Genomic DNA, 42,508 nt, shown 5'->3' on the forward strand with positions numbered 1-42,508 from the left:
GCTCGTATGTTTTTTTGTTCATGGGTGCTTCAATTCTGCAAGGTGTTGCACTTCAGATTTGAGGTCGCCCCGCAGCATTGCGGCACCAGGGTATTGGATCGGCACGATGCTGAACATGCCACAATTTGCCCCCATGTCTGTGCCGATCTCCCAGAACAATTCCTCTGCCGCCACCACCGGGCTTTTGCCCCAGTTGTATCTGCATGCCGTCGGCCCGGTCGGCACAGCGTATTACGAGCGTGTCTTTACCCGGTTTGAAACCCTGGGCCGCACCCCGCCAACCTGGAACCATGCCGCCGCCTTTTGCACCCTGGGCTGGTGCTTGCTGCGCGGGCTGTGGCGGCCTGCCGCTTTGTGGAGCAGCATGGCCCTGCTTTTAGCCGTACTGGTGTGGGCGGGGGCATTCAGCGCCCTGCCCCGGCAAGCACAAGTCAGCGTGGCCTTGCTCGGTGCCATCGTGCTGTGCGGCGTGCCCGGTTTTTTTGGCAATGGCTGGTACTACCGCCTGGTACACCAGCAGACCATGCACGCCTTGGAGGAATCTCCCTCCCTGGCCCAGGCACAAGCGCGGCTCGCACAGCAAGCCAGCAGCCAAAAGCAATGGCGGCTGGCAGCGGTGGGGCAGGTGGCCTTGTGGGCGCTGCTGGGGGTTTTTGCCTGGCATAGCGCAGACTCGGCCCCAGAGCCAGAGCCAGAGCCAGCGCCAGCGCCAGAACGCACGGTCGGGCCGCCGCAGTTGAACTTCCCCGAACCCACCACCACCGCCCCGGCAGAGGAGGTTGCGCCACCCGGCGCGGCCGCCCCCCTGGCCCCGCCAGAGTCCACACTGGCCATGGCACCCAGCAGTGCCATGACAGAGACCACAGCCACCGCTGCGCCCCCAGGCATCCTGCCCATCACCATGGCAGAAGCTATGCCAGCACCGGCAGCACCGGCACCAACGCCTGCGCCTGCGCCCAAGGTGGCTGCACCCAAAGCGGCCCCAGCGCCCAAAGCGGCCGCACCGGTAGCTAAAACCACCCGCTCCAAGCCCACCCCGCCCCCAGCGGCGGCCCCCCAAGAAAAGCCCGCCCGCACCAACAGCCAGTTTTATGTCACGTTGGGCACCTATGCCGAGGTGACCAACGCCGCTGCGGTAGAACGCAAAGTGCGCCAAGCCGGTTATGCGGCCCAAAGCTTTAGCACCACCAGCAACAAAGGCGTTTTAACGCGGCTGCGGGCCGGGCCGTTTGCCACCCGCGCCGAAGCCGAAAAAGCCCAGCGTGCATTGCGGGCCCAGCGCATTCCGGCCAGCGTTCAAGAGCAGCGGCGCTAAGCTGGACACAAACATCGTCACCACGGGCCGCTCTTTGACGCTCTTTGAAACTGTCTGAAAGGAACCCCATGCGCCTGCTTTTGCTTCTTGGCACCGCCAGCCTGCTCACCGCCTGCACCCTGCCCTTGCGCGGCACGGCCCCCCAGTCCGCCCCCCGCCCCGAACAGCGGTGCAACGCCCAAGCCGCCCAGTGGGCGATCGGCAAAACCGCCACCGAAAACAACGTCCATCAAGCCCGTGGGCAAGCCGGTGCCTACATGGTGCGGGTGATCCACCAAGGTGACCCAGCCCTGCCATTTAATCCCGAGCGGTTGAATTTAGAAGTCGATGCCACAGGGCGCATCGTGGCAGCCACTTGCGGTTAGGCGATGTGTTTAATCGCCCTGGGGCAAGAACAAGGCCTGCAAATCATTGAGAAAGTCAAAGCCCCGCTCGGTTGGCTGCACATGGTTGCCGCTGCGCTGCAGCAAGCCTAGGCGTTGTGCCTGCTCCAGCGCAGGGCCAATGCGATTGATGGACAAGCCCGTGCTGGCCGTGAAATCGAGCAGGCTAAACCCCCTGCGCAAGCGCAAGGCGTTGAGCATGTATTCAAACGGCAGGTCTTTGCGGCGCACATCCTCATCGCTGGCCAGGGGGCGACCGGCCAAGGCCGCCTCCATGTAGCGCTGCGGGTCGCGCAGGCGCACTTGGCGGGTAATGCGCTGGGCAAAACTGATTTTGCTGTGCGCCCCCGCACCGATGCCCAGGTAATCGCCAAACTGCCAGTAATTGCTGTTGTGCAGGCACTCATGGCGCGGCTGGGCATAGGCGGACACCTCGTAGCGCTGCAAACCGTGGGCCGCTGTGGCGGCGGTGATGGCATCGAGCATGTCGTACGCCTGGTCATCCTCGGGCAGCTGCCGTGGCGGGTGCTTGGCAAAGTAGGTGTTGGGTTCGATGCTCAGGTGGTACACCGACAAATGCGGCGGTGCAAACGACAAGGCCGTCTGCACATCGCGCTGCACATCGGCCAGCGTTTGCCCCGGCAGGGCATACATCACATCCAGATTGAACGTCTCAAAGGCCTGGGCCGCCTCGGCCACGGCAGCGCGGGCTTGTGCGGCGCTGTGTACCCGGCCCAGCGCCTGCAAAAAGCGGTCGTCAAAGCTTTGCACGCCAATCGACAGGCGCGTCACCCCAGCCTGGGCAAAGGCGGCAAAACGCTCGGTTTCAAAGGTGCCGGGGTTGGCCTCCAAGGTGATCTCGCACCCCGCCTCCAGCGGCAAGCGGGCGCGCAGACCGCTGATCAACTGGCCAATCGCCTGCGGGCTGAACAGGCTGGGCGTGCCACCACCAATGAAGATGCTGTACACCGGACGGCCCCAGACCATGCCCAGGCTGGCTTCCAAATCGGCCATCAGGGCATCGATATAGCGCTGCTCAGGCAACGGCTGGCCCTGGGCCAGGCCATGGGAGTTGAAATCGCAGTACGGGCATTTTTTCAGGCACCAGGGCAGGTGCACGTACAGCGCCAAAGGCGGCAGCGCCTGCAGTTGCAGCGTGCCAGCGCGCATGTAGTGCTGGATGTCTTGGGGGGCTTGGCCCAGGGGGCTGCTGTCGGTGGCGATGTCAATGGTGCGGGGCATGGCAATGGACTTGTGCATTACGCCAGCCAGCTGGAGCGCAGCAGCTCCATCATCAAGCGGCTGCTGCGGCCACGGTGGCTGAGTTGGTTTTTTTGTTCCGGGGGCATTTGCGCAAACGTCACGCCCAGTGGGGGATAGAGCAATACGGGGTCAAAGCCAAAGCCGCCCTCGCCCTGACGCTGGGGCGCGATCTCAATCGCCACCCGGCCTACGGCGATCAGCGGCTCAGGGTCTTGCGCATGGCGCACGCCCACCAAGGTGCTGACCATGGCCCCTTGGCGATTGGCGGGGCTGGGCTGCTGGGCCAATTGCTCCAGCACGGCTTGCACATTGTTGGCATCGCTTTTTTCGTAGCCAAATTGGGTGCAGTAATAGGCCGTCTGCACCCCCGGCAAGCCACCAAAGGCATCCAGGCACAAACCCGCATCGTCGGCAATGGCGGGCAGCCCCGTTTTTTCGGCAGCAAAACGGGCTTTGGCCAGGGCATTTTCGACAAAAGTGCAGTGCGGCTCTGGCGCTTCGCCAGCAAACAAATCGCCTTGGGTAATCAACTGCACCCCCAAGGGGGCCAGGATAGACTGCAATTCTGCGAGCTTGCCACGGTTATTGGACGCTAAAACAATCTTCATAATAACTAAAAAGTGTTGAAATATAAGCGCTAACAGCTATTGATTTTAATTAAACACACACAAGCAGCGTGTGCCAAAGCGCATCGCCTGGATGCTTTAAGAACGCGAACACGTTCTAAACCTTTTTATGCAGCGCTGAGCGGCGGATGGCTTCATTGATCTCGGCAATGCTGCGCTCGATCTCGGCCTCATCCAAATTCACGTCAAAGCCTTCCAAATCCTGCAAGGATTGAATGGTCGAAGAGAAGGTGTCTTCGCCACCGTGTTGGGTATCAGCCGCTTCCGGCTCCTGCTGCGCCTGCTCCCACTGCACGGCAATGGCAGTGACGTTATCGCTTTTGCTGCCGGCCACCTGCAAGGCCGCATCCACCAGGGCCGGCACGGCATCTTGCACGGGGGAGTTGCTCAGGCGCTGCAGCAAAATATGCTCTTGCAGCACATCCCACAGGCCATCCGAACACAGCAGCAAGCGATCGTTTTGCTGCAGCTTATGGGGCCCGGCAAAATCCAGCACCGGCCGGGCCTCGGCCCCCAAGCAGGTGTAGAGCACATTGCGATTCAAAATCTTGTGCGCCAGCTTCAAGGCCCCGGCCCGGTCCATCTCAGCGTAGGAGTGATCGCGCGTGCGCGCCTGCAGCACACCATCGCGCGCCCAGTACAAGCGCGAATCGCCACAGTTCACCCAGCTGACATACCCATCTTGAATCACCGCTGCCACCACCGTGGTGCGGGGCCCATCGCTCATGCGTTTGTGGCGGCCGTAAGCCAAGATGCGCTCGTGCGCCAGCATCACCCCTTGCTGCAAAAACGCTTGCACATCCGGCAAGCGTGGGGTGGCCTGGCGCTGAAACTCGGCCGCCAAGGTTTGCAGCGCCAATTGCGAGGCCACCTCGCCTTCGGCGTGCCCGCCCATGCCATCGGCCAGCACAAACAGCCCCGCCTCTCGGGTGTAGCAGTAGCCCATGCGGTCTTCATTGGTCGGCCGACCGCCCCGACGGCTTAATTGAAAAACGGAAAATTTCATGGCGCGTTTTGCTGCGACAGGGCCAACCCACCCGGCCCCTGCCCGATAAAGGCCCCCAATTGCAGACGAACCCGCTCGGCCGTGCTCAACTGGGTGTAACGGCGGTGGGTATCGTTGGTCAAAGCCTTGTGCAGTGCAAAGACCGATTGCGGTCGATTGCCCGCCTCCAGCTCCATCGACCACTGCACCAATTCCAAAATATTGTCGGAATAACTGCCACGCAAGCGGGCCAGGGCTGTGGGCAAGGCATCTTGCTCTTGGCGCTTGGGCACATCGGGCGGGGCCTGCCCCACCATGCACACATAAATACAAGCACCAATGGCATAAATATCGGTCCACGGGCCCATGGTGCTGTTGCTCTTGCGGTACATCTCGGGGGCGGCAAAACCCGGGGTGTACATCGGGCGGACAAAATTGCCCTGCTGGTTGAGCACCTCGCGGGCCGCACCAAAGTCGATCATTACGGCGCGGTCATCGTCGGTAATGAAAATATTGGCCGGTTTAATGTCCAGGTGCAGCATCTTGTACTGATGAACAATGCGCAAACCGCGCAATACCTCGTCAAACAAAGAGCGAATCGTTGATTCGCGCAATATCTTGGGCTCTTTGCGATTGCGCGCCAACAGGATGTATTCCTGCAAAGAGGCCCCTTGCAAATAGTTCATGACCATGTAAACCGTGTCATTTTCCCGAAAGAAATTGAGCACGCTGACCACGGAAGAATGGGCAATTTGCGTCAGCGCCCGCCCTTCTTCAAAAAAGCTTTTCAAGCCCAGCCGGTAGAGCGAAAGTTTTTCTTGCGCCACCTGGGGCACCAACTGCCCAGGCTCGCGCGAAACCAAGGCGGCAGGCAAATACTCTTTGATGGCCACTTCTTGGCCATTGGCATCTTGGGCCAAATACACCACGCCAAAGCCACCGGCGGCCAAGCGGCGCACGATGCGGTAACCACCAATCACGGTGTCAGGCGGCAGGGGAGCGGGTTTAGGTTTAGTTGTCATCTTTGCGCCGGGGCAGCACAGAAACCGGATAATCTTTCGGATTTGAAGCAACCCGAGAGAAGAGATAAGGCAATGCCAGTTTATAGCATGACGGGATACGCCAGCGCCCAGCTGACACCCGAGACCGCCACCGCCCCCACGGACACCCCTTGCGTGCGCCTGGGGCTGGAAATTCGTGCCGTCAATAGCCGTTTTTTAGACCTCACTTTTCGCCTCCCCGAAGAATTACGCGCCCAAGAGCCCGCCTTGCGCGCCCTGCTCAGCCGCCATCTCAAACGTGGCAAAGTGGAAGTGCGTGCCGCCATTGAGCAAGATGCCAGCGCCAGCCTCAGCACCCCCAGCATCGCCTTGCTCCAGCGCCTGAATATGGTGCAAGAGCATATTCAGGCCTGGCTGCCCAGCGCCAAAGCATTGAGTGTGGCCGATGCCCTGCGCTTGGCCGGCAACAGCGCCCCCACCACGACCAATTGGGCCAGCATTTTGTCGCCCCTGGCCGAGGAAGCCGTCACCGCTTTGCTCGACGCACGGGCCCGCGAGGGCAAGCGTTTGGCCAAAACCTTGCTCGATCGCATCGCCCAGCTGCGCGAATTGGCCGCCCAGGCCACGCCCCTGGTGCCGCAATTGGTCGAACAACAACGCCAACGCTTTTTAGAGCGCTGGCAAGAAGCCATGGGCCTGGCCCAGGGGCAGGTGCCAGCAGAAGCGGCGCAAGACCGCGCTTTGAGCGAAGCCACCGCGTTTGCCATTCGCATTGATGTGGCCGAAGAAATCACCCGCTTGGATGCCCACTTGGACGAGCTGGAGCGCCTGCTGAAAAAAGGCGGCGAAATCGGTAAGCGCCTGGACTTTCTCATTCAAGAATTGCATCGCGAGGCCAATACCCTGGGCTCTAAATCGGCCACGCTGGAGCTCACCCGCATCAGCGTCGATATGAAAGTGCTGATCGAGCAAATGCGCGAGCAAGTCCAAAACATCGAATAACGCACGGCAAAACGCACCTGCGTGCCATAACAAAACCCACAGGGCTCCCTATGGAGCCCTTTTTCACAGACAATCGCCGCTTTGCACATTTTGTGTATGCAACAACTGCCCGGAAACCTCTTTGTCGTTGCCGCCCCCAGTGGGGCGGGTAAATCCAGCTTGGTCAAAGCTTTGCGCTCGTTTGATGCGCGGGTTTACCCCTCGGTTTCGCACACCACCCGCGCCCCACGCGGACAAGAAAAACACGGCCGTGAATATTTTTTCGCCTCCGAAGCGGAATTTGATGCCATGGTCGCCAACAATGCGTTTATCGAATGGGCCAACGTGCACAACAAACGCTACGGCACCTCGAAAAAGGGCATTCAAGAGCGCTTGGCCAATGGCGATGATGTGCTGCTAGAAATCGACTACCAAGGCGCTTTGCAAGTGCGCGATGCTTTCCCGCAAGCGGTGCTGATTTTTATCTTGCCCCCCAGCTGGGAAGAATTGCGCTCACGCCTGGAAAACCGGGGCGAAGATGCGCCCGAGGTGATTGAACTGCGCATGAAGAATGCCGCCACCGAAATGGCCCAGGTCAAAGAATTTGACTTCGTTATAATTAACGAGTTATTCGAGAGTGCGCTGTTTGACCTCAAAACCATTATTCACGCGCACCGCCTCAAATACACCAGCCAGCGCCGCCTGCGCTCTGATGTATTCACTTCCCTTCACCTGCCTGTTTAATTTTTTGCTGGAGTACCCTGCCAATGGCACGCATTACCGTTGAAGACTGCCTAGAGCAGATCCCTAACCGCTTTCAATTGGTGCTGGCCGCGACCTACCGCGCCCGCATGTTGAGCCAAGGCCACGCCCCCAAGGTGGAGTGCCAAAACAAGCCAGCCGTCACGGCACTGCGCGAAATTGCTGAGGGCAAAATCGGCATTGAAATGCTGAAAAAAGTCCCGGGCTAAAACGTGTTTGGGGGCATGGTGCAACCTATCCCCCCAGCAATAAGGGCACCGCTTTTTGCGGTGCTTTTTTTTTGCACCTGCACAAGCTTGTTTTATCACGCTACAGTTGGTCTATGAACGCGGCTGCCACCACATCGTCCTTTCCTTCCCTTCCCATTGACAAAAACCTGCCCGAAGCAGAGCGCTTGCGCTTGGCAGCCGATGTCTCGGCCCAGCATTTCGAGCATTTGCTGGGTTTTTTAAGCTATTTGGACAGCAACAGCACCGCCATGGTGCGCCGCGCTTGGCAGTTTGCCGACCAGGCCCACCGCAACCAATGGCGCAGCAGCGGCGATCCTTACATTACCCACCCGATTGCCGTGGCAGGCATCTGTGCCAACTGGAAACTCGATGCGCAAGCGCTGTCCGCTGCCTTGCTGCACGATGCCATGGAAGACTGCGGCATCACCAAAGACGATTTGCGCCAACAGTTTGACGAGACGGTGGCCGAGCTGGTCGATGGCCTGACCAAGCTGGACAAGCTGCACTTCAACTCCCGCGAAGAGACCCAGGCCGAATCCTTTCGCAAAATGCTGCTGGCCATGGCCAAGGATGTGCGCGTCATCCTCATCAAGCTGGCCGACCGCACGCACAACATGCGCACCATGGGGGACATGCCGCGCAGCAAGTGGGGGCGTATTTCGTCTGAAACTCTGGAGATTTTTGCTCCTATTGCCCACCGTTTGGGCCTGAACCAGTCCTACCGCGAGCTGCAAGACCTGGCTTTTCGCCACCTGCACCCGTGGCGGTATGAAACGCTGGAAAAAGCGATTGCCAAATCCCGCACCCGCCGCAACGACTTGGTGCAGCGGGTACACAACGAGGTCGAGGCCACGTTTAAACGCGTTGGCCTCCCGGCCCGCTTGGCCGGTCGAGAAAACACACTGTTTGTGCTCTACCAAAAAATGCAGCGCAACCACTTGAGCTTTGCCCAGGTGACCGACATTTACGGCTTTCGCATCATCTTGCCCACCACCACCGATTGCTACACCGCCCTGGGGGTGCTGCACCAGCTGTACAAGCCCGTGCCGGGCCGCTTCAAAGACCATATTGCCATTGCCAAAACCAATGGCTACCAATCGCTGCACACCACGCTGGTTGGCCCATCGGGGGTGAACATCGAATTTCAGCTGCGCACCGAATCCATGCACATCGTCGCTGAGGCGGGGGTGGCTGCCCACTGGCTGTACCAATCCGAGGGCCGCCAGCAAGAGGCGCTGAACACCAAGTGGCTGCAATCGCTGCTGGACATTCAAACCGAAACGCGCGATGCCAGCGAGTTCTGGGACAACGTGAAGGTCGATCTGTTTCCGGACTCGATCTACGTTTTCACCCCCAAGAGCAAAGTGTTCTCCATGCCGCAAGGGGCCACGGCCATTGACTTTGCCTACGCCATTCACAGCAACGTGGGCCACCATGCCTGCGGGGCCGTCATCAACGGCGAGGTAGCCAGCCTGCGCACGGTGCTCAAAAGCGGTGACGTGGTGGCCATTACCCTGGACGAGAACGCCGCGCCCAACGCCATGTGGCTGAATTTTGCCAAGACCGGCCGGGCCCGCTCCAAAATTCGCAACCACCTCAAAACCGTGGCGCAAACCGAATCGGCCGCCCTGGGCGAGCAGCTGCTGACCCAGGCCCTGCGCGAAGAGGGGATTGCTGACCTGCCCTCCGACGAGGAGGCCCAAGATGCCCTGTGGCAGGCCATCCTCAAGCCTGGACAGACCCAAACCGAGCTGCTCTCGGACATCGGCCTGGGCCGCCAGGTGGCGACCTTGGTGGCGCAGCAAATCACCGCCTACCTGCAGCACCAGGGCCAGCGCCCCGATGCACTGCTGCTAACCCAGCAGCGCTTTACGCAAGGCAACCGGCCCCAGCGCAGCGTCATCCTGGACAGCCAGAACCGCACCGCCACCCACTACGCCCCGTGCTGCACCCCGGTGCCGGGCGATGAGGTCATTGGCTACCTGGGCCATGGCGATGGCCTGCACATTCACCGCAGCGACTGCCCCGAAGCGCAGCGGCTTTTGGAGCGCCAGCCCGAGCGGCACATTGCCGTGGAATGGGGCGAAGACATCCACAACGACCATCTGTACAACGCCAACATTACCTTGGCCGTGCAAAACGGCCGGGGTGTACTGGCGCGCATTGCCCAGGTGCTGGCCGATAGCGATGTGGATATCCGCCGCGTGGACATTGAGGACGAATCGGCCATGCAGACCACCGTGCTGCGCTTTACCATCGCGGTGCACGACCAGCTGCAACTGGAGAGCGCATTGCGGGCGCTGCGCCGCAATGCGGCGGTGCGCAGCTGCAGCCGGGTGCTGGCACCGTAGGCCGCGCACAGCACACCAGCATTAAAAACAAGAGCTGTTTGCGCTTAAAAATAAAGGAATTCAAGGCAAAAAGCCTTTGAAACCTTTTATTTAAAAGCGGAAACAGCTCTTTTTTTATTTTAATTGGGCCGGGCTTGGCGGGTATTGCACTGCCAACACCTCCAGCATCCGCACCCCGGCGGGTGTGGGCAGGGGCACTTCATCGCCCACCCGCGCTTTGAGCAAGGCCCGGGCCACGGGGGCCACCCAACTGACCTGGCCCTGGCTGGTTTGCGCCTCGTCAATGCCCAGGATGGTGATGGTGCGCTCGACCTCTTCATCATCCACATAGATGACGGTGGCCCCAAAAAAAACCTGGTCGCTGCCGCTGTGCACGCTGGGCTCGACCACCTCGGCCATCTCTAGGCGCTTGGTTAAAAAGCGAATGCGCCGGTCAATTTCGCGCAAACGCTTTTTGCCGTAGAGGTAGTCGCCGTTTTCTGAGCGGTCGCCATTGCTGGCGGCCCAGTGCACGGTTTCCACCACCTTGGGGCGTTCCTCGTCAATCAGGGCCAGCAGCTCGGTTTTCAGCGCCGCGTAGCCCTGCGGGGTGATGTAGTTCTTGCTGCCGGGGGGGATTTGGGGCAGGCGGGGCAGGTCGTCGTCATCGTCGTCCTGGTGCCCATCGGGTTCTTTGGTGAAGGCTTTGCTCATGGGGGGCGATCTTCACACAAGCGCACGGCTGCGCCAACGGATCGGCCCCCACGGCGCAGCGGCTTTTGCCTCAACTTGGTGCAGGGCCAGGGCGGCCATGCACCGCAATGGTTCATGGCCGCCTGGGCCGGGGGCTTCGCTCCCCAGAGCACTCACCAGGGCATAAAGATGGCACGCTTGTTGCTTAAACCTGGGAGTTCCTCCACCTCTTAGCAAACGAGAGCACTTCCATGTCACTGAAAACCCACTCCCTCCTCCAAGAGCACAACGCCCGCTGGGTCGATCTGCGCTTTACCGACACGCTGGGCAAAGAGCACCACGTCACCTTCCCCGCCGAGGCCATGCAGGCCGATGCCTTTGAAGACGGCAAGATGTTCGATGGCTCGTCCATCCACGGCTGGAAGGGCATCGAAGCCTCAGACATGGTGCTGCTGCCCGACGACCAGACCGCCGTGCTCGACCCCTTTGCCGAAGAGCCCACCGTCATCGTGCGCGCCGATGTGCTGGAGCCATCGACCATGCAGGGCTACGCCCGCGACCCGCGCTCCATCGCCCGGCGGGCCGAGCTGTACCTGCGCTCCACGGGCATTGCCGATACCGCCTACTTTGGGCCGGAGCCAGAATTTTTCATCTTCGATTCAGTGCAATGGCAAACGCAGATGGACAGTGCCAGCTTCCAGATCCACTCTGCCGAAGGTGCCTGGGCGAACAACCAGGACATGGGCGGCCACAACCCCGGCCACCGCCCGCGCGTCAAAGGGGGCTACTTTCCGGTGCCCCCCGTCGATTCGCTGCACGGCGTGCGCACGGCCATGTGCAACGCCATGCAGGCCATGGGCCTGAAGATCGAGGTGCATCACCATGAAGTGGCCAATGCCGGGCAGTGCGAAATTGGCGTGGCCTTCAACACCCTGGTGAACAAGGCCGACGAGGTGCAAATCCTCAAATACTGCATCCACAACACCGCCCACGCCCACGGCAAGACTGCCACCTTCATGCCCAAACCCCTGGTGGGCGACAACGGCTCGGGCATGCACGTGCACCAGTCGCTGTTCAAGGACGGCAAGAACCTGTTCTTTGGCACCGAGTACGCCAACCTGTCGGAGCTGGCGCTGTTCTACATCGGCGGCATCATCCACCACGCCCACGCCCTGAACGCCATTACCAACCCCGGCACGAACAGCTACAAGCGCCTGGTGCCCGGCTATGAAGCGCCGGTAATGCTGGCGTACTCGGCCAGCAACCGCTCGGCCTCGATCCGCATCCCCCACACCTCCAGCCCCAAGGCGCAGCGCATCGAATGCCGCTTCCCCGATCCGCTGGCCAACCCCTACCTGGCGTTCTCGGCCCTGCTGATGGCCGGGTTGGACGGCATCCGCAACCGCATCCACCCGGGCGACGCGATGAGCAAAAACCTCTACCACCTGCCCCCGGAAGAAGCGGCCAACGTCCCGCGCGTGGCGCACAGCTTGGCGCAGGCGCTGGACGCACTCAAGGCCGATAATCGCTTTTTGCTGGAAGGCGGAGTTTTCACCGAAGACATGCTGCAGGCCTATATCGACTGCAAAATGGACGAGGTCACCCGCCTGCGCCAGGCCGTACACCCGGTTGAATTCGACCTGTACTACAGCCTGTAAAGGATGCGCGGCAGCGGCCCTTTTCCTTCCCCCACACCAGAGAAAGCGTGAACGATACCGCTGCCCCCACCCCTGCTGCCACGGCCAGCGAGTGCCTGACCGGGCCCATGCCCGCGCTGGCCCATCTGGCCACCGCGGTGCTGCTGCTGGATGCGCAATTGCGCATCCAGTACGCCAACCATGCGGCCGAGCAATTGCTGGCCACCGGCCTGTCGCGCCTGCGCAACCAGGCGTTCAGCACGTTTTTGGACGATGCCGACGGCAGCGCCGCCGCCAACCTAGATTTGGCACTGCACGCCCAGCAGCCCTACACCCAGCGCCAAGCGCGGCTGCTGGGTGCGGGCGAAATGCAGTTGGCCGTGGCCGATTACACCGTCACCCCCCTGCCCGCCACACTGGGCACCGCCCCGGCCGCCCCGGAACAGGCGGACACCCCAGGGGGCCAACAATTGCTGGTGGAGCTGCACCCGCTGGACCGGCTGATCCACAACAACCGCGAAGACAGCCTGTTCACCACCAACCAAGCCACCCGCGCCCTGGTGCGCGGCATGGCGCATGAGATCAAAAACCCGCTGGGCGGCATTCGCGGTGCCGCGCAGCTGCTAGAGCGCCAACTAGACAGCGCCGAGCTGCGCGAATACACCGCCGTCATCATCCACGAGGCCGACCGCCTGCGCGCCCTGGCCGACCGGATGCTGGGTGCCCGCCAGCCCCCGGCCTTTGCGCGGGTAAACATCCACCAAATTCTGGAGCGCGTGCGCCGCATCCTGCAGGCCGAAGCGGGCGATGCCGTGCAACTGGTGCGCGATTACGACCCCAGCCTGCCCGAGGTCTGGGCCGATCCCGACCAGTTGATCCAAGTCTTTCTCAACATCATGGGCAACGCCGTGCAATGCCTGCTGGAAATGCCCCCCAACCAGGCTGCCGACAGACTGCCGCCGCGCGTGCTGATCCGCTCGCGCGTGCTGCGCCGCTTCACCATCGGCACGCGCTGCCACGCCCTGCTGTGCCAGGTGGAGATCGAGGACAACGGCCCCGGCATCAGCACCGAGCTGCGCGAGACGGTGTTCTACCCCATGGTCACCGGGCGCTCGCAGGGCACCGGCCTGGGGCTGCCCATTGCCCAGGCCATCATGCAGCAGCACGGCGGCCTGATCGAATGCGAGAGCCAGCCGGGGCAGACCATCTTCAAAGTTCTGGTGCCCTTTCCTCCCACCAACGATGGCACTGTGCCAGGAGATTCCCATGCCCAGCCCTGAGCTTGTCTGGATCATTGACGACGACCAATCCATCCGCTGGGTGCTGGACAAGGCACTGGCCCAAGCCGACCTGCACACCTGCGTCTTTGACAGCGCCGAAGCCGCCCTGGCCAAGCTGGCCAAAGCCCCGCCCAGCGCCATCCTGACCGACATCCGGATGCCCGGCATGGACGGCCTGGGCCTGCTGGCCCAGGTGCGCCAGACCTGCCCGCAGGTGCCGGTGATCATCATGACGGCGCATTCCGACCTGGACAGCGCCATCCAGTCCTACCAAGGCGGCGCCTTTGAGTACCTGCCCAAACCGTTTGACGTGGACGAGGCCGTGGCCCTGGTGCGCCGCGCCCTGGCGCACGCCCGCGAGGCCCGCGCAGCCCTGGACAACCAAAGCGCCACCGCCTCGGCGGACATCCAGACCGACGGTTTGATTGGCGAAGCGCCCGCCATGCAGGAAGTCTTTCGCACCATTGGTCGGCTGTCGCAGTCGCACATCACCGTGCTCATCAATGGCGCATCAGGCACCGGCAAAGAGCTGGTCGCCCAGGCCCTGCACCGCCACAGCCCGCGCCGCGCCGCGCCCTTTATTGCGCTGAACATGGCGGCCATCCCGCGCGACCTGATCGAGTCCGAACTGTTCGGCCACGAGCGCGGCGCCTTCACCGGGGCCACCGCCCAGCGCCAAGGCCGCTTTGAGCAGGCCCAGGGCGGCACGCTGTTTCTCGATGAGATTGGCGACATGCCACTCGAGGCGCAAACGCGCCTGCTGCGCGTGCTGTCCGAGGGCAGCTTTCACCGCGTGGGCGGGCACACCGCCATCCGTGCCGATGTGCGCATCATTGCCGCCACGCACCAAAACCTGGAGATGCTGGTGCGCCAAGGACGCTTTCGCGAGGACTTGTTCTACCGCCTGAACGTCATCCGCATCCAGCTGCCCACCCTGAGCGAGCGGCGCGAGGACATCCCCCGCCTGGCCGCTTTTTTCCTGCAGCAAAGCGCGCGCGAGCTGGGCATGGCCCCGCGCACGCTCTCACCCCAGGTGCAGCAGCACTTGGCGCAATGGGACTGGCCGGGCAATGTGCGCCAGCTGGAGAACGTTTGCCGCTGGATCACCGTCATGGCGGCCAGCCGGGAGGTTCACCTCAGCGATCTGCCCCTGGACGTGCAGCAAGCCCCCAAGGCCGCCGCCGAAGGGCTGCCGGGCAACGCAGACAACGCAGGCACCGCCCCCATCACCTGGGAACACGCCTTGGGCCAATGGGCCGGCAACGCCCTGCGCCAGGGTCAGGGCGACTTGCTGCAGCAGGCACTGCCCGCCTTTGAGCGCATCATGATCACCACCGCCCTGCGCCACACGGCCGGCGGCCGCCGCGATGCGGCCCAGCTGCTGGGCTGGGGCCGCAACACGCTCACGCGCAAAATCAAGGAGCTGGGCCTGGAAGCGGCTGCCGCCAGCGAGCACGACGGCGACAGCGACAACCACAGCGACGACGAAGACAGCTGACAACCGCCCCAGGGCCGGCCCCGGTGCCGGCCCTGGCAGGGGCCAAAAACGGGCACCCTCCCACCCCCACGCACAATAACGGGACGAAGCCACCACAGGCCCAGCCCCAAAAATAATAAAAATAATAGCTGTAAGCGCTTTACCTATAAGCGCAAAGTGCCAAAAACACTCAAACTTTTCATTTCTGGCACGGCTTGTGCTTACCTGCTGGGTATTCATTCACCCTACACCAGGAGCGCACTATGCGGATCGTGACCGCCATCATCAAACCCTTCAAGCTCGACGAGGTGCGCCAGGCGCTCTCAGACCTGGGCATCCGGGGCATCACCGTCACCGAAGTCAAGGGCTTTGGCCGCCAAAAGGGCCACACCGAGCTGTACCGGGGGGCCGAGTACGTGGTCGATTTTCTGCCCAAGGTCAAGGTCGAGGCCGCCGTCGAGGCCAGCCAGGTTGAGCTGGTCATCGAGGCCATCGAAAACGCCGCCCGCACCGGAAAGATCGGCGACGGCAAGATTTTCGTCACCGTGCTGGAGCAGGTGGTGCGCATCCGCACCGGCGAAACCGGCCCCGAAGCCCTGTAGAGCGCCCCCTTGCCCCCAGCGGCGAGCCCTCCCTTTTGCCATCCCTTTTTGCCCCCCTTTTGCCACCCTTTTTCTGCAAGAGACTGACATGAAAAAATCACTTCCTGCCATCGCACCAGGCCTGCCCCTGGGCCTGCTCCTGGGTTTATCAACGGCTGCGCCCAGGGCCTTCGCCCAAGAAGCGGCCGCCCCGGCCCTGGAAGCCGCAGCCAGCCTCAACGCGGGCGATACCGCGTGGATGCTGACCTCCACCATGCTGGTGATTCTGATGGTCATCCCCGGCCTGGCGCTGTTCTACGGCGGCTTGGTGCGCAGCAAAAACATGCTGTCCGTGCTGGCGCAGGTGTTCACCATCTTTGCGCTGATCACCGTGTTGTGGGCCATTTACGGCTTTTCGCTGACCTTCGGCGGCACAGGGCTGTTTTACGGCGGTTTTGACAAGCTGTTCCTGGCCGGCATCACGCCGGAGACGCTCTCGGCCACGCTGGGCACCATTCCTGAATACGTGTTCGTGGCCTTCCAGTCCACCTTTGCCGCCATCACCGTGGCGCTGATCGTGGGGGCGTTTGCCGAGCGCATGAAGTTCTTGGCCGTGATGATCTTCTCGGTGCTGTGGTTCACCCTGAGCTACATCCCCATGGCGCACATGGTCTGGGGTGGCGGCCTGCTGGCCGAAGATGGAGCGCTGGATTTTGCCGGCGGCACCGTCGTCCACATCAACGCCGCCGTGGCTGGGCTGGTGGGGGCATACATGACCGGCAAACGCATCGGCTTTGGCAAGGAGGCGCTGCCGCCGCACAGCCTGACGCTGACCATGGTGGGGGCCTCGCTGCTGTGGGTGGGCTGGTTTGGTTTCAACGCCGGTTCGGCCGGGGCGGCCAACGGCATTGCCGGGCTGGCCTTCATCAACACCATTTTGGCCACTGGCGCAGCCACCGTGGCCTGGCTGGTGGCCGAGGGGCTGCACAAAGGCAAGGCCTCGATGCTGGGGGCGGCCTCAGGGGCGGTGGCGGGGTTGGTCACCATCACCCCGGCGGCCGGGTTTGTCGGGCCGATGGGCTCCATCGCCATGGGCTTGGTGGCCGGGCCGCTGTGCCTGTGGGGCGTGTCGGGCCTCAAGCGCCTGCTGAAAGCCGATGATGTGTGCGACGTTTTCGGCATCCACGGCGTGGGCGGCATTCTGGGGGCCATTCTGACCGGCGTGTTCTGCGCCGCCAGCCTGGGTGGGGTGGAGCCAGAGGGCTTCAACATGGCCGCGCAAGTGTGGGTGCAGTGCAAGAGCGTGCTCATCACCGTGGTCTGGTGCGCGGTGGCCTCGTTCCTGTGCTTCAAAGCGGCTGACCTGCTGGTGGGCCTGCGCGTCTCGGAAGAAGACGAGCGCCGGGGTCTGGACATTTCCGTGCATGGCGAGCGGGCCTATGTGTCCTGATGCCTGACGCGGCAGCGCCGTGCTTAACGGCGCAGCGCAGCACAGCGCCCATGCCCAATATGGGGCATGGGCGCTCTTTTTTGGTGCATGGCAGGGGGTACGGCGGCGCTGCAGCACGCCCCCCTGCGCACCGCCCCAGGGGGAGGTGGGTACTGCTTCAACTTGGCACGGTGTTTGCTTATCACCGAGAGAACCCCTTTTCCCTTCGCACCAACAAAGTGGCCCTGCTATGACCGAGACGATCCAGACGGTTTTACCGACCCCCGAAGAAATCCACAGCGCCCACGCCCAGGGCCTGTACGCCAATGCCGAGCACGATGCCTGCGGTGTCGGTTTTGTCGCCCACTTGAAAGGCCGTGCTTCCCACGCCATCGTGGCGCAGGGCTTGCAGATTTTGGAGAACCTGGACCACCGGGGCGCTGTGGGGGCCGACCCGCTGATGGGCGATGGTGCCGGGCTGCTGATTCAAATCCCCGATGCCTTCTACCGCGCCGAAATGGCCCGCCAGGGCGTGCAGCTGCCCCCGCCCGGCGAATACGGCGTGGGCATGATTTTTCTGCCCAAAGAGGCGGCCTCGCGCCAGGCCTGCGTGCAAGAGCTGGAACGTGCCATTGCCGCCGAAGGCCAGGTGCTGCTGGGCTGGCGCGATGTGCCGGTGAATACCGCGCTGCCCATGTCGCCGGCCGTGCGCTTGTGCGAGCCGATCATCCGCCAGGTATTCATTGGCCGGGGCGGTGATGTGCTGGTGCCCGATGCGCTGGAGCGCAAGCTGTACGTGATCCGCAAAACGGCCTCGGCCCGCATCACCGGCCTGCAGCTGACGCACAGCGCCGAGTACTACGTGCCCAGCATGTCGTGTCGCACCGTCATCTACAAAGGGCTGCTGCTGGCCGATCAGGTGGGCCAGTACTACCTGGATTTGCAGGATGAGCGCGTGGTCTCGGCCCTGGCGCTGGTACACCAGCGGTTTTCCACCAACACCTTTCCCTCGTGGCCGCTGGCCCACCCCTACCGGCTGGTGGCGCACAACGGCGAGATCAACACCGTCAAGGGCAACTTCAACTGGATGCGGGCGCGTGAGGGCGTGATGCGCTCGCCCGTGCTGGGCGACGATCTGGCCAAGCTCTACCCCATCACCATGGAAGGCCAGTCCGACACCGCCACCTTCGACAACACGCTGGAGCTGCTGGTCATGGCCGGCTACCCGCTGGCCCAGGCGGTGATGATGATGATCCCCGAAGCCTGGGAGCAGCACGCGCTGATGGATGCGCAGCAACGCGCCTTCTACGAGTACCACGCTTCCATGATGGAGCCGTGGGACGGCCCCGCGGCCATGGTGTTCACCGATGGCCGCCAGATCGGTGCCACGCTGGACCGCAACGGCCTGCGCCCGGCGCGCTTCATCGTCACCGACGACGATCTGGTGGTGCTGGCCTCTGAAGCGGGCGTGCTGCCGATTGCCGAGGAGCGCATCGTGCGCAAATGGCGCTTGCAGCCGGGGCGCATGTTTTTGATCGACCTGGAGCAAGGCCGCATCGTCGAGGACGAGGAGCTCAAACGCCAATACGCCTACGCCCGCCCCTACCGGCAGTGGATCGACAACGTGCGCGTGCGCCTGGACGGCATCCCGGCCCAGGACGCAGCCCCCGGCCTGGCACCGGCAACGCTGCCGCCCCTGCAGCAAGCCTTTGGCTATAGCCAAGAAGACCTGCAGCTGCTGCTCACGCCCATGGCTTTGAGCGGCGAGGAAGGCATCGGCTCCATGGGCAACGATGCGCCGCTGGCCGTGCTCTCGCAGCGCAGCAAGCCGCTGACGCACTACTTCCGCCAGCTGTTTGCGCAGGTGACCAACCCGCCCATCGACCCCATCCGCGAGGCGGTGGTGATGTCGCTGGTGTCCTTCATCGGCCCACGCCCCAACCTGCTGGACATCAACGCCGTGAACCCGCCGCTGCGCCTGGAGGTGAGCCAGCCGGTGCTCGATGCCGGGGCCATGGCGCGGCTGCGCCAGATTGAGCAGCACACCGGCGGCAAGCTGCGCAGCTGCGAGATCGACATCACCTACCCCGCGCCCTGGGGGGCCGACGGCATCGAGGCGCGGCTGGCCTCGCTGTGCTCGCTGGCGGTGCAAACCATCCAAACGGGCAGCAACATCCTGATCCTGACCGACCGGGGTGTGTGCGCTGAGCGCATCGCCATTCCGGCGCTGCTGGCGCTGTCGGCCATCCACCACCACCTGGTGCGCGAAGGGCTGCGCACCGCCGCCGGGCTGGTGGTGGAAACCGGCAGCGCCCGCGAGGTACACCACTTTGCCGTGCTGGCCGGGTATGGGGCCGAGGCCGTCCACCCCTGGCTGGCGCTGGAAACCCTGGCGCACCTGGCCCCCAGCCTGGGCACCACGCCGCAAAAGGCGCAGGCCAACTTCATCAAGGCGGTAGGCAAGGGCCTGTCCAAAATCATGTCCAAGATGGGCATCAGCACCTACATGTCGTACTGCGGGGCGCAAATTTTTGAGGCCGTGGGCCTGAACGCCACGCTGGTGGACAAATACTTCCACGGCACGGCCAGCCAGATCGGCGGCATTGGCCTCTTCGATGTGGCCGAAGAAACCCTGCGCCAGCACCGCGCGGCCTACGCCCGCCAGCCCACCCTGCAGCCGCTGATGGACGCAGGCGGCGAATACGCCTGGCGGGCCAGCGGCGAAGCACACATGTGGACCCCGGATGCCATCGCCAAGCTGCAGCACAGCACGCGCGCCAACCGCTACGACAGCTACGAGGAATACGCCCGCATCATCAACGACCAAAGCGAGCGCCAGATGACGCTGCGCGGCCTGTTCGAGTTCAAGATCGACCCGACCCGGGCCGTGCCGCTGGAGGAAGTGGAACCGGCCGCCGACATCGTCAAGCGCTTTGCCACGGGTGCTATGAGCCTGGGCTCGATCTCGACCGAGGCGCACGTCAATCTGGCCATCGCCATGAACCGCATCGGCGGCAAAAGCAACACCGGCGAGGGCGGCGAAGACCCGGCGCGCTACCGCGAAGAGCTGCGCGGCCTTTCCATCCGCAAGGGCAAGCGCCTGAGCGAGGTGCTGGGCGATGTGGTCGAGGTGGACTACACCCTGCAAGAAGGCGACAGCCTGCGCTCCAAGATCAAGCAAGTGGCTTCCGGGCGCTTTGGCGTGACCACGGGCTACCTGGTCTCGGCCGACCAAATCCAGATCAAGATGGCGCAAGGGGCCAAACCCGGCGAAGGCGGCCAGCTGCCCGGCGGCAAGGTATCCGACTACATCGGGCGGCTGCGCCACTCGGTGCCGGGTGTGGGCCTGATCTCGCCACCGCCGCACCACGACATTTATTCCATCGAAGACCTGGCCCAGCTCATCCACGACCTTAAAAACGTCAATCCGCAGGCGGATGTGTCGGTCAAGCTGGTGTCCGAAGTGGGCGTGGGCACGATTGCCGCCGGGGTGGCCAAGGCCAAGGCCGACCACATTGTGATTGCCGGACACGACGGCGGCACGGGCGCGTCGCCCTGGTCGTCCATCAAGCACGCAGGCACGCCGTGGGAGCTGGGGCTGGCAGAAACCCAGCAAACCCTGGTCTTGAACCGCCTGCGCGGCCGGGTGCGCGTGCAAACCGACGGACAGCTCAAAACCGGGCGCGACGTGGTGATTGCCGCCCTGCTGGGCGCGGACGAGTTCGGCTTTGCCACCGCGCCGCTGGTGGTCTCGGGCTGCATCATGATGCGCAAATGCCACCTCAACACCTGCCCAGTGGGCGTGGCCACGCAAGACCCGGTGCTGCGCCAGCGCTTCTCGGGCAAGCCCGAAGAGGTGGTGAACTTCTTCTTTTTCGTGGCCGAAGAAGCCCGCCGCCTGATGGCCCAACTGGGCGTGCGCCGCTTTGACGACCTGATCGGCCGCGCCGACCTGCTCGACACCCGCAAAGGCGTAGCGCACTGGAAGGCCCAGGGCCTGGACTTCAGCCGCGTGCTGGCCCTGGCCCCCGCCCCAGCCGACGTGCCGCGCCGCCATGTGGACGTGCAAGCGCACGGGCTGGAAAACGCCCTGGACCAGCAGCTCATCGCCCAAGCGCAGGTGGCTTTGGCCCACGGCCAGCCGCAACAACTGCGCGTGTCGGCCCGCAACGTCCACCGCTCGGTCGGCGCCATGCTCTCCGGCGAGCTCATCCGCCGCCACCCGGACGGCCTGCCCGACGGCTGCTTGCAGGTGCAATTTGAGGGCACAGGCGGGCAAAGCTTTGGGGCCTTCCTGGCCCGTGGCATCACCTTCGATTTAACGGGGCAGGCCAACGACTACACCGGCAAGGGCCTCTCGGGTGGCCGCCTGGTGGTGCATCCGCACGCTGACTTCAAGGGCAACGCGGCGCAGAACATCATCGTGGGCAACACGGTGCTGTACGGCGCGACCTCGGGCGAAGCCTTTTTTGCCGGGGTGGCGGGCGAGCGCTTTGCCGTGCGCCTGTCGGGTGCCAGCGCGGTGGTGGAGGGCACCGGCGACCACGGCTGCGAATACATGACTGGCGGCACCGTGCTGGTGCTGGGGGCCACGGGGCGCAACTTTGCCGCTGGCATGTCCGGCGGCGTGGCCTACGTGTACGACGCAGACGGCAGCTTTGCCGGGCGCTGCAACCTGGCCCAGGTGGCCCTGGATGCCGTGCTACCCGCCGCAGAGCAAATCGCCGCAGGCATCCCCCTGCACCAGGGCGAGGCGGACGAGGCCCTGCTGCTGCGCCTGCTGCAACAGCACCACACGCTCACCGGCTCGGCCCAGGCGGCCGCGCTGCTGGCGCAATGGCCAGCCGTGCGCTCGCGCTTCGTCAAAGTCTTCCCCCACGAATACCGCCGCGCCCTGAGCACGCAGCAAGCCAGCACTGCCACGGCACAAGAAACGGCCCTGGCCTGAACCGAACAAGGAACACCATCATGGGAAAAATCACAGGTTTTTTGGAATTTGCCCGCGTCGAGGAAAGCAGCGAGCGCGTGGAACTGCGCCTGCGCCACCACCGGGAGTTTGTGCAGCACCTCAGCCCCGAACAGGCCCGCCAGCAAAGCAGCCGCTGCATGGACTGCGGCACGCCCTTTTGCCACAACGGCTGCCCGGTGAACAACGTGATTCCGGACTTCAACGACTTGGTGTACCAAGACGACTGGCAACGCGCCAGCACCGTGCTGCACGCCACCAACAACTTCCCGGAATTTACGGGCCGCATCTGCCCCGCACCGTGCGAAGCCGCCTGCACGCTGAACATCAACAGCCAGCCGGTGGGCATCAAAAGCATCGAGCACGCCATCATCGACCGGGCGTGGGCTGAAGGGTGGGTACAACCCCAGCCCGCCGCCCACAGGACTGGCAAGCGCGTAGCCGTCATCGGCTCCGGCCCGGCCGGGCTGGCCGCTGCCCAGCAACTGGCCCGCGCCGGGCACGCCGTGACGGTGTTTGAGAAAAACGAGAGCATTGGCGGCTTGCTGCGCTTTGGTATTCCCGACTTTAAGCTAGAAAAATCTCACATCGACCGACGCATTGACCAATTGATCGCCGAAGGCGTGGTGTTCCGCACCAACACCCTGGTCGGGGCGGTGCAGGACGCGGCCACCCTGGCCCAGGGCGTGGCCGTGGTCACCCCCGAAGAATTGCAGCGCAGCTTCGATGCCCTGCTGCTGGCCGGCGGCGCAGAAACCTCGCGCGACCTGCCCGTGCCGGGGCGCGAGCTGGCCGGCGTGCATTTCGCTATGGAGTACCTGCCGCAGCAAAACCGTGCCAATGCCGGCGTGGCCCTGCCCGCCCCCATCAGTGCCCAAGGCAAACACGTCATCGTCATTGGCGGCGGCGATACCGGCTCCGATTGCGTTGGCACCGCCAACCGCCAGGGCGCGGCCAGCGTGGTGCAGTTCGAGCTGCTGCCCATGCCCCCGCAGCAAGAGGACAAAGCGCTAACGTGGCCCTATTGGCCCGTGAAGCTGCGCACCTCGTCCAGCCACCAAGAGGGTTGCGAACGCGAATTTGCCATTGCCACCAAAACCTTTAACGGCGCGCAAGGCCAGGTCACCGGCCTGACCACCGTGCGCATGCAGATGCAGAACGGGCAGCTGACCGAAGTGGCTGGCACCGAGCAGCACTGGCCTGCCGACCTGGTGCTACTGGCCATGGGCTTTACCGGCCCCCGGCCCGAGCTGCTGGCCCAGCTGGGCGTGGCCACCGACGCCCGTGGCAACGCCCAGGCCAGCACCGATGCCACCCATGGCTACGCCACCAGCGTGCCGCGCGTGTTTGCCGCCGGGGACATGCGCCGGGGCCAGTCGCTCATCGTCTGGGCCATCCGCGAAGGCCGCCAAGCCGCCCGCGCCGTGGATGCCTTCCTCATGGGCAGCAGCCAGCTGCCGCGTTGAGGGCTACAAGCTATCCAGCAGTGTCACGCAGCGGGATAGCCACCAGGGCAAGGCGCTTGGAATGCTGCAGAGACTTTTTTAAATCAACTGCTCCTGCAAGTCTGCCCTGGCAGCAGGCCGCAGCCGCGCAAACGCCAGCAGCTCGGCCAGACGTGAGCCCTTGGCCTGCCACTGCCGCACGGCATCCTCACCCAGCAGCACGTAATGCCAGGGCAAGCCTTGGCGGTGCTGTGGCTCCAGCGCATTGATGCGCTCACACCAGGCCACAGCGGCCTTGAGCTTGCGCTGCACATTGGGATGAATGGCCTGCTGCTGTGCCTTGGTTTCCACCAGATAAATGGCATCCCCAGTGCGCACCAGGAAATCCGGGCTGTAGAACGCAGGCAGGCCATCTTCCTTCACATAGCGCAGCCGCGCAAACGGGTGGCGCGTTTCGCTGATTTTGCAAAACGCCAGCACTTGGCTATCGGCCTGTGCCCAATGGATGAACGCTTTTTCCAGCCCGCCATTGCGTGCGGGCCAGCCCAGACGGGTGTAAATGCACTTGCCCACCTCCACCGAATGCGCCTCGCGCACCATCAGGCGTGGGGTTTCGCTAAGCAGCCGCGCATGCACCTCGCTCTGGCCTGTGGTGTGCGTGTCCTCAGCCTCCAGCAGCGCCAGCGCAAACACCTTGGTAATGTGCTCCACCACCGGCTGCAGCAACAGCAAGCGCCAGTTTTCTGTGCCGTGGCTCTGGCCCAGCGGATTGAAGTCGGTCTGGAAAAGCCGCGTCCAAATGTAGTCGTCCAACCAGCCCGTCAAATCCGCCGTATGCACCTGCAGATACGGCTTGGCCACATGGGTGGCTATTTTGTTGCCCTTGGGCAGTGGCTCAGACAGCGCCTGACTGATGCGCCGCGTCAGCCGGGCCAGATAGTCGTTGTAGCCCGCCACATTCATCACCGCACCATCCACGCGGTAATCGCCAAACAGCGTGGCGCTTTGCAAATCCTGCGAAATAAAGGTGTCGCCCTGGCCCAGCAGGGCCGCCAGCTGCGGCAGTGGCATGGCAGTAAATGCTGGCAAGGCCGTAATGTCCAGGGCCGTGTGGTGGTGTTCCTCGTCGGCCTCGCGCAGGATAAAGGGGATACCAAAGTCAAACGGTTCAAAGCCCTCCCGCAGCTCGGCAACCATCACATCGCCCGTGCTGGAGGCGCTGTCCATGTCCTCACCTGTTGTGCCAACCAGGCCTTCGGTGAGCAAATCGTCATAAAACGACTGAAACGCCGGATGTTCCACGATGGACAGCACATCCAGCAGGCTGCCTGGCTCCTGCCCGGCAGCGATGCGCTCGCGGTTCTCACGCTTAAGGTCGTGGTACTCAGCATCGCGCCACATCAGCCGCAGACCGCGGCCAATCGTCTGCTCCAGCAAAATCTGCGCCTGCGACGAGCGCAGCGGAACGATCACGCAGATGTTGTTCACGTCAAAGCCCTCGCGCAGCATCAGCACACTGACGATCACGCGCGGCGTAGCGTGCCTGTCCACATTGAATAACCGCTCGCGCACCGGTGCCCAATCTTTTTCGCCCAACTCGGCCTTTTTGCCCGAATCGATGGTCATCACCTCGTCGGCGTGCAATCCCTCCTGCTGCGTCAAAAACTGCGCCACCAGAGGCGACACCGTGGTGTCCTCGCACACCACCAGCATCTTGGGGTGGCGTGTGGGGTCGAGGGTGGCAAAGTCCTTTTCCAGTTTGCGCAGCTTGTGCAGCCCGGCACGCAGCATCACGCGCTGGCCTTCGCTCAACGCCGGGTTGCCGCGCTCATCGCGCTCGGCCTTGAAGTCCAACGGCAATGCGCCAATCTCCTTGCGCCGGTCCAGCACCAGCGATTTCACCAGCCCGGCCCGCATGGCGCTTTTCAGGTCAAAGTCCACCACGATATGCGGAAAGTAGAGTTTTTTCTTGTTTTTGCCGCTGCCCACGTCGTTGTACGGCGTGGCCGAAAAATCCACCTGCAAAAAACGCCGCCCCTTGGGTGCGGCAATGCGGCTCAGGCTTTTTTGCCACTCCACCTCGGTGACTTCACCCTCACGCTTGAAGTCGTGGATGTGGTGCGCCTCATCGTTGAACACCATCAGCTCAGGCAGCGCAGCCAGATACTCCAGCACATTGCCGCGTGCATAGCGCCGGTCCAGCACTTCCAGGCTGTTGCCCGTGGCGCGGCCTGGGGCCAGGGGCAACACCGCAGCGGCCACTTCATGGGCGGGTAAATCTGCACCCAGCGCTTGCACATCCGCAATACCATCGCCATCCGCAGCCGCATCCCCCTCGGCCAGCAAATGCCAGTTGGTGATGGCAATCATGCCGTTGCCCGTGGCCTTCAAACCAATCTCATGCTTGGCGCACACATTGCCGCGCACAAAGGCAAACACCGCTTCACGGTGCGCTTCGGGGATGAACAAATCGGCAAATTTTTTCACATCAGATTGGCTAAAATCCCTTTCCCCACTTGCGCTTCCAGCTATCAATCTTCCACAGAACGCATCCAATAAGCGCTCATACACAATCAGCCCTGGTGCCACCACCATGAAGTGGCGCGTAAAGCGTGGGTTGTCCAGCCCCTCAGCCAGCGCCGCATTCTTGTTGAGCAACTGCCAGATCAAGAGCGCTTGCAGCACCCAGGTTTTGCCCGTGCCCGTGGCCATCTTGAAGCAGTATTTGGGGTGCGCGTGTTTGGGTTGTGACACCTCGACCAGCCGGGTACCGACCAGCAGCGCATCGGGTGCGGCTTGCTCGTACAAATCCTGCAAACTGCTTGCGCCCAGCACCTCGTGCGCGACGATGGCATTCAGAATCGCCTGCTTCTGCCCCGCATGAAAATTCAGCCCGCCAGCTGCACCACCGCGGGCATCGACCATGTCCTGGCCAAACCACCAGTGCAATAGTTCAGCGGTGGTAGGTGTGACCAGCTCCAGCAGGTCAGCAGCGCCATCTTCCAAGCCCAGGCAAAGCTGCTGGGTACGGGCCGTCAGTGCGGCAGAAAGCGCCAAAGGGGAATCATTGTTCAAAGCCATAAGATGCCAACTTGCCTACAATTGTGGTAAATCAAGAAAGGAAACGCCATGTCCACCATCTCCGTACGTATCGACGAAAGCCTGGTTGATGCCGCCCGTGCTGCCGCCAAGGCGGAATTCCGCACCGTCCAAGGACAGGTGGAGTTCTGGGCCAAAGTGGGCCGCGCCGCGCTGGACAACCCCGATCTGCCTGCCTCCTTCATTGCCGAAAGCCTGATGAGCCTGGCCGAGCCGCACGAAGATGCCACGCCCTTCACGCCACGCAGCACCGCTGCCGTACAAGCATGAGCTGGGAAGTGCGCCAAACCCGGCGCTTTGCCCGCAGCTACAAAAAGCTGACCAACGCCACACTGATTGCCGATACCGATGCCGCTGTGGCCACCGTGGCGCAAAACCCCGATGTGGGCGAGCGCAAAAAAGGCGATCTGGCCCAGCTGTGGGTGCATAAATTCCGCAGCAACGGCCAGCTGTATCTGCTGGGCTACACCCGCGAGGACACCGTGCGGCTGGTCTATCTGGAAGCCCTGGGGCCGCACGAGAATTTCTATCGGGATATGAAGCGCTAACCACGCGCTCACGCCACCCCCTCCACGCTCTCCACGGTGCTGACCACCTCGGCCTCAAAGCCAAACACATCCACCACCCGCACGCACACGCGGCGCAGCCTGGCCTTGGCGGGCACCGTCAGCAAGGCCTGCGTGGTCACGCGCAGCGGATCGCCATCGTTGGCGACATTGCCCCGGTAGTCCTGCCACACCGAGCGGAACACCTACCCGTCGTAGTCCGGGTCCACTGCCCAGTATTCGATCAGCGCCAGTGGCTCGGCGTTGGCAACAGCTTGCAGCTTGGCGCGGTTGGCATCGTCCAGATTGATCGCCTCAGGCGAGAGCAGCACATAGTTTTTCAGGCGCACGCTCAGGGTTTCTTCGTTGCCCTGCACGCGCCGCTGCACCGGGTGCAGCGTCAGGTACTGCAGGCTGGAAAAACGCACCTGCCCACGCAGCTTCTCCACCCCGCCTTTTTTGCGCAGGCGATCGAGCAAGTCGGGCGGAATCACCAGCACCTCTAGCCGGTTATCGTTCAGCGCCGTAATCGTCTCGCCAATCGAGGGGTCAAAGTTCCAGCCCAGCACCACCACACGGTCCCAGCCGCCCAACAGGTTGTCGCGCTGGGCAATGGCTTTTTTCAGCGTGGCCGCGCCCGTGAGCTTGTTGGGCGAATCGGCCAGCACCAGCGTCTTGCTGCCACGCCGCCCGCCAAAATCCACCCCGGCAATCTGGCCCAGATTGCGCTGCGGGTTGGCTTCTAGCGGCAATGGCAGGGCACCATAGAGCGACAACACGATTTGCGACAAATCGCCCACCCGAAAATCGCGTTTGCCAAAATGGGTTTTGGCCGCTTCGATCTGGTAGTCCCAATGGCCTGGTACAGGAAGGGCTTGGCCTCCAGGTCGATCAAGCGCTTGCGCATGATCATGCAGGCGGGTTTGCCCAGATCGGTGGTGATCCAGCGGCGGCCCAGTTTTTCAGCGACGGCGGCGGTGGTGCCGGAGCCGCCGAAGAAGTCACAAATGATCGAGCCAGGATTGGATGACGCTGCAAGAATTCGTCTGAGTAGCGCCTGTGGCTTTTGGGTGTCGTATCCGACCCGCTCCGAATCTTCTCGATTGAGCTGTTCGATGTCAGTCCAATAGTCCTCAGGGATTTTTCCTTCGTCAACGTAGTAGCGGTATACCTTCCCGCTTTTCTTATCAGTCTTCTCTTGGTATTCACGCCCGTCTGCATCGACTTTGAGGCGCATGTGGCTGTTCGGCTTGCGATTCATAACAACCATTGGATCTTTTCCGTTGAATATGGGTGAATCGCTTTTCGCATAAAGCTGGATCGTGTCGTGTTTTCTTGCAAACCTGCCGTCGCCTTTTCCGCCGATGCTGTAACACCAAACGATTTCGTTGACGAAGCTCTTTTTGCCAAAAATCTCATCCATCACCAGCTTGACGTAATGCCCCACATGCCAATCCAGATGCACATAAATCGAGCCGGTGTCCGCCAGCAGCTCGCGCATCAGGATCAGGCGCGGCGTGATCATGGCCAGGTAGGAGGCGGTGCCGTCGCTCCAGGTATCGGAATACGCAAACTGCTCAATCACCGTGGGCCGCTGCTCCAGCTCCACACCCGGTAGCGTGACTTTGGTGCGGTAGTCGGCTTTGGAATCAAACGGCGGGTCGATATAGATCAAATCCACCTTGCCGCGCAGGCTGGGTGTGTGCTCATCGCCCGCCAGCAGCGCGGCCATGGCCAGCAGATTGTCGCCGTAGATCAGGCGGTTCATCCAGCCCGCGTCCTGCCCGTTGCCCGCCTGCGCGGCGGCGTGTTGGGTTTGGCGGGTTTGTTGCGTCACCCAGTCCTGCGCTGCCACGTCCTTGGCGGGCAGCACCACCTCGCGCGTTTGCAGGCGCACGCGTGATCGACTTTCCAGACTTTCTAGGATGCGTTCGGCTTGCTTGCGCCCGTTGGCGACGATTTCGGGGAGTTGTTCGAGCAGGGACTTGGGCATGGGCTGTACGTGAAATGCGCCAATTTGCGCAATTCAATCAAAAATTGAACTAAAAATTCAATTGATCGTACAACACAAAGTTTAATAAAAATTAAACAGAAATTTAATGTTCCAGCATGGATCAAAAGCTGGAATTTGCCGAACGTCTGCAAGCTGCCATGCGGGCCGCAGGCTTGGAGCCGCGCCCGGCGGTATTGCTCAATTTGTTCAATACGCACTACTGGGGCCGATCGGTGTCATTCCAGGCGGTGTCGCGCTGGCTGCGGGGGGAGTCCATTCCCGAGCAAGACAAGCTCATCACCCTGGCGGAGGTGCTCAAGATCGAACCCGAAGTGCTGCGCTTTGGCGAAGGCATACGCCAGTCGGTGCTGCAGCACCGCCAACGCTGGGAAGAAGGTGTGGGCTATCTGGAGCGCGAAACCTTCGATGCTTTTTTGCAGCTCCCCGCACCCCAGCGCAAGATCATTCGCGAGGTGATCCTGACGTTTGCCAAAGCCCATAACAGCTAGCCAGCTAGCTTTACTCTACCCGCACCCAGCAGACCGCCTGCGCTGCAGCGGGGCATGGCTGCACTTTTTTGGTGCATGGCGCGGCTGGCAAGCCGGGCCGTCTTGGGCACGCTGCACCGCAGCAAAGCAGCGCAGCGCCCTGAAAATACGGGCCCAAAGCAAAGATTTTTCAGCTTGGCACGGTTCTTGCTTGCATCTTTCTTTAAGCGCCATTGTGCAATAAGGCAGGTGCCTAGGCACCTGTGCATGATGGCAAGTGTTCATTCATTGAATAGCTGTTTACGCTTGTATTTGCTTGTTTTAAAGATTATTTATCTATAAAAACATTTATTTATCAGCGGTAGAAGCTATTGTTTTATTGATTCAACCGGCCAGCTTGAAGAACCCACCATGATCCGCATCAACCCCCACTACCCCAAGCTGCAAGCCAGCTATTTGTTTGCCGACATCGCCCGGCGTGTCAGCGCCTTTCAGCAGCAGCACCCGGACAAACACCTGATCCGCCTGGGCATTGGCGATGTGACCCAGCCGCTGCCGCCCGCCTGCATTGCCGCGCTGCACCAGGCCACGGACGAGATGGCCAATGCCGCCAGCTTTCGCGGCTATGGCCCGGAGCAGGGCTACGACTTTCTGCGCGAGGCGATTGCTACGCACGACTTCCAAGCCCGTGGTGCCCAGGTCGATGCCGATGAAATTTTTGTCAGCGATGGCGCCAAGTCCGACACCGGCAACATCCAGGAGATTTTTGCCCAGGATGTGCGCGTGGCCATCCCCGATCCGGTGTACCCGGTGTATGTGGACACCAACGTCATGGCCGGGCGCACCGATGCCGCCGTCGATGGCCGCTACCCCGGCTTTGTCTATCTGGACAGCACCGCCGCCAACGGCTATGTGCCCGCCCTGCCCAGCGAGCCGGTCGATCTGATCTACCTGTGCTTTCCGAACAACCCCACGGGCGCCACCGCCACGCGCGCGCAACTGGCCGCCTGGGTGGATTACGCGCGCCAAAACCGGGCGCTGATTTTGTTTGATGCGGCGTATGAAGCCTTTATTCGCGACCCCGAACTGCCGCACTCCATCTACGAAATCCCCGGCGCGCGCGAGGTGGCGATTGAGTTTCGCAGCTACTCCAAGACGGCGGGCTTTACCGGCCTGCGCTGCGCCTACACCGTGGTGCCCAAAGAGTGCATGGCCTGGGACGACAGCGGCCAGCCCGTAGCCCTGCATGCGCTGTGGATGCGGCGGCACACGACCAAGTTCAACGGCGTGTCCTACCCCGTGCAACGCGCTGCCGAGGCGGTCTACAGCGCCGAGGGCCAGCAGCAGGTGCGGGCGCTGATTGACGGCTACCTGGACAACGCCCGCACCATTCGCCGCGCTTTTGAGGCCATGGGCTTTGCCTGCACCGGGGGCGAGAACGCGCCCTACGTCTGGATTGATGCGCAGCGCGATGCCTGGGCGTTTTTCGACCTGCTGCTGCACCGCGCCGGGGTGGTCTGCACGCCGGGTGTGGGCTTTGGCCGCTGCGGCCAGCAGCATGTGCGCATCAGCGCCTTCAATAGTGCAGAAAACGTGGCCAACGCCTTGCAGCGTATACGCCAAGCGCTTCAATAAATACAGCAAACAGAGAATCCACCATGCCCATTTCCAACGATTTTCGCCAGCGCCTGTACCCCCAGCTGCCAGCCATTGCCGAGCACTTCGGCACGCCCTTTCATATCTACGACGAGGCCGGCATCCGCGCCACCATGGCCCGCCTGCACGCGGCCTTTGCCAAGGTGGCCGGGTTCAAAGAGTATTACGCCGTCAAGGCGCTGCCCAACCCGCGCATCCTGGCCTTGCTGCGTGAGCTGGGCTGCGGTTTTGATTGCAGCTCCATCGCCGAACTGGTGCTGGCCCGCCAGGCTGGCGCACGCGGCGAGGAGATCATGTTCACCTCCAACAACACTTCGCCCGAGGAATTTGCCGTGGCCGCGCAGGACGGCGGCTGCATCCTGAACCTGGACGACCTGAGCCTGGTGGCCAAGGTGCCGCAGATGCCCGAGCTGGTGTGCTTTCGCTACAACCCCGGGGCCGAGCGCAGCGGCAACAGCATCATCGGCAACCCGCTGGAGGCCAAATACGGCGTGCCACACGCCCAGCTGCTCGACGCTTTTCGCGCCGCCCAGGCCCGGGGGGCGCGGCGCTTTGGCCTGCACACCATGCTGGCCTCGAACGAGCGCGACCACCGCTACATGGTGCAGACGGTAGAGATGCTGCTGCAGGTGGCCGCCTGGGTGCAGGCAGAGCTGGGCATTCGCCTGGAGTTCATCAACATGGGCGGCGGCCTGGGCATCCCCTACCGGCCCGAAGAGGAAGCATTCGATGTCGAGGCCCTGGGCCAACAGGCGCAGGCGCTGCTGGCCGATTTCCGCACCCGCCACGGCCACGCGCCCGCGCTGCACATGGAAAGCGGGCGCTACATCACCGGCCCACACGGCGTGCTGGTGACGCGGGCCATCAACCGCAAAGAGAGTTATCGCACCTACATCGGCGTGGATGCCTGTATGTCCGCCCTGATGCGCCCCGGCATGTACGGCGCGTACCACCACATCGACGTGGTCGGCAAAACCGCCAGCGAGGCCAACCCGCATGACGCGCTGGTGGATGTCGTTGGCTCGCTGTGCGAGAACAACGATAAATTTGCCGTGCAGCGCCCCCTGCCGCCGGTGGCCGATGGCGATCTGCTCGTCATCCACGACACCGGGGCGCACGGCCACGCCATGGGCTTTAACTACAACGGCAAGCTGCGCCCGCAGGAGCTGCTGCTGCGCCCCCATGGCAGCGTAGAGCGCATCCGCCGCGCCGAGACGCTGCAAGACTACTTCGCCACGCTGCAATTTCCCGCGCGGGAGTGGCAGCCATGACCCTGCCACGCCTGCACCCCCGCCAAAACGCCATTGCCGCCGTGCTGGGTGTGACCCCGCCGTTTACCAACCCGGCCATGCTGGCAGCCGAGGCACTGCGGCGGCAGGTCTTCATCGAAGACACGCTGCAGGCCAGCGGCCTGACCACCCTGGTGCTGGGCATCAGCGGCGGGGTTGATTCGCTGGTGGCCGGGCGGCTGGCACAACTGGCCGTGCAGGCGCTGCGCACCCGCACCCGCGATGGCCGCTACCGTTTCATCGCTGTGCGCCTGCCCTACGGCACCCAGCACGACGAGGACGCTGCCCGCGCTGCCCTGGCCTTTGTCCGCGCCGATGAGGAATGCACCGTGCCGATTGAAAACGCGGTGCAGGCCCTGGCTGCGCACCTGCCCAAGCTGTCCACCCTGCCCGCCCGCCGGCGCGATGTTGTGCTGGGCAACGTCAAGGCCCGCACCCGCATGGTGGCGCAATACGCCCTGGCCAACGCCACGGGCGGGCTGGTGATTGGCACCGACCACGCCGCCGAGGCGGTGATGGGCTTTTTCACCAAATTCGGCGATGGTGCGTGCGATCTGGCCCCGCTGTCCGGCTTGGTCAAGGGCCAGGTGCGCGCCATCGCCACCCACTTGGGCGCACCGGCCGAACTGGTTCACAAAACCCCCACCGCCGATCTGGAAGACCTCGCCCCAGGCCGCCCGGACGAAGCCGCCTACGGTGTCACCTACGACCAGATTGATGCCTTTTTGCACGGTCATCCGGTCGATCCCCACGCCTTCCAGCGCATCGTCACCGCCTACGAAGCTAGCGGGCACAAGCGCGCCCAACCCCTTACGCCATGACCACGACGAGCACAACGGCTTTGCGCCGCCCGCCCCTGCCCTTCACCAAAATGCACGGTCTGGGCAACGATTTTCTGGTGCTGGATGCCACGCGCCAGCCCATCGCCCTGTCACCGGAAGACATCCGTGCCCTGGCCGATCGGCATTTCGGCGTGGGCTTTGACCAGTTGCTGGTGGTCACGCCAGGGCCAAGCGCGGATGTGGACTTTGGCTACCGCATCTTTAACGCCGATGGCTCTGAGGTGGAGCAATGCGGCAACGGTGCCCGCTGCTTTGCCCGCTTCGTCCACGACCAGGGGCTGACGGACCAACGCCGCATCCGCGTGCAGACCTGCGCAGGCACCATCGTGCTGCACATCACCGACACCGGCCACGTGCAGGTGGACATGGGCATGCCGCGCTTTCTGCCGCAAGAAATCCCCTTCACCGCCCCGGCCCCGGCGCTGCGCTACCCCGTGGCTGTGGGCGATGAAACGGTACACCTGGCCGTGGTGAACATGGGCAACCCGCACGCTGTGCTGCGCGTGGCGGATGTGGACAGCGCCCCCGTCGCCACGCTGGGGCCGCTGCTGGAATCGCACCCGCGCTTTCCTGCCCGGGTGAATGTTGGCTTCATGCAGGTGCTGGTCCCCGACCGCATCCGCCTGCGCGTTTATGAACGCGGCACCGGCGAAACCTTGGCCTGCGGCACCGGTGCCTGCGCCGCCGTGGTCGCCGGGCAGCGCCTGGGCTGGCTGGGCCAGCACGTGACGGTGCTGCTGCCCGGCGGGCCATTGCAGATTGACTGGCCGGGCGAAGGCCAGCACGTGCACATGCAAGGCCCGGCCACGCGGGTGTACGACGGCCTGTGGCACTGGCCCGAAGCCGCGCCCACCGTGTAAACAACAAATCAGCAAAATCAAACGCAAAGCAAAAAGCCCTGAAACTTTTCAGTTTCAGGGCTTTGCATCTGGCGCGGCTGGCAGGAATCGAACCCACGACCCCTTGGTTCGTAGCCAAGTACTCTATCCAGCTGAGCTACAGCCGCGCAAAAAAACGATTCACTGGCGGAGAGGGAGGGATTCGAACCCTCGGTGATGTTGCCACCACGCCTGATTTCGAGTCAGGTACATTCGACCACTCTGCCACCTCTCCGCATCGTGGAATCCGCAATTGTAGCTGGATTTTTAGGCCCGCACGAAAAATTTACGCTGAAATATGCTGAAATTTACGCGGCCAAGCGCTCCAAGCCGCCCATGTAGGGGCGCAAGGCTTCGGGAATGGTCACGCTGCCGTCCTGGTTCTGATAATTTTCCAGCACGGCCACCAGGCAGCGGCCCACGGCCAGGCCCGAGCCGTTCAGGGTGTGTACCAGCTCGTTTTTGCCCTTGGCATTCTTGAAGCGCGCTTGCAGGCGGCGGGCCTGGAAGTCTTCGCAGTTGGAGATGGAGCTGATTTCGCGGTACTTGCCCTGGCCGGGCAGCCACACTTCCAGGTCGTAGGTTTTGGCCGCGCCAAAGCCCATGTCGCCCGTACACAGGCTCATCACGCGGTAGGGCAAGCCCAGTTTTTGCAGGATGGCCTCGGCGTGGCCGGTCATGGCTTCCAGCGCTTCGTAGCTGTTTTCGGGGTGGACGATTTGCACCATTTCCACCTTGTCGAACTGGTGCTGGCGGATCATGCCGCGCGTATCGCGCCCGTAGCTGCCGGCCTCGGAGCGAAAGCACGGTGTGTGCGCGGTCAGGCGGATGGGCAAAGTGGCCTCGGGCAGCACTTCGTCGCGCACAAAGTTGGTCAGTGGCACTTCGCTGGTGGGGATCAGGTACAGCGCCGCATGATCGGGCACCGGCTCGCCGTCCTGCCCGCCTTTTTTGGCGGCAAACAGGTCTTCCTCAAACTTGGGCAACTGGCCCGTGCCTTGGAGCGAATCGGCGTTCACCGCGTAGGGCACATAGCACTCGGTGTAGCCGTGCTCCTGGGTTTGCACGTCCAGCATGAATTGCGCCAGGGCACGGTGCAGGCGGGCGATGCCGCCCTGCATCACCGTAAAGCGGGCCCCGGAGAGCTTCACGCCCATATCAAAATCCAACCCCAGCGGCGTGCCCACATCCACGTGGTCTTTGGCCTCGAAGTCAAAGCTGCGCGGTGTGCCCCAGCGGCGCACTTCGACGTTGTCCTCCTCGCCCGCGCCCACGGGCACGCTCGCGTGCGGCAGGTTGGGCACGGCCAGCAGCAAGGTGGCCAGCTCGGCCTGGATGGATTCCAGGCGCTGGGCCGAGGCATCGAGTTCGTCCTTGAACGCAGCAACCTGGGCCTTGGCGGCTTCGGCGGCCTCTTTCTCGCCCTTGCCCATGAGCTGGCCGATCTGTTTGGAGAGCTGATTGCGCTGGGCCTGCAATTCTTCCGTGCGCATTTGCAGGGTTTTGCGCTCGGCTTCCAGGGCACGGAAAGCCTCAACGTTCAAGTAGGGTTGGGGATTTTTACGGGTGGAAAGACGGGCGATAACGCTGTCCAAATCTTTGCGCAGCAAAAGAACATCTAGCATGGTGGTGGTATCAGTGAGGCCGTAGCGCGGCAAACCGCTAATTGTGCCTGCTATAACCGCTGGTCTGCACAACCCTGGAGGCTGCCCCCGATGTTCTACGTCTTTAACACCAACGGCCCAATGTACGCTGGCAGCTACGAGCGCCTGAGCCAAATCGCTGCCGTGCGCGGCGTGGCACGGCCGGCGGCGCTGCGCTCCAACACCACGGACGTGGGCGAACGCGCAGCCGGCCAGCTGGCCACCGATACCGCCCCCCCGCACACCCAGCGCCAAAGCGCCCAACTGCGCAGCGCCTACGGCCAAGATGCCCCCAAAGAGCGCCGCCCCCTGGAATTGGTGGCCGATGTGATGACCCGGGGCGCTTTGACCGTGCGCCCGCACATGTCGGTGGAGGCGGCCTGGAGCCTGCTCAGCACGCACCGGGTGGCCCAGGCCCCCGTGCTCAATGAGCGCGATCGGGTGGTGGGCCTGCTGCTGCGTGCTGACATGGCCCCGCCATCGCTGGCGCGCAGCCCCAGCCCGGCCATGGCCCAGCGCCGCGTGGCCGAGCTGATGCTCACCCCCGTGCCCGCCGTGGCGCAAGACACCAGCTTGCGCCGCCTGGCCCATGTGCTGATGGATACCGGCTTGCCCGGCCTGCCCGTGACCGATGCCGAGGGGGTGCTGTTGGGCTTTGTCAGCCGCACCGACATCCTGCGGGCCGTGGCGGCCGATCCGCCGCTGGACATGTGGGGTTAAATAACAGAGCTTGAACCGCTCATAAACAAAGGGCTTCAGAGGTTAAACACTCTGAAGTCCTTTATTTTCAAGCGCAAAAAGCTCTTTATTTTTTCGATTTACTGATGGACAGCGGCTCCAGCTTCAAGCCTTTGGGCAGGGGGAACTTGATGGTTTCCTCCAACCCGTCCATCTTGCGCACGCTGGCCGCGCCCAATGCCTGGATGCGCGCAATCACGCCCTGCACCAGCACCTCGGGGGCCGAAGCGCCCGCCGTCAAGCCCACGCGGGTGGCCTGGGCGAACCACTGCGGCTGCAATTCTTCAGGGCTATCAACCATGAAGGCGGGCGTGCCCAGGCGCTCGGCCAGCTCGCGCAGGCGGTTGCTGTTGCTGCTGGTGGGGCTGCCCACGACGATGAGCACATCCACCTGCCCGGCCAGTTGCTTGACCGCATCCTGGCGGTTCTGCGTGGCGTAGCAAATATCTTGCTGCTTGGGCTCGCGAATCTGCGGAAAGCGCTGGCGAATGGCGGCCAGAATGCTGGCGGCATCGTCCACGCTCAAGGTGGTCTGGGTGACCACGGCCAGCTTCTCGCTTTGGCGCGGCTGCACGGTGTGGACGTCGGCCTCGTCCTCGACCAGGTAGATGCCGTCCAAGAGCTGGCCCATGGTGCCTTCCACCTCGGGGTGGCCTTTGTGGCCAATCATGAGGAACTCGTAGCCCTCCTTGGCCAGCTTGGCCACTTCAACGTGGACCTTGGTCACCAACGGGCAGGTGGCATCAAAAATGCTAAAGCCCCGGCGCTTGGCCTCTTGCTGCACGGCCTGGCTCACGCCGTGGGCCGAGAACACCAAGGTGGCACCGGCTGGCACCTCGGCCAAGTCTTCGATGAAGATCGCGCCGCGCGCTTTCAGGTCATTGACCACATAGGTGTTGTGCACAATTTCATGGCGCACGTAGATGGGGGCACCAAATTTGAGCAGCGCCCGCTCGACGATCTCGATCGCACGATCGACCCCGGCGCAAAAGCCGCGCGGCTCGGCCAGGAGAATTTCTTTGGGCTCCATCACCTCAAATGATCCCAATGATTTCAACTTCAAACGTCACCGGCTGGCCGGCCAGCGGGTGGTTGAAGTCAAACAGCACCGCGCCATCCTCGCGCACCTGCACCACGGCACCGGCGTAGCTGCCTTCGCCATCGGGGGTGGGAAATTCCACCACTTCGCCCACTTCGTACTGCTCGTTCGGGTCGCCCTGGGCACTGAGCAGCTTGCGCGATACCCACTGCACCAGTTCGGGGTTGCGTTCGCTAAACGCCGCACCGGCCGGCAACGCAAAGCTGGCGCGTTCACCCTCGGCCAGGCCGATGATTTTTTCTTCCAGCGCAGGGGCCAGCTCACCCATGCCCAGCGTCAGTGTGCTGGGTTTGCCACCAAAGGTGTTCACCACATCGCCGGTGGCACCGCTTAAGCGGTAGTGCAAAGTTAAAAAAGCGCCCGGCTGCACGCGGGCGGTGTCCTGGGTTGATACGAAGCTATCGGTCATAAGAGTCCCTTTAAACTGGGCCGCATTGTAAGAAGTTACCCTTAGCCCTTTTTTTACGCCTGCCATGTCGTTCAAAGACTTACCCCCCGATACCCTGCCGCGCGAAAAACTCCTGGCCCGGGGCGCGGGTGCGCTGTCCGATGCGGAGCTGCTGGCCATTTTGCTGCGCACCGGCCTGGCCGGCTGCGGCGTGCTGCAACTGGCGCACGCGATTTTGGCGCAGCAAGGCGGGCTGGCGGGGCTGCTCAACGCCAGCGTGCGCGACCTGGCCAGCATCAAAGGCCTGGGGCCGGCCAAGCAAACCGAAATTTTGGCCGTGATGGAGCTGGCCCGCCGCGCCACCGCCCAGCAGCTGCAGCAGCGCCCGCTGTTTGACAGCCCCGAGGCCGTGAAACACTATTTGCAACTGCACTTGGCACACCGCCAGCACGAGGTGTTTGCCGTGCTGTTTCTGGACAGCCAGCACCACCTGATTGCCATGGAGGAGCTGTTTCGCGGCACGCTCAGTCAAACCTCGGTGTACCCGCGCGAGGTGGTGCTGCGCGCCTTGCACCACCACGCCGCCGCCGTGGTGCTGGCGCACAACCACCCCAGCGGCAGTGTGGAGCCCAGCCGTGCCGACATCCAGCTGACGAGCACCTTGAAATCGGCCCTGGCGCTGGTGGATGTGCGTGTGCTGGACCACCTTATCGTGGCCCAGGGCCAGGCCTTGTCGATGGCCGAGCAGGGCTTGGTATGAAGCGAGCCACCCGCATCCATGGCCTGCACGGGCTCAAACCCCTGGCCAAAGAGATCCAACAGCGCCACGCCCAACAATTGGCCCTGCGCCAGGCCCAGGAAGCGGCCGCCCGCCAAGCAGAACGCGAGCGCAATCTGTTTGCTCTTACAGTAGGAGCAGTAACCCCACTGCCTGTAAAAAATATCTATCAAAACAAAACAAAAAACATACCTCCAGAGCCGCTGCAGCTGCATATTGATGAGCAAAACGTGCTGCGCGAAGCCATGAGCGATGAGTTTGACATCAGCACCTTGCTGGAGGTGGATGCCGATTTAAGCTACCGCGGCCCCGGTATCGGCCCGGACGTGTTGCGCAAGCTGCGCAGCGGGCAGTGGAGCATTCAGCGCCAGCTGGACCTGCACGGCCTGCGCACCGATGAGGCGCGCGAGGCCCTGGGCCAATTCATCCGCCTGGCCCACCGCACTGGGCTGCGCTGCGTGCGCATCATCCACGGCAAGGGCCTGGGCTCGCCGGGCAAGGTGCCCGTGCTCAAGGGCAAGGTGCTACGCTGGCTGGTGCAAAAGCGCGAAGTGCAAGCCTTTGTCCAGGCCCGGCCCGCCGATGGCGGTGCCGGGGCGCTGATCGTTTTATTGCAGCCCAGCCATCGCTCACATCGGCGCTAAGAACGTGTTCACGAGAGATCGCGAACACGTTCTCAAGCCCTTTTTTGCCTAAGAACGTGTTCATGATCTCGAATGAAGGTGTGGGGGATGCGGTTGGGGATGGGTTGCGAGGCGCAAACCACAGCAATAGCTTGGCTATTGCGAGGATTTGCAACGACGCAGACCGCCCGAAGCCGCGCCCGCACACCCATGAGGAGATCGTGAACACGTTCTAAGGGACTTGGCATAATTGAACGCACACACTGCACCTTCTGCAGTTTTTTCTGCCCCATGCCGCACATCTTTCGTCTATTTTTTGCTGTTGCCACTGTTTTGTCGTGGCTGCGGCTTTGCTGGGCTGCAGCCCCCGCTACCAGCCCCCACTGACGGTCGGCACCAATACCTGGATTGGCTACGAGCCCTTGTATTTGGCCCGCGACCTGGGCTATTACGAAGGGGCCAATCTGCGTTTGGTGGAGCTGGCATCGTCCACCCAAGCCATGGATGCCTTGCGCGTTGGCAGCTTGGACCTGGCAGGGCTGACCCTGGATGAAGCCTTGCTGCTGGCCCAAGAGGGTGTGCCCATCGCCGTTATTTGGGTGCTGAACACTTCTGCCGGTGCAGATGCACTGCTGGCCAAGCCGGGCATCACCACCCTGGATGCCCTGCGCGGCAAACGCATTGGCGTGGAGCAAACCGCCGTCGGGGGCTACATGCTCAACGCCGCCTTAGCACAAGCGCACTTGCAGGTGTCCGACATCCGCGTCGTGCCCCTGCCCCTGGATGAACACTGGCCCGCGTGGCAGGCCAACACCATTGATGCCGTGGTCACACTTGACCCCGTGCGCCAAAAAATCCTCAACGCGGGCGGGCAGGTGGTGTTCAGCAGCGCAGACATTCCGGGGCAAATCGTCGATGTGCTGGTAGCGCGGCAATCGGCTTTAGAGTGCTGCCGCGCGCAAATTGAACGGCTGATTGCCGGTCAGCAGCAGGCACTGACCTATTTGCGCGAACACCCCACCCCAGCCTGGCAGCACATGGCCCAGCGCCAAGGCCTTGCCCCCCAGGAGCTGGGCCAGGCACTGGCGGGCATTGACATCCCCGATGCCCGCATGAACCACACGCTGCTGACCCAGGCTGACACCGGCCTGGCCGCTACCGCCCAGTACTTGGCCACCGTGTGATGCAGACCAGCCACCTGCTGCCCAACCCGCCCAATATGGCGGATCTGATTCGGGCCGATTTTGCCCAAAAGGCCACCCCATGACCGCCAGCCCCTCCACTGCGCCGCGCTCCATCCGCTTGCAGGTATGGCTGCCCCTGGCCTTGCTCATCGTCTGCGCCCTGGTGTTTTTCTTGCTAACGCTTTTAGAGCACTGGCACGCCCAGCAAGACCTGCAACGCTTCTCGCAGCGCACAGCCCACGCCCAACTGCTCAGTGCCCGCCGGGCCTTGGAAACCGTGCTGCGCCGAGGCGATGGCAGTGGCACGGATGCCATCGTGGCCGATTTAGGCCTCTCGCCGATGGTGAATTACGCCGTTTTGCTCGATGACAACGACCAGGTGCTGGCCGCCACCCAATTTGCCTGGAAGGGCTTGCCTGCCAAGCAAGCCTTGCCCCACCAAGCCCAGGCCCTGGAGACGGTCAGCACCAAGCCTGGCCAAGCCCACCTGCACCTGGACATCGAAGGCCTGCAGCTGCACGCCATCTCCCCAGTGGCCATGCCCCTGCGCTCCAACGAGTTGCGCACCAACCGCTACGGCAGCCTGTTGATTGAATACGACCTGGCCCCCTTGGTCGCCCAGTACAGCGCACACACGCGGGCGCAATGGTTGATGTTTCTGCTCATTACCAGCATTGCGGCCATCCTGCTCTTAAGCCTTGCCCGCCGCTTCATCCTGCGCCCGGTGGCCGCTCTGGACGCAGCCATGCGCACCATTGGCCAGGGGAAGTTACAAATCGCTGCACCCTTGGCGGGCACCGGCGAGCTGTTTCAGCTGGGCCAATCCCTGCAACACATGGCCCAAGCGCTGCATGCCAGCCAAGCGGCACTGAGCACGACCGAGGCACGGTTTCACCAACTGGCCGATGCCACCCTGGAGGCGATCTTTTTTCACGAACAAGGCACCATCCTGGACGTCAATAGCCGGGCCGAACAGCTGCTGGGGCGGCCCGCCCAGCAGCTCATTGGGGCCGATATCTTCACCTTGGTGAGCCCGGAATACCGCCCCCTCATCCGCCAGCGGGCCACCGCTGGGGCCACGGGCGTGTGGGATGTGAGTTTTCTGTCGGTGGATGGCACCCCCATCCCTTGCGAAGTCACCGCCATGCAGCGCGAGGTGGACGGACGCACCGTGCGCACGGTGGTTGCCCGCGATATGCGCCCGCGCCTGCAGGCCGAGGCCAAAATCCGGCAGCTGGCCCACTTTGATACCCTGACCGGCCTGCCCAACCGCCGCCAGATTTTTGACCACATTCACCTGGAGCTTCAAGAAGTAGAGCGCAATCCGAACCGCCGATCGGCCTTGGCGACCTTTAATCTTGATAATTTCAAAGCCATCAACGATGCCTTTGGCATGGCTTTTGGCGATACCGCCTTGCGCACCCTGGCCCAGCGCCTGAGCAGCCAGCAAGTGCAGCACCAGTTTTTTGCCCGCATCCACAGCGACACCTTTGCCCTGCTGCTGACCAACCTGAGCGGCACACTGGAACAAGCCAGCGCCCAGGCGGCCAGCAGCATCGAAAACGTGCTGGCCCAAATCGCCCAACCCCTGCAGGTTCACCAGCAGACCCTGCACCTGTCCGCTGGTGCCGGGGTGGTCATGATCCCCAATGACAGTCAAGACCCGCCCGAGCTGCTGCGCGAGGCCGAAACGGCCATGCACCTGTCCAAAGCGGCGGGCGACAACCGCGTGCGCTTTTTTGCCCACGCCCTGCAAGAGGCGGCCAGCGCCCGGCTGGCCCTGCGCAACGATTTAAAAGCCGCGCTGCACATTGATGTTGCCCCTGTTTTGTGGAGTTCTTAGCTCCCGGCTTACGCGGCTTTTTTGCGCTGTGCCTCGTA

At 62.9% G+C, this 42,508-nt stretch carries 37 protein-coding genes and 2 tRNA genes; 25 read left to right on the forward strand and 14 right to left on the reverse strand.

Annotation, left to right across the window (positions count from 1 at the left end; all coding sequences use genetic code 11):
* The first annotated feature begins 133 nt into the window (after positions 1–133).
* Both ACFO24_RS13065 and ACFO24_RS13070 read left to right on the forward strand, forming a co-directional pair.
* Positions 134–1,315, forward strand: a complete 1,182-nt coding sequence (locus ACFO24_RS13065) for an SPOR domain-containing protein (protein WP_377738738.1) — start codon at positions 134–136, stop codon at positions 1,313–1,315.
* A 68-nt stretch (positions 1,316–1,383) separates the two neighbouring features.
* The gene (locus ACFO24_RS13070; protein ID WP_207576217.1) at positions 1,384–1,680 is read left to right on the forward strand and encodes an I78 family peptidase inhibitor; all 297 of its coding nucleotides are present in this window, start codon (positions 1,384–1,386) and stop codon (positions 1,678–1,680) included.
* Between the two features lie 9 nt (positions 1,681–1,689).
* Here the strand turns inward: ACFO24_RS13070 and hemW are convergent, their stop codons facing one another.
* The 4 genes from hemW to ACFO24_RS13090 all read right to left on the reverse strand — a co-directional run bounded on the left by hemW (position 1,690) and on the right by ACFO24_RS13090 (position 5,594).
* Positions 1,690–2,940, reverse strand: coding sequence for a radical SAM family heme chaperone HemW (gene hemW / locus ACFO24_RS13075; protein WP_207576228.1), 1,251 nt, complete (start codon positions 2,938–2,940; stop codon positions 1,690–1,692).
* 17 nt (positions 2,941–2,957) lie between these two features.
* Positions 2,958–3,569 carry a non-canonical purine NTP pyrophosphatase gene (locus tag ACFO24_RS13080; protein WP_377738739.1) on the reverse strand — a complete coding sequence of 204 codons (612 nt, stop codon included), beginning with the start codon at positions 3,567–3,569 and terminating at the stop codon, positions 2,958–2,960.
* A gap of 115 nt (positions 3,570–3,684) precedes the next feature.
* Positions 3,685–4,593 carry a PP2C family protein-serine/threonine phosphatase gene (locus ACFO24_RS13085; RefSeq protein WP_377738740.1) on the reverse strand — a complete coding sequence of 303 codons (909 nt, stop codon included), beginning with the start codon at positions 4,591–4,593 and terminating at the stop codon, positions 3,685–3,687.
* Entirely contained in the window at positions 4,590–5,594 is a 1,005-nt protein-coding gene (locus ACFO24_RS13090; protein WP_377738741.1) for a serine/threonine protein kinase, read from the reverse strand. The genes ACFO24_RS13085 and ACFO24_RS13090 overlap by 4 nt, the downstream gene beginning before the upstream one ends.
* Positions 5,595–5,681: 87 nt before the next feature.
* On the opposite strand from ACFO24_RS13090, the gene ACFO24_RS13095 reads away from it, so the two are divergent.
* From ACFO24_RS13095 to ACFO24_RS13110, 4 genes are all read left to right on the forward strand, one after another.
* On the forward strand, positions 5,682–6,575 hold the full coding sequence (locus ACFO24_RS13095; RefSeq protein WP_377738742.1) for a YicC/YloC family endoribonuclease: 894 nt from the start codon (positions 5,682–5,684) through the stop codon (positions 6,573–6,575).
* A gap of 96 nt (positions 6,576–6,671) precedes the next feature.
* Complete coding sequence (gmk, locus tag ACFO24_RS13100) at positions 6,672–7,298, forward strand: guanylate kinase (protein WP_377738743.1); 627 nt, start codon at positions 6,672–6,674, stop codon at positions 7,296–7,298.
* Between the two features lie 23 nt (positions 7,299–7,321).
* Positions 7,322–7,525, forward strand: a complete 204-nt coding sequence (gene rpoZ / locus ACFO24_RS13105; RefSeq protein WP_377738745.1) for a DNA-directed RNA polymerase subunit omega — start codon at positions 7,322–7,324, stop codon at positions 7,523–7,525.
* A gap of 113 nt (positions 7,526–7,638) precedes the next feature.
* The gene (locus ACFO24_RS13110; RefSeq protein ID WP_377738746.1) at positions 7,639–9,897 is read left to right on the forward strand and encodes a RelA/SpoT family protein; all 2,259 of its coding nucleotides are present in this window, start codon (positions 7,639–7,641) and stop codon (positions 9,895–9,897) included.
* 114 nt (positions 9,898–10,011) lie between these two features.
* On the opposite strand, the gene greB is transcribed toward ACFO24_RS13110, so the two are convergent.
* Positions 10,012–10,590, reverse strand: a complete 579-nt coding sequence (greB, locus tag ACFO24_RS13115) for a transcription elongation factor GreB (protein ID WP_377738747.1) — start codon at positions 10,588–10,590, stop codon at positions 10,012–10,014.
* 230 nt (positions 10,591–10,820) lie between these two features.
* Between greB and glnA the strand changes: the two genes are divergently transcribed.
* The 7 genes from glnA (at position 10,821) to ACFO24_RS13150 (ending at position 23,405) form a co-directional block, all read left to right on the forward strand.
* A complete protein-coding gene (gene glnA, locus ACFO24_RS13120) occupies positions 10,821–12,227 on the forward strand; it encodes a type I glutamate--ammonia ligase (RefSeq protein ID WP_377738748.1) in 1,407 nt (468 codons plus the stop codon).
* Positions 12,228–12,274: 47 nt separating this feature from the next.
* Positions 12,275–13,486 carry a nitrogen regulation protein NR(II) gene (gene glnL / locus ACFO24_RS13125; protein ID WP_377738749.1) on the forward strand — a complete coding sequence of 404 codons (1,212 nt, stop codon included), beginning with the start codon at positions 12,275–12,277 and terminating at the stop codon, positions 13,484–13,486.
* Positions 13,473–14,984, forward strand: coding sequence for a nitrogen regulation protein NR(I) (gene ntrC, locus ACFO24_RS13130; RefSeq protein ID WP_377738750.1), 1,512 nt, complete (start codon positions 13,473–13,475; stop codon positions 14,982–14,984). The genes glnL and ntrC overlap by 14 nt, the downstream gene beginning before the upstream one ends.
* A gap of 242 nt (positions 14,985–15,226) precedes the next feature.
* Positions 15,227–15,565: a P-II family nitrogen regulator gene (locus ACFO24_RS13135; RefSeq protein WP_207576112.1), complete on the forward strand. Its 339-nt coding sequence runs from the start codon at positions 15,227–15,229 to the stop codon at positions 15,563–15,565.
* An 88-nt stretch (positions 15,566–15,653) separates the two neighbouring features.
* Positions 15,654–16,994, forward strand: a complete 1,341-nt coding sequence (locus ACFO24_RS13140; protein ID WP_377738752.1) for an ammonium transporter — start codon at positions 15,654–15,656, stop codon at positions 16,992–16,994.
* Between the two features lie 229 nt (positions 16,995–17,223).
* Positions 17,224–21,921 carry a glutamate synthase-related protein gene (locus tag ACFO24_RS13145; protein ID WP_377738753.1) on the forward strand — a complete coding sequence of 1,566 codons (4,698 nt, stop codon included), beginning with the start codon at positions 17,224–17,226 and terminating at the stop codon, positions 21,919–21,921.
* 20 nt (positions 21,922–21,941) lie between these two features.
* Positions 21,942–23,405: a glutamate synthase subunit beta gene (locus ACFO24_RS13150; RefSeq protein WP_377738754.1), complete on the forward strand. Its 1,464-nt coding sequence runs from the start codon at positions 21,942–21,944 to the stop codon at positions 23,403–23,405.
* A gap of 78 nt (positions 23,406–23,483) precedes the next feature.
* On the opposite strand, the gene ACFO24_RS13155 is transcribed toward ACFO24_RS13150, so the two are convergent.
* The gene (locus tag ACFO24_RS13155; protein WP_377738755.1) at positions 23,484–26,465 is read right to left on the reverse strand and encodes a DEAD/DEAH box helicase family protein; all 2,982 of its coding nucleotides are present in this window, start codon (positions 26,463–26,465) and stop codon (positions 23,484–23,486) included.
* A 48-nt stretch (positions 26,466–26,513) separates the two neighbouring features.
* Between ACFO24_RS13155 and ACFO24_RS13160 the strand changes: the two genes are divergently transcribed.
* The gene (locus tag ACFO24_RS13160) at positions 26,514–26,753 is read left to right on the forward strand and encodes a TA system antitoxin ParD family protein (RefSeq protein ID WP_377738756.1); all 240 of its coding nucleotides are present in this window, start codon (positions 26,514–26,516) and stop codon (positions 26,751–26,753) included.
* Positions 26,750–27,031 (forward strand): type II toxin-antitoxin system RelE/ParE family toxin, encoded by a 282-nt coding sequence (locus ACFO24_RS13165; RefSeq protein WP_377738757.1) that lies wholly within the window; start codon positions 26,750–26,752, stop codon positions 27,029–27,031. The genes ACFO24_RS13160 and ACFO24_RS13165 overlap by 4 nt, the downstream gene beginning before the upstream one ends.
* Before the next feature lie 8 nt (positions 27,032–27,039).
* Here ACFO24_RS13165 and ACFO24_RS13170 read toward each other — a convergent pair whose 3' ends face one another.
* Genes ACFO24_RS13170 through ACFO24_RS13180 form a run of 3 tightly spaced genes read right to left on the reverse strand, consistent with a single transcriptional unit; the run spans position 27,040 to position 29,021 of the window.
* On the reverse strand, positions 27,040–27,234 hold the full coding sequence (locus ACFO24_RS13170) for a hypothetical protein (RefSeq protein WP_377738758.1): 195 nt from the start codon (positions 27,232–27,234) through the stop codon (positions 27,040–27,042).
* Complete coding sequence (locus ACFO24_RS13175; RefSeq protein WP_377738759.1) at positions 27,235–27,819, reverse strand: hypothetical protein; 585 nt, start codon at positions 27,817–27,819, stop codon at positions 27,235–27,237.
* Positions 27,771–29,021, reverse strand: coding sequence for a site-specific DNA-methyltransferase (locus tag ACFO24_RS13180; RefSeq protein ID WP_377738760.1), 1,251 nt, complete (start codon positions 29,019–29,021; stop codon positions 27,771–27,773). Before ACFO24_RS13180 ends, ACFO24_RS13175 begins: the two co-directional genes overlap by 49 nt.
* A 116-nt stretch (positions 29,022–29,137) precedes the next feature.
* On the opposite strand from ACFO24_RS13180, the gene ACFO24_RS13185 reads away from it, so the two are divergent.
* From ACFO24_RS13185 to dapF, 5 genes are all read left to right on the forward strand, one after another.
* A complete protein-coding gene (locus ACFO24_RS13185) occupies positions 29,138–29,530 on the forward strand; it encodes a helix-turn-helix domain-containing protein (RefSeq protein WP_377738761.1) in 393 nt (130 codons plus the stop codon).
* A gap of 390 nt (positions 29,531–29,920) precedes the next feature.
* Complete coding sequence (locus ACFO24_RS13190; protein ID WP_377738762.1) at positions 29,921–31,144, forward strand: LL-diaminopimelate aminotransferase; 1,224 nt, start codon at positions 29,921–29,923, stop codon at positions 31,142–31,144.
* Between the two features lie 23 nt (positions 31,145–31,167).
* Complete coding sequence (locus ACFO24_RS13195) at positions 31,168–32,436, forward strand: diaminopimelate decarboxylase (RefSeq protein ID WP_377738763.1); 1,269 nt, start codon at positions 31,168–31,170, stop codon at positions 32,434–32,436.
* Positions 32,433–33,275: an ammonia-dependent NAD(+) synthetase gene (gene nadE, locus ACFO24_RS13200; protein WP_377738764.1), complete on the forward strand. Its 843-nt coding sequence runs from the start codon at positions 32,433–32,435 to the stop codon at positions 33,273–33,275. Before ACFO24_RS13195 ends, nadE begins: the two co-directional genes overlap by 4 nt.
* Positions 33,272–34,156 carry a diaminopimelate epimerase gene (gene dapF / locus ACFO24_RS13205; RefSeq protein ID WP_377738765.1) on the forward strand — a complete coding sequence of 295 codons (885 nt, stop codon included), beginning with the start codon at positions 33,272–33,274 and terminating at the stop codon, positions 34,154–34,156. Before nadE ends, dapF begins: the two co-directional genes overlap by 4 nt.
* Before the next feature lie 69 nt (positions 34,157–34,225).
* Here the strand turns inward: dapF and ACFO24_RS13210 are convergent.
* From ACFO24_RS13210 to serS, 3 genes are all read right to left on the reverse strand, one after another.
* Positions 34,226–34,302 (reverse strand) — tRNA-Arg (locus tag ACFO24_RS13210).
* Positions 34,303–34,319: 17 nt separating this feature from the next.
* Positions 34,320–34,409 (reverse strand) — tRNA-Ser (locus tag ACFO24_RS13215).
* A 73-nt stretch (positions 34,410–34,482) separates the two neighbouring features.
* On the reverse strand, positions 34,483–35,799 hold the full coding sequence (gene serS, locus ACFO24_RS13220; protein ID WP_377738766.1) for a serine--tRNA ligase: 1,317 nt from the start codon (positions 35,797–35,799) through the stop codon (positions 34,483–34,485).
* 90 nt (positions 35,800–35,889) lie between these two features.
* Between serS and ACFO24_RS13225 the strand changes: the two genes are divergently transcribed.
* Positions 35,890–36,537: a CBS domain-containing protein gene (locus tag ACFO24_RS13225; protein ID WP_377738767.1), complete on the forward strand. Its 648-nt coding sequence runs from the start codon at positions 35,890–35,892 to the stop codon at positions 36,535–36,537.
* 85 nt (positions 36,538–36,622) lie between these two features.
* Here ACFO24_RS13225 and ispH read toward each other — a convergent pair whose 3' ends face one another.
* Together ispH and ACFO24_RS13235 are read right to left on the reverse strand one after the other, a co-directional pair.
* The gene (ispH, locus tag ACFO24_RS13230) at positions 36,623–37,585 is read right to left on the reverse strand and encodes a 4-hydroxy-3-methylbut-2-enyl diphosphate reductase (protein WP_377738773.1); all 963 of its coding nucleotides are present in this window, start codon (positions 37,583–37,585) and stop codon (positions 36,623–36,625) included.
* Positions 37,586–37,589: 4 nt separating this feature from the next.
* Complete coding sequence (locus ACFO24_RS13235; RefSeq protein ID WP_377738768.1) at positions 37,590–38,063, reverse strand: FKBP-type peptidyl-prolyl cis-trans isomerase; 474 nt, start codon at positions 38,061–38,063, stop codon at positions 37,590–37,592.
* 64 nt (positions 38,064–38,127) lie between these two features.
* Between ACFO24_RS13235 and radC the strand changes: the two genes are divergently transcribed.
* From radC to ACFO24_RS13255, 4 genes are all read left to right on the forward strand, one after another.
* Positions 38,128–38,802: a RadC family protein gene (gene radC / locus ACFO24_RS13240; protein ID WP_377738769.1), complete on the forward strand. Its 675-nt coding sequence runs from the start codon at positions 38,128–38,130 to the stop codon at positions 38,800–38,802.
* A complete protein-coding gene (locus ACFO24_RS13245; RefSeq protein ID WP_377738770.1) occupies positions 38,799–39,464 on the forward strand; it encodes a Smr/MutS family protein in 666 nt (221 codons plus the stop codon). The genes radC and ACFO24_RS13245 overlap by 4 nt, the downstream gene beginning before the upstream one ends.
* Positions 39,465–39,781: 317 nt before the next feature.
* Entirely contained in the window at positions 39,782–40,627 is an 846-nt protein-coding gene (locus ACFO24_RS13250; protein ID WP_377738771.1) for an ABC transporter substrate-binding protein, read from the forward strand.
* Positions 40,628–40,706: 79 nt separating this feature from the next.
* Positions 40,707–42,470 (forward strand): diguanylate cyclase domain-containing protein, encoded by a 1,764-nt coding sequence (locus ACFO24_RS13255; protein WP_377738772.1) that lies wholly within the window; start codon positions 40,707–40,709, stop codon positions 42,468–42,470.
* The last annotated feature ends 38 nt before the right edge of the window (positions 42,471–42,508 follow it).

The organism is Comamonas denitrificans (assembly GCF_042654745.1).
In the GTDB taxonomy this organism is placed as follows: domain Bacteria; phylum Pseudomonadota; class Gammaproteobacteria; order Burkholderiales; family Burkholderiaceae_C; genus Comamonas; species Comamonas denitrificans.

Coding starts and splice junctions, on each gene's coding strand:
- ACFO24_RS13160 (WP_377738756.1), top strand. CDS start 26,514: ATGTCCACCATCTCCGTACGTATCGACGAAAGCCTGGTTGATGCCGCC.
- ACFO24_RS13145 (WP_377738753.1), top strand. CDS start 17,224: ATGACCGAGACGATCCAGACGGTTTTACCGACCCCCGAAGAAATCCAC.
- ACFO24_RS13245 (WP_377738770.1), top strand. CDS start 38,799: ATGAAGCGAGCCACCCGCATCCATGGCCTGCACGGGCTCAAACCCCTG.
- ACFO24_RS13080 (WP_377738739.1), bottom strand. CDS start 3,569: ATGAAGATTGTTTTAGCGTCCAATAACCGTGGCAAGCTCGCAGAATTG.
- ACFO24_RS13135 (WP_207576112.1), top strand. CDS start 15,227: ATGCGGATCGTGACCGCCATCATCAAACCCTTCAAGCTCGACGAGGTG.
- ACFO24_RS13090 (WP_377738741.1), bottom strand. CDS start 5,594: ATGACAACTAAACCTAAACCCGCTCCCCTGCCGCCTGACACCGTGATT.
- ACFO24_RS13185 (WP_377738761.1), top strand. CDS start 29,138: ATGGATCAAAAGCTGGAATTTGCCGAACGTCTGCAAGCTGCCATGCGG.
- greB (WP_377738747.1), bottom strand. CDS start 10,590: ATGAGCAAAGCCTTCACCAAAGAACCCGATGGGCACCAGGACGACGAT.
- ACFO24_RS13190 (WP_377738762.1), top strand. CDS start 29,921: ATGATCCGCATCAACCCCCACTACCCCAAGCTGCAAGCCAGCTATTTG.
- ACFO24_RS13095 (WP_377738742.1), top strand. CDS start 5,682: ATGACGGGATACGCCAGCGCCCAGCTGACACCCGAGACCGCCACCGCC.
- ACFO24_RS13195 (WP_377738763.1), top strand. CDS start 31,168: ATGCCCATTTCCAACGATTTTCGCCAGCGCCTGTACCCCCAGCTGCCA.
- ACFO24_RS13140 (WP_377738752.1), top strand. CDS start 15,654: ATGAAAAAATCACTTCCTGCCATCGCACCAGGCCTGCCCCTGGGCCTG.
- gmk (WP_377738743.1), top strand. CDS start 6,672: ATGCAACAACTGCCCGGAAACCTCTTTGTCGTTGCCGCCCCCAGTGGG.
- ACFO24_RS13255 (WP_377738772.1), top strand. CDS start 40,707: ATGACCGCCAGCCCCTCCACTGCGCCGCGCTCCATCCGCTTGCAGGTA.
- rpoZ (WP_377738745.1), top strand. CDS start 7,322: ATGGCACGCATTACCGTTGAAGACTGCCTAGAGCAGATCCCTAACCGC.
- ntrC (WP_377738750.1), top strand. CDS start 13,473: ATGCCCAGCCCTGAGCTTGTCTGGATCATTGACGACGACCAATCCATC.
- glnA (WP_377738748.1), top strand. CDS start 10,821: ATGTCACTGAAAACCCACTCCCTCCTCCAAGAGCACAACGCCCGCTGG.
- ACFO24_RS13225 (WP_377738767.1), top strand. CDS start 35,890: ATGTTCTACGTCTTTAACACCAACGGCCCAATGTACGCTGGCAGCTAC.
- hemW (WP_207576228.1), bottom strand. CDS start 2,940: ATGCCCCGCACCATTGACATCGCCACCGACAGCAGCCCCCTGGGCCAA.
- ispH (WP_377738773.1), bottom strand. CDS start 37,585: ATGGAGCCCAAAGAAATTCTCCTGGCCGAGCCGCGCGGCTTTTGCGCC.
- ACFO24_RS13065 (WP_377738738.1), top strand. CDS start 134: ATGTCTGTGCCGATCTCCCAGAACAATTCCTCTGCCGCCACCACCGGG.
- serS (WP_377738766.1), bottom strand. CDS start 35,799: ATGCTAGATGTTCTTTTGCTGCGCAAAGATTTGGACAGCGTTATCGCC.
- ACFO24_RS13155 (WP_377738755.1), bottom strand. CDS start 26,465: ATGGCTTTGAACAATGATTCCCCTTTGGCGCTTTCTGCCGCACTGACG.
- nadE (WP_377738764.1), top strand. CDS start 32,433: ATGACCCTGCCACGCCTGCACCCCCGCCAAAACGCCATTGCCGCCGTG.
- radC (WP_377738769.1), top strand. CDS start 38,128: ATGTCGTTCAAAGACTTACCCCCCGATACCCTGCCGCGCGAAAAACTC.
- ACFO24_RS13235 (WP_377738768.1), bottom strand. CDS start 38,063: ATGACCGATAGCTTCGTATCAACCCAGGACACCGCCCGCGTGCAGCCG.
- ACFO24_RS13085 (WP_377738740.1), bottom strand. CDS start 4,593: ATGAAATTTTCCGTTTTTCAATTAAGCCGTCGGGGCGGTCGGCCGACC.
- dapF (WP_377738765.1), top strand. CDS start 33,272: ATGACCACGACGAGCACAACGGCTTTGCGCCGCCCGCCCCTGCCCTTC.
- ACFO24_RS13150 (WP_377738754.1), top strand. CDS start 21,942: ATGGGAAAAATCACAGGTTTTTTGGAATTTGCCCGCGTCGAGGAAAGC.
- ACFO24_RS13165 (WP_377738757.1), top strand. CDS start 26,750: ATGAGCTGGGAAGTGCGCCAAACCCGGCGCTTTGCCCGCAGCTACAAA.
- ACFO24_RS13110 (WP_377738746.1), top strand. CDS start 7,639: ATGAACGCGGCTGCCACCACATCGTCCTTTCCTTCCCTTCCCATTGAC.
- ACFO24_RS13070 (WP_207576217.1), top strand. CDS start 1,384: ATGCGCCTGCTTTTGCTTCTTGGCACCGCCAGCCTGCTCACCGCCTGC.
- ACFO24_RS13180 (WP_377738760.1), bottom strand. CDS start 29,021: ATGCCCAAGTCCCTGCTCGAACAACTCCCCGAAATCGTCGCCAACGGG.